Genomic DNA, 56,434 nt, shown 5'->3' with positions numbered 1-56,434 from the left:
CTGGAATCGTCAACGATAGAAATGTCCAATCGACATTAGCGCAATCACCATTAGCTTCAAACATTCCAGGCCACCAATCGGCAATGGGTAAGGAGTTCAGAAAGGCTTCTTCAGGACTGATGCCACATTCAAACGATTCCGGATATCGAATTAACCAGGCATGCCGTGCTGCAATGACCGTTCCCGTGAGCGCAAACATAACCATTAATAAGCCATAAAGGCGAAGTCCAAGAGGTTTGGGGTTATGAAGAAGCGCGATAAATGCTGTTAATCCTAATAGCCAATACGCCAGACGTTGTGCAACACAAAGCGGACAAGGTAATAGCCCTTCTACGTGCTGAAGATATTGTGCGTATCCCAAAAAACTGACGCAAGCTAGTGAGATGAATAGAAATAATAATCTCATTTTATTATTACCTGAATCTAATTAATGGCATAGTTAATCCATAAATCATTTGTGGGAATCATATAATTTGCTATGATGTACATAAGAGAAAAAATACTAGTTTGAAGCAGATTCCCAGGGTGATAATCGGTTAAGTTAGAGGCATATTCGGCTGATTGGATATTTGTAGTGATAGTAGAATTTTTTTATACATCAGTTTAAGGAGACTCAGTATGCAAGCAAGGTTAAATTTCGTAGTTATAATTATTCTCACTTTCCTGGTTTCAAGTGTATCTTTGGCCGGAGAATCAACAAATACAGGCGAAGCTGAAGCGAGTGTCGGAACCAGTCTTTATCATATCAAATTAGCTGAGCATTACGAAAAAGAATCTAAGGAAATGTATGCAAAAGCAGAAGCAGAAAGAAAGATGCTGAAGGAGTACGAAGATCATAGTGAATACTATGGTCGGGCAGGACAGGAATATCATTCACACCATGAAGCTCTATTAAGAGAATTTACTAGTGCAGCGGAAAGGAATGCGCAAATGGCTGCTGTCCACAGAAGGATGGCAAAATGAATCGATAGGTTGTGGTTGTCGGGTGGTTTTTTTAAATGGTTATTTGAGTGAATTTAAATGTTATTGCGGGATTCCAAGAATTCATAATTCTTAAATGCTTGTGGAAGTGTTGAAGTGTTTTTGGAATCCCAGCGTATTTTTATTGTAAACATTAATGTTAATATGATCCCGTCAATTACCTTTCTTTCCAGATTGCATAAGCGACTAAAGCCCATGCCGTGAGGAATGAAACGCCACCAAAAGGTGTGATCATAGCGAGCCCGCGCATACCGGTTAGGCTGAGTACATAAAGACTGAAACTAAACAGAACAATGCCAACCATCATTAACCAACCGGATATCGGCATCAAGCGGGATTTGGGGAAGTGCAGCAGAAGCAGACCAATGACGATGATTCCAAAGGCGTGATAAAAATGGTATTGCACACCAGTGTGATACACTGAAAGCATATCGGCTGATAATATTCTTTTCAATCCATGGGCACCAAAGGCGCCTAATGCGATGCATAACAGTGTATTTAATGAACCTAGTATCAGAAAAGTTTTTGACATTTGGCAGTTTTGTCCTTGTTGAATATAGAGGAATGAATGATCGTTTTATTCGTGTTGGTCAGGATCTCTGGTTGTGCTGACATTCGCTTCACACATTCCGTGCGCAAATTTTACCTGAATTCTATCTCCTGAATGAATTTGTTTGCTGTCACGAATGATGACACCATCCTTAGCATGTGTAATGCTATAACCCCGCTCCAATACCGCTTGCGGGTTTAGGTGTGATAATTGCATCTGTAAATTCTTTAGCCTGGCGGACAATGTTTCGAAGTAGCGGGAATAGGCATTGCCTAAGCGTGAAACCAATTCATTTTGTTGTTCCTGCAGTCGGGCAATACGCGGACTTGATGCTATTAGTCGTTGATTGAGATCGAGTAATTTCCACTGCTTCTTTTCCAGCTGATGTGCCCATGTGGTAATGAGCTGGTCTTGCAAATGTTGCTGATGAATGACTTGTTGCTTGATTTTGTCGCCAGGATAAATTAATCGATGTGACAGAGTGTCCATTTGTTGCATAGCGCGTTCAATACGATGCAAAGTGGTACGGTGCATATGTTGATGCAGTGTATTCAATCGATGACTTAATTCTATTCTGTCTTTGCTAACTAGTTCCGCAGCTGCAGTAGGTGTAGGTGCGCGCATATCTGCAACAAAATCTGCAATGGTAAAGTCTGTCTCATGGCCGATACCGCTGACAATAGGTATTGAACTGGTGCTAATCGCAAGCGCTACGACTTCTTCGTTAAATGCCCATAGGTCTTCAATGCTGCCGCCGCCACGGCAGAGTATCAATATATCGGATTCTGCCCGTCGGCATGCTAATTTGATGGTGTCAGCGATGCTATTGGCGGCTGTTTTTCCTTGTACCAGGGTAGGGTAGACAATGACTGGCAAGAATGGCATGCGCCGTCGCAATGTCGACAGAATGTCTCGTAGTGCTGCAGTATCTAGTGAGGTGATGATGCCGACTTGTTTAGGAAAGGCAGGCAATGGTTTCTTCTGCGCAGGGCTAAATAGTCCAGCTTGTTGCAGTTTGGTTTTAAGCTTTTCAAACATTTCGAATAACTCACCTAACCCTGCGTGTCGCATAATCTCAACATTGAGCTGAAAATCGCCACGCGGCTCATACAGGGTGACCAATGCAAGCACTTCTACTTGCATGCCATCTTTAGGTTGCCAATCGATAAACTGATTCTTATGACCGAATAACACACAACGGACTTGCGCTTGATTATCTTTGAGAGAAAAATACCAATGACCCGATTGGTAGCGCTTTAAATTGGAGATTTCACCTTTAATCCACATTAATGGGATGTTTTGTTCCAGCAACTGTTTGGTATTGTTGTTTAGCTCACTGACGGTCAGTACTTTGTGCGCGAGGTTGGTTATGGGAAACAGACTCATGTATGATTGGTTGAATCTGTATATGTGAGTATTATCCAATGCTCGGAAATGAGTATCAAAGCGGACTGAGGGATTTTGGTATTCAAACTTGGTTCCGTTTGTTCGAGTTAAAAATAATTTATTTGTATTCTATCATTGCATCATCAGGCAGATTGTTTGAATGTATCGGCGATGGTTTGAATTAACGCATCATAAATTGCACCTTGATAAGGATTTGACACCCATTCTAAAAACTAACCAAATTAAAACTATTAACCTATTTTCTTATCTGTTGATCTTGCTCATCAAAAGGGTAAGATTGATTTATCTTTGAAAAGGATATTGACATTTGACCCCATAACAAGTTGTAATACGCGGTTCTATTGATAAGATAAAATAAATATTGAGAGGAGTGCCGAATGAAACGTACTTATCAACCTTCAGTAACTAAGAGAAAACGTACGCACGGATTTCGAGTGCGTATGAAAACACGTGCCGGTGCGGCGATAATCCGTGCTCGTCGTGCAAAAGGTCGAGCACGATTGAGTGTTTAAAAATATATTTGGGTTATATTCTTTATTTTTAGATTTGTTGAAATTCAGTCTTTGCCAAAGCACTGTAAGTTACAAAAAGCTTCAGAATTTGCTGCAATAATTAATTTTAAGTGTCAGATCAGTGGGGATTTAATTCAAATTTATGCGAAACCGAATGGTCTGGGTTATGCGCGTCTGGGATTGATAGTTTCAAAAAAATTTGAGCGCCGTGCAACTAGGCGTAACCGGATTAAGCGTATTTTGCGAGAAACATTTCGGAGAAAACGGGGTGGCGATAAGATAAAAGAAATGGATTGGTTGATACGACTGAGACGTCCTATGATCAAAGATGAGTCCAAAGGGTTGTCCGCCGAAATGAAATTAATAATGCTTGAACTACAGCAATGTCAGGATTAACTAGCATAAAGATTTTTACCGGCATTGCAAGAATTCTATTTTGGCACTTATATGCCGTTTAGCCCAATTTATTCACAATACGCATGCGGAGCATACGAGTATCTGGTTAATAACTTGGAGCGCGATTGACTATATGTTGCGTATCAAGTGCATTCCCTGGAGTATAGGTGTTATTACAAACCAGCTCGGTAATTTCACCCATAACCTCAAAACTAACTGATTATCCAAAATTCTTTGTAAAGCAACCGTGATGAAATTCGTCTATAACAAAATGTGTAATTGTACGGTTAACTATTGCGAGTAGTACGCGGATAGGTTTATCGAGAAAACCAACTTGATTGAAAAATAATGGAAACAAAAAAACTTCTACTGATCATCATTTTTTCCACCTCATTACTTTTTTTGTGGGATTCCTGGCAAAAAGAATTATACCCTTCCACCAGTTCGCAAGTAATGTCTGGAACAACCTCAGACCCGTCAAATCAACGCCATGATCCTCTTCCGGTTCCTGGAGATGAATTGGCTTCTTCAACTTCCGGATCGGCTACTGTTTCAGGGATCGAGGGTGTCAGTCCATCTGTAACGCCTAATCTTTTCACCATAGGCGAAAAGATTCAGGTGAGAACGGACATGATTATTGCTGAGATTGATACAGCTGGGGGCGATATCCGACAGCTGGGCTTACTCGAACACCCAGCCCGAGAGGACATCAGTAAGCCCTACGAGCTCTTATTGGATAAAACTGCGCGATTTCAAGTTGCACAATCCGGACTCATTGGTGATGGATTGCCTAATCACAAAACAAAATTTACCGTAGAGGACAATAAATATTCTTATCAGCTGGAATCTGGTCAGGAAAAGGTCGTGGTACGTCTTGTGGCACCCGAAGCGGATGGTGTACAAGTTACAAAAATCTATACCTTTCATCGTGGCAGCTACGTAATTGATGTTGAATTTGAGATTGCCAATCATAGCGAAACAACACTTATTCCATTTTCTTATTTTCAGATGTTGCGGGATCCTAATGAGCCTGTCGGAGCTGGCGCCTTGGTTCATTCTTATACCGGGGCCGCAATGTACACGGATGATGAGAAATTTCTGAAAATTAAATTTTCTGATTTGGATAAGAATAAAGCGGAATATCCAACCAATGCGGATAATGGTTGGATAGCCATGCTGGAACATTATTTCCTGACTGCCTGGTTGCCTGAACCCGGCACGCCCCGCGAATATTTTGCCAAACGGCTGGCTCCCAACCAATATACTGCCGGCGTTATTGCGCCTGTTGGTGCCGTTGAGCCGGACCAAGTTAGAAGTATTTCTATGCCTTTTTACGCTGGCCCACAAGAACAGAATAAGCTGGCTGAATTGGCTCCTGGGCTTGATTTGACAGTCGATTACGGATGGCTGACAGTTCTGGCCAAACCACTATTCTGGTTGCTTTCTTTTTATCATTCGTGGACAGATAACTGGGGTATCGCAATTATTCTCCTTACCTTGACTGTCAAGCTTATTTTCTTCCCATTATCTGCTGCAGGCTATCGCTCGATGGCTAAACTGCGCGTAGTTACACCTAAGCTGCAACGTATTCGTGAGCAATACGCGAGTGATAGGCAGCGCATGCATCAAGCCATGATGGAGTTTTATAAGGAAGAGAAAATTAATCCAATGGGCGGGTGTTTGCCAATATTGGTTCAGATTCCTGTTTTCATTGCATTGTTCTGGACATTATTGGCTGCCGTTGAGTTACGTTACGCACCCTTAGCTTTATGGATAACTGACATGTCAGTGCCCGATCCCTATTATGTACTGCCAGTAATTATGGGCGTATCAATGTGGATTCAATCAAAACTCAGCCCCACGCCCGCAGATCCGATGCAAGCAAAAATAATGAAGATTATGCCGATTGCGTTCAGCATTTTCTTCTTCTTTTTCCCGGCGGGTCTCGTGCTTTATTCGCTCTGCAACAATATTCTTTCCATAGCGCAACAATGGCAGATTACGCGCATGTATGAGAACAAAGCTGCGGAGGAGGAAGCTAATAAAGATAAAAATAAGAAGAAAATTAAGAATAGCCCCGAACCCGCTAAGGAAAGCCTTCAATTGGCGGCTCCTCTCGATAATGAAGAAGCGAACACTTCTGCTACCGGAGCAGAAGCAGGGGCGGCAGTGAGTTCAGAGAAAAATGAAAAAACACCGTTAAAGCAAGCGACTGCTTCTAATAAAAGTAAATCGCCTGCAAAACCAAAAAGCAGCCCAGTGGCTAAAAAAACAAGGAAGAAATAACAATGCCTGCCGGTTATCCATCAACATAGATGACCGGCATAGCAACCCATAAAGCACACGGAGTTCATACATAGTAAGCCCTGATATCATTGCAGCAATTGCAACTCCGCCCGGACGCGGTGGAATCGGCGTAATTCGCATTTCTGGCAAGAACTTAGCAAAACTTGCAGAAATAATTTTCGGTAAGCTTCCCAAGCCACGCTATGCCAGCCTCAACAAGTTTTTCGATACCAATGGACAAATCATCGACCAAGGTATTGTTCTTTATTTTCCAGGGCCTCATTCGTACACCGGTGAAGATGTGCTTGAGCTGCATGGACATGGCGGTCCGGCAATCCTGAATTTATTGCTCAAAAGTTGCCTGAGCGCTGGCGCTCGTTTAGCGCAACCGGGTGAATTTACACTACGCGCTTATCTCAATAATAAAATCGATTTAGTCCAGGCTGAAAGCGTCGCAGCGATCATCGAAGCCAGCACGCATGAAGCCGCTCTTTGTGCAGTCAATTCTTTGCAAGGTCATTTCTCCACCCGGATCGAATCATTGGTAAGCTTGTTGATCACACTTCGGATGCTCATCGAAGCCACTCTAGATTTCCCGGAAGACGAAATCGATAATTTGAAAACTTTGCAAATTCGCGCAAGACTGGATCATATTGTCACGCAAGTTGAGCAGACACTTTCCGCGGCACGGCAGGGCAACTTGCTACAGGAAGGCATTCAGATTGTGTTAGCGGGGGCGCCCAATGTAGGAAAATCCAGCTTACTGAATCAATTGGTCGAAGAAGAGGCCGCCATTGTCACGGAAATACCCGGAACCACTCGAGATACCATTCAACGAACCATCACCATTGCCGGGATGCCGATTCATATTGTGGATACCGCAGGCCTGAGAGAAACCGGCGATATTGTCGAGCAAAAAGGCATTGAGCGAACACTGGCTGCGATTAAACGCGCCAACCTGGTGCTCCGGTTGCTGGATAGCAGTCAACACCGGCACGATGCTCCTGATCCAATACAACAATATATTCCCGCTGACAAACCTCAAATCACCGTGTTCAACAAGATTGACCTACGCAATGAAAAGCCAAAAATGGAAGGTGAGGAGCACAATAGCATCATTCATCTTTCGGCCAAAACCGGCGCGGGCATCGAATTACTGCGCCAAAAAATTCTGGACATGGCAGGCTGGCAATTCAGTCATGCCGGCGAAGGGATATTCATGGCGAGACAGCGCCATCTGGAAGCGCTGACGCAAGCAAAAGCGCATCTGGCCAATGCGCAAGACTATACTGAAACGGAATACCAGTTGGAACTTCTTGCTGAAGAACTTAAACTGGCGCAATACGCATTATCAGCCATTACAGGTCAATTCACGGCTGACGATCTGCTGGGAGAAATTTTCTCGCATTTTTGCATTGGCAAATAGCTCCAATACTGAGGCGATACGTTACGTTTAGCTGAGTTTAATAAATGACTTAGAGCGGCGTGTTATGATTAAATGCTGTTTTGTCACTATGTTGTCATATGACGCTCAACCAGAATCCAGAACAAAAAGCCCGCGATAACATTGATGCGCTGCTCAATCAAGCGGGATGGGTGGTTCAATCTGCCAAGAATATCAACCTGAATGCCGGACTGGGGCAAGCAGTGCGCGAATACCAGACCAATGCTGGCCCAGCGGATTACGTGTTATTTATTGATAAAAAAGCCGTGGGCGTGATTGAAGCCAAGAAAGCAGATTTTTGGGGCATAAAATCACCGAGGTGGAGCAACAGACGGAAGGCTATGCCAGTGCCCGGCTGAAATGGATCAACAACACCAAGCCGCTTCCTTTCTTGTACGAAAGCACCGGCATCATCACACGTTTTACCGATGGGCGTGATCCCAAACCGCGTTCACGCGAGGTTTTTACTTTCCACCGTCCCGAAACCCTGAAGGAATGGATCGAACAAGGCACCAGTCTGCGGGAGCGCCTGCACCATATCCCGCTGCTCAATCCGGATCACTTGCCCGCCAAAACATTGAAACTGCGTGATTGCCAGGAAACCGCCATTACCCATTTGGAACAATCATTCAAGGCCGATCGTCCGCGCGCACTGATTCAGATGGCGACCGGAGCGGGAAAGACCTACACTGCGATCACCGCCATGTACCGCCTGCTGAAATTTGCTGATGCCAAGCGCATCCTGTTTTTGGTGGACACCAAGAACCTGGGCGAACAGGCCGAGCAGGAAATGATGTCGTATGTGCCACTCGACGATAACCGCAAATTCACCGAACTTTATACCGTGCAGCGTCTCAAGTCCGCTTTCGTGGCCACCGACAGCCAGGTCTGCATCAGCACCATCCAGCGGCTCTACTCCATCCTCAAGGATAAAGAACTCGACGAATCCATTGAGCAGACCAACCCGGCAGAATGGGCGCAGCCTAAGGAACCGATGCCGGTGGTGTACAACCAAGAAATCCCGCCGGAATTCTTTGATTTCATCTTCATCGATGAATGCCATCGTTCCATCTACAATCTGTGGCTGCAAGTGCTTGATTACTTCGATGCCAGCCTGATCGGCCTTACCGCCACGCCAGACAACCGCACCTATGGTTTTTTCAAGAAAAACGTGGTGAGCGATTACAGCCACGAAAAAGCCGTGGCCGATGGCGTCAACGTCGGCAATGAAATCTATCACATCGAAACCCAGGTCACCCAGCAAGGCGCTCAAATCCGCGCATAACAGCATGTCGAACGCCGGGAAAGGCTCACCCGCAAACGGCGTTGGGAGCAGCAGGACGAGGACGAAGCCTATTCTGCCATCCAGCTCGATCGCAGCATCGTTAACCCGGATCAGATCCGCACCGTGATCCGCACTTTCCGCGACAAGTGGCCCGAAATGTTTCCAGGGCGTCAGGAAGTGCCGAAAACACTGATCTTCGCCAAAACCGACAGTCACGCGGACGATATCATCCAGACCGTGCGCGAAGAATTTGGCGAGGGCAATGCCTTTTGCAAAAAGCTCACCTACAAAATCGCCGAGGACCCAAAATCGGTGCTGGCAGATTTTCGTAATGACTTTTACCCGCGCATTGCTGTCACCGTCGACATGATCGCCACCGGCACCGACGTAAAACCCTTGGAATGCCTGTTGTTCATGCGCGATGTCAAAAGCCGCAATTACTTCGAGCAAATGAAAGGCCGCGGCACACGCACGCTGGATAAGGACGACCTGAAAAAAGTCACCCCTTCCGCAGTCAGTGCCAAAACGCACTATGTCATTGTGGATGCCATCGGCGTCACAAAATCGCTCAAGACCGCCAGCCAACCGCTGATCACCAAGCCCAGCGTAGCGCTGAAAGATTTGGCGATGAGCGTGATGATGGGCGCTACCGACGAAGATATCGTCAGTTCGCTCGCCGCACGTTTGGCGCGGCTCAACAAGCAACTCGACCCCGACGACCAGCGGCGCATCCGGGATGCTGCCAATGGCCTGGAACTCACGCAACTGGTGGGCAAACTATTTGCCGCCATTGATGGCGACAACATCGAAGCCCGAGCCTTGCAACTCTCAGGGCAACCCATCGGCACCGATCCCGGCGACGCCAAGCGGGAACAGGCGCAACAGCAACTGGTGGGTGAAGCCGCCAGCATCCTGAACGGCGATCTGATCGAACTCATCGACAGCATCCGCCGCGACAAGGAACAAACCATCGACCACGACAACATCGACACACTCATTCGCGCCGAATGGGACAAAGACGCCGCCAGCAACGCGCAAGCCTTTGTGGATGAATTCGCCGAATACCTCAAAGCCAACTGTGACAATATCGAAGCACTGGCCATTTTCTTCGACCAGCCCTATCGAAGAAGGGAAGTCACCTATGAAATGATTCAGCAGGTCATGGATAAACTGAAGACCGACAAGCCCAAGCTTGCCCCCGCGCGCGTCTGGCACGCCTACGCCCAATTGGATGATTATAAAGGCCAGCCGATCACCGAGCTGACCGCATTGGTCGCCCTGATCCGCCGCGTGTGTGGCTTGGATGAAAAACTTACCAACTACGATGCTTTAGTGCGCCGTAACTTCCAGAACTGGATTATGCAACACCACTCTGGCAGTGGCGAGAAATTCAACGAGGAACAAATGGCGTGGCTGCGCATGATTCGCGATCACGTCGCAATATCCATTCATATGGATCGTGATGCGCTTGAGATGGCGCCGTTCGACAACAAAGGCGGGTTGGGGAAAATGTTTCAGTTGTTTGGAGCAAGAATGGAACCGTTGCTGGATGAATTGAATGAGGTGCTGGTGGGGTGATGAGTGAATTAGATCACATTGAAACTTGGGAACTTCCTAGCTCTTGGCGTTACGCAAAATTAGAAGATATAGGGTATGGAGAAAATGCGATTGTAGACGGACCTTTTGGATCAAACTTAAAAGTATCTGATTACGTTGATGACTCGATAAATGGTGTGCCTGTACTTACAACTAAAAATTTGGAAGGTGATTATTCAAAGGATAGAGTTCGTTATATATCCCAGAATAAATTTGAAGAATTAAAAAGAAGCCAAGTTTTGCCAGGAGATATTCTTGTAGCAAAAATAGGCTCAATTGGAAAAACTGGCATCTATCCGACAGGCATGAAGACAGCAATTATTCCCGCTAACTTGCTGAAGTTCACCTTAACAAATTCTGTAGAATTCAAATATGTCTTTTTTTATCTAAATTGCTTTGGTTTTCAACAATTCATAAAACTTATTTCTACTGCAACAGCGCAGCCTGCATTTAATGTCACCAAATTTAGAAAACTTCCGATACCAGTCCCTCCGAGAAACGAACAACACCGCATCGTAGCCAAAATCGAAGAACTGTTTTCCGAGCTGGATAAGGGCATCGAAAACCTGAAAACCGCTCAGGCACAGCTCAAGGTTTATCGCCAAGCGCTGCTGAAGCACGCTTTCGAAGGCAAACTCACTGCGCAGTGGCGCAAAGAAAATCAGGATAAGCTTGAACCTGCGGAAGTGCTGCTCAAACGCATCCAACAAGAACGCGAACAACGCTACCAGCAACAACTCGCCGACTGGGAAACCAACGGTAAACAAAGCAGCAAACCCAAAGCCCCAAAACCCCTGCCACCGCTCACCGCCGAAGAACTGGCGGAATTGTCTGAATTGCCGGAGGGGTGGGGGTGGGTGAGATTAGGTCAATTAACATGGTTAGTGAAAGATGGCCCCCATTTCAGTCCAAAATATTCAGAAAAAGGAATTCCTTTCATTTCTGGTGGAAATGTGCGGCCAGAAGGTGTGGATTTTAATAACACAAAATACATTTCCAGAGAATTACACGATGAATTAAGTAATCGTTGCAAACCAGAAATTGGTGATGTTTTATACACAAAGGGAGGAACAACAGGAATTGCCCGTGTGAATACGTATAATGTGGACTTCAATGTATGGGTGCATGTTGCTGTTTTGAAGTTAACTTCAGCTGTCAAGCCGTTTTACTTGCAACATGTTTTAAATTCTTCTTTCTGTTACTCACAATCGCAAAAATATACTCACGGAGTTGGAAATCAAGATTTAGGATTGACTCGTATGATTAATATTGTTTTGGCGATTTGTGCCAAAGATGAGCAAGAGAGAATAATTAATATCATTGATGACAAAATGTCGGTAATCGATCAAGTCGACCAAACCATCACAACCGCGTTACAACAAGCTGAAGTCCTGCGTCAGTCCATCCTGAAAAAAGCCTTCTCCGGCCAACTGGTGCCGCAAGACCCGAATGACGAGCCTGCATCGGAATTGTTGGAGCGTATTCAGGCGGAACGAGTGGACTCTCAGGATAATTGGGTTGCCCGTCGAAAGGGTAAGCGAAGCTAACGGGGATTTGCTTGCTTATCACGTCATTCCCGCGAAAGCGGGAATCCACATTTCCCTGAACACCTGGATTCCCGCTTTCGCGGGAATGACGGATGTGACGAGGGATGACGGATGTGACGAGGGATGACGGATGTGACGAGGGATGACGGATGTGACGAGGGATGACGGATGTGACGAGAGATGACGGATGTGACGAGAGATGACGGATGTGATAAGGAATGATGGATGTGACGAGGGATGATGGATGTGACGAAGGATATGTGGGGTGACAAATGTGATAAGGAATGGCGGATATGATAAGGGATGGCTCATGATGGGTAGGATAGTATTGGCGGGAGTCATGTCAATAATGCGAAGGATGGTCTGGATGTGAATGTGTGATTAGGATTGCATCATGGAAAAACAGCCTGCGGTTTATATTCTGGCGAGTGGGTACAACGGTACGTTGTACATTGGGGTAACCAGTCACTTGATTCAGCGGGTTTGGCAGCATAAGCAAGGTTTGGTTGAAGGATTTACCAAAAAATACAGTGTTCATTCTCTGGTTTATTATGAAATGCATGAAGAGATGCTGGCAGCAATTCAGCGCGAGAAGCAGCTTAAGAAATGGAATCGGCAATGGAAAATAGATTTGATCGAGAAAGTGAATCCAACGTGGAGAGATTTATGGCAGGAATTGGCGTGAACTACGACAACATTTTTTGTGTTTTTGCGATATTCGTGAAGCGCCTGTTCTCTTGCAATCGTGGAGCCGGGGTCCTATTTCTTGGCCGCATGGATTCCCGCCCCACGCCTTTGCGGGGGCTGGCACTGCGCGGGAATGACGTGAGTGAAAAGTGCCATGAGTGTGATAGCCGTGATGCAAGCCATGACCATTGTGGAAATGATATGCATCCAGCGAATGCTGGCAGTGGTTTTATGCGCAAGCATTGCGAATGCTGCGAGATCAGGGCATGAACACAACTACCTCCATTGTTTCCAAAGTCTGGAGTTTCTGCACTACGTTGCGTGATGACGGCGTGGGCTATGGTGATTATCTGGAGCAACTCACGTATTTGATTTTCCTGAAAATGGCGGATGAATATAGTCAGCCGCCCTATAACCGCAAAGTTGATATCCCGGCAGAATATAACTGGCAAAGCCTCAAAACTAAGCGCGGCGCAGAGTTGGAAGTGCATTACGTCACGTTGCTGATGGAACTGGGCAAGAAACCGGGCATGCTGGGGCAGACTTTCACCAAGGCGCAGAACAAAATCCAGGATCCGGCCAAGCTGTACCGCCTGATCGATATGGTCAATGAAACCCAGTGGGTGACCATGGGGGCGGATGTGAAGGGCGATATTTACGAGGGTTTGCTGGAACGCAACGCAGAAGACACCAAGTCCGGTGCGGGGCAATACTTCACGCTGCGTGCCTTGATTCGAGGGATGGTGCAATGTGTGCGTCCGGAACCGGGAAAAACCATCGCTGATCCGGCCTGTGGCACCGGCGGTTTCTTTTTGGCGGCGTATGATTTTCTGGTGGCCGAGCATGCGATGGATAAAACGCAGAAAGCGTTTCTGAAACACGAAACATTTTCTGGCCATGAAATTGTCGCCAGTACGCGCCGCCTTGCTTTGATGAACATGTTTTGCACAATATCGGCGAGATTGACGGCGACAGCATGGTATCCCCTAACGATGCACTGGTGGCTGACTCTGGCAAGCGGTTTGACTATGTATTGGCGAATCCACCGTTCGGCAAGAAAAGTGCGATGAGTTTTACCAACGAGGAAGGCGAACAGGCAAAAGATGATCTGACGTATAACCGGCAGGATTTCTGGGCGACCACGTCGAACAAGCAGCTTAATTTCGTGCAGCATATCCGCACCATGTTGAAAACCACTGGCAAAGCGGCTGTGGTAGTGCCGGATAACGTGCTGTTTGAGGGCGGTGCGGGCGAAACGGTGCGCAGGAAATTGCTCGAAACCACCGATCTGCACACCATTTTGCGGCTGCCCACGGGTATCTTCTACGCCAACGGCGTGAAAGCGAACGTGCTGTTTTTTGATAACCGTGAGGCCAGCAAAGATCCATGGACAAAAGAGGTCTGGTATTACGATTACCGCACTAACATTCATCACACGCTCAAAAAGAAACCGCTGCGCTTTGAGGATTTGCAGGATTTCATCGCCTGCTATAACCCGCTCAATCGTCACCAACGCAAGGAAAATTGGAACGAAGAAAGCAATCCTGAAGGCCGCTGGCGTAAATTCAGCTTCGATCAAATCACTGCACGCGATAAAACCAGCCTGGATATTTTCTGGCTAAAGGATAAGAGTCTCGCCGATTTGGATAATTTGCCGGAACCCGATGAACTGGTGAATGAAATCATCGAGAACCTGGAAGCTGGATTGAATAGTTTTCGGGATATTGCGACGACACTATCAAAGTAATGGAAGCTATGCCTGCTGTATTGCAGTCAAACTCTGGAACGAGTGTGTTGTTGCCGGTAAGCGCCGTGTTTGGTGGTTTGGTTTAAATGCTGAACAGGTTGTTAGAGATCAAGAATTAAGGGTATCGCGTGGAATATCAATTATTGCAAGTTGAGAATGGCAAGCCGATCAAGATGTGGACTAACGGCGTGCCTGTCGAGGACGAAGCCCGCAAGCAGTTGACGAACACGGCCAGCATGCCCTTTATCTTCAAGCATCTGGCAGTAATGCCGGATGTGCATCTGGGTAAAGGTTCAACTATCGGTAGCGTGATTCCAACGCTGGGTGCAATCATTCCCGCAGCGGTGGGGGTGGATGTCGGTTGCGGTATGATGGCTGTGCGCACGACACTGACAGCGCAGGATTTGCCGGACCATCTGTTTGAGTTGCGCAGCGCGATTGAGCGAGCCGTACCTCATGGCCGTACTTTGAAACGCAGCAAGCGCGATAAAGGCGCATGGGATACGCCGCCCGCATCAGTGGATGCCATGTGGGCAAAGCTGATACCTGGATTTGATCGCATTGCCGGGAAATATCCGCGTTTGAAGAAAACGAACAACTACAAGCATCTGGGAACATTAGGCACAGGCAACCACTTCATCGAAGTTTGTCTGGATCAGGCTGATCGCGTGTGGTTGATGTTGCATTCGGGTTCACGGGGCGTCGGCAATGCCATTGGCACTTTTTTCATCGAGCTGGCGCAAGCAGATATGCGTCACCACATTGCCAACCTGCCGGATCGGGATCTCGCTTATTTCGAAGAAGGCAGCGAGCATTTCGATGATTACGTCGAGGCCGTGGGCTGGGCGCAGGATTTTGCGCGGCGTAACCGCGCGGTGATGATGCAAAATGTCATCGCTGCTATTCGCCAGGTTATCAGCAAGCCGTTCGTGATCGATACCGAGGCCGTCAACTGCCACCATAATTATGTGCAAAAGGAAATTCACTTTGGTGCGGAAATTCTGGTAACACGCAAAGGCGCAGTATCTGCGCAGAAAGGTGAACTGGGTATTATTCCCGGCTCGATGGGTGCCAAAAGCTACATTGTTCGTGGCCTCGGCAATGAGGAAGCATTCTGCTCATGCAGCCATGGCGCCGGGCGCATCATGAGCCGCAATGAGGCCAAGCGCCGCTTTACGGTTGCAGACCAGATCGCGGCAACAGCCCATGTCGAATGCCGCAAGGATGCCGCTGTGATCGATGAGATTCCGATGGCCTACAAGAATATCGACGCGGTCATGCAGGCACAACGTTCGCTGGTGGAGGTCGTTCATACCTTGAAGCAAGTCGTTTGCGTCAAAGGATAATCCTGTGCAAATGGTGATGGTATGCGGATTTGCTGGTGTCATTCAGGTTGCGCAACGATACGATACAAATATAGCGGCTGTTTGATCCTATCGACTCCATTTCTGGCAGGGCATATCATGTTCGCTGAGTAGTCAGGATTGTTGACCTTGAGATAAGTATTTGAGTGTCAATTAGAAAAGTTTAATCTAACTTATGTAAAATACACAGTTAAATATTGCTTGTAGTTTTTTCTTACTATCCAATCAATATTGAAGTGAAAATAGCTTGAAAAAATAATTTAACTTTTCCTCGCCAAAACAGGGTGATTGCCTTATCGTATACTATCGGTATGAGGATTTTCTTTTATGCAACAGCGCATAGTTAACTGTCCACAATGTGGAAGGAAAGTGATTTGGGAAGTTACTAACCGTTTCCGGCCATTTTGTTCCGAGCGATGCAAAACAGCAGATTTATCGCAGTGGGCTCAAGAATCCTATCGAATTCCAGAGCCTATGATCGATCAAGAAGAAGAAAATAACTGAGCCTATAGAGAATGGATGAATCGGTTTATGATAAGAATCGTGAGCTGCAGCGTAAGTTGGATCATTTCATTAAGCAGGCCAGAGCCAATGAAAAAAAACAGGAGTTATACGAGACCTTCGGTTTTGAAATCATTGGTGCCAGCAACCCCAAGCAGTTGCGCGATTTGCTGCTATCCCGAAGTGTTGCGCGTTTCCAACTGTTGGATATGGTGCTGTGTCTTGTGGATCATCAAAAAGACGCCGATCGGTTATTTTTTGAACATGACGAAGAAGCGCGTTTGGGTTTGGCAAATAAATTATTGATCCTTGATGCTATAAAAGATATTGAACTGATTCAATCGCTTACCGTAATCCCGCTATTAGGAACAGAGGCGCTGACGAGATATCGTTGGATGATCAATGACTTAAAGTGTAGAGATCAAATTAAAAGTGCAGCTTTCTTTCCGCTGCTTCGCAGTAACCAGGTGATTGGCGCAATGATGCTGTTAAGTCAAGACCCACATCGATACCAAAAGGGCATTGGCACCCTTTTTCTGCAAAAACTTTCCGCCATGACCGCGGTTGCGATAGAAAATTGCCTCAATCAACAGAGAATCAAAGAAATCAGTTATCAAGACGTGTTAACGCAAGCGTATAACCGCCGTTATTTTGACCTGCGTTTTAAAGATGAAATTGCCCGATGTGTTCGCTGGGACGATGATTTGATCTGTATGTTTCTCGATGTCGATCATTTCAAGAAAGTCAACGATAACTATGGTCACCAAACGGGTGATTCGGTGCTCCGGCACATGGTGAATCTGATCAAGGAGCAAGTAAGATCGTGCGATATCGTAGCCCGCTATGGCGGGGAAGAGTTCGTTGTGGCACTACCTTCAACAACCTTACAAGCTGCACACGAAATTGCTGAACGGTTGCGCAAAGCAATTTATTCTTCAGCGATTATTCTTCATGACAAGCAACTCAATGTCTCGGTATCTATCGGTATGGCCAGTCTGCGGGACCTGCCAATCTCGCCACAACATGACGCCGATTTTATTTGCACAGCCTTACTTGATAGAGCGGATAAAGCCTTATACGAAGCTAAAGAAGGCGGAAGAAATCAAGTGGCTGTTTATACCAATCCCATGTTGTAGAAAATTATGATTGTACGATGCCGCGCATCATGGCAACACCTTGTGCGCCCATTTCCTGCGCGATGACCAAATCTCCAGAACTCATTCCACCCAATGCATAAACCGGTAATGAATAGCCGCGAATCATTGCGGCAAATTTTCGCCAACCTAATGGCGACAATCCCGGATGGCTTAAGGTAGATTGAACCGGTCCTAATACAACAAAATCAAGCTCTAATTGCTCGGCTGTAAAGAGTTCTTCGGCATTATGACAAGACGCGCCGCACAAACCATATTCCGGGTCGGGGCGAGATGACATCGTCATTAGTTGCGATGAGGTGAAATGTACGCCATCGGCGTTTGTCGCGTGCGCCAGTTCTGCATCGCTATTTATCAGGACTTTTGCTTGATAAGGGCGTGCAAGCGCAAGCACTTTCCCCGCAAAATCACGCAGTTTATCTCTCTCCATTTGTTTCTCGCGTATTTGCAGTAAGCGTAAGCCACCTTGCAATGCATGATTAATCTGCTGTAGTGTTAACTCGACCCCAATCTCATTTACGTGCGTGATGGCATATAACGATGGTAACAGCAGTGCCTGCAAAATCGGGCCATTCGCCGGCAAGATAGGAGAAACCATAATTTGGTGTGGCATCTGCCAGGATACAGCTTGCATTTCCCTTGGCATCAGCTTGCCTTCCCATTCCACCACACGGAAAAAATGCAGCCGCACAGTCGCATGCGCATAGGTGAAAATCCGTGAGATCCAAGGCTGAGCGCAGCGAACATGAATGCCTAATTCTTCCCATAGCTCACGTTCCAGCGCGTGCAATAAGGATTCGTCGGGCTCAACCTTGCCGCCGGGAAATTCCCAATAGCCCGAATACACCTTGCCTGCAGGTCTCTGTGCTAGCAAGAACCGGCCATCCGGTTGTAGAATTACCGCCGCGACGACTTCAACGATGGGCGTTAATTCAGTGCTGGGCGCAGCGAAGTGGTTCATAGGTTTCGGTTGATGCTAACGGATTTTTTTCTGCCGGCCAAATCCCGTGCAAATTGCCAAGCCACGCGTCCGCTACGCGAGCCGCGCTGCAATGCCCATTGTAAAGCTTCGGTACGCGTCAGTGGGGTCATGTTGTCGATGCCAAAATAGATCAGCCAATAACGCACAATCTTCAAATACTGATCCTGGTCAAATGGATAAAAAGATATCCATAAACCAAATCGTTCCGACAATGAGATTTTCTCTTCAACGGCCTCGCTCGGATGCACTTCTTCGCCGAAATGCCGTGTATCCAGATTATCGCGCATAAACTCCGGCACCATGTGACGACGATTCGATGTCGCATAGACCAACACATTATCGGAAACCGTGGCAATTGAACCGTCCAGCACTACTTTGAGCGCTTTATAGCCCGGTTCGTCGGTTTCAAACGATAAATCATCGCAAAATAGAATAAAGCGTTCCGGGCGTTGATAAATCTTTTCTACAATTTCATGCAAATCGATCAGGTGGTGCTTCTCCACCTCAATCAAACGCAAACCTTCCTGCGCATACTGCGTTAGCAGTGCTTTAATCAGCGATGATTTTCCTGTACCTCGCGCACCCGTGAGTAATACATTATTTGCCGAAAAACCTTGCACAAATTGCCGTGTGTTCTGATCAATGCGCTGTTTCTGATCGTCAATTCCGCATAGCGCATCGAGTGTAATCCGGTGCGGATGAATCACCGGCTGAATAAATCCGACATTTCCCTGCTTGCGCCAGTGAAAAGCCATCGATGCCTGCCAATCCGGTTCTGGTTGGGTCGCGGGCATTGTCTGCTCCAAACGATCTAATAGCTTGTTCGTCCGCTTATATAGCTTATCCAAATTACTCATAATTATTTATTCCACAGACTATCAGCTACGATAACTTGCATTAATCTTGACATAGTCGTATGAAAAATCGCAGGTCCACACCGTCGTTGAAGCCGTGCCGCGATTAAGCGCGACGCGGATAGTGATCTCAGCCTGATTCATCACGCGTTGGCCATCTTCTTCACGGTAATTCTTTGCTCGGCCGCCTTTTTCCGCTACCAGCACGTCATCCAGATAGAGTTGAATGCCATCCACATCCAAATCATCGATGCCGGCATAGCCAATCGCCGCTAAAATCCTACCTAAATTCGGATCAGATGCGAAAAATGCGGTTTTGACCAACGGTGAATGCGCAATTGCGTAAGCCACCTTGGCACATTCATCCTTGCTCTTGCCATCTTCAACTTGCACGGTGATGAATTTTGTTGCGCCTTCGCCGTCGCGCACGATCATTTGTGCCAATTCCGCGGCAACAGCAGTGACCGCATCCTGCAATTGGCAGAATTCCTCGGTGTGCGGATTAACAATTTCTTTGTGTTTCGCCTTGCCGGTCGCCATGACGATGAATGCATCGTTGGTCGAGGTGTCGCCATCCACGGTAATGCGGTTAAACGAGCGATCCGCAGCATGTTGCACCAACTTTTGCAGCATCGCCTGGCTAATAGCCGCATCGGTCGCGATGAAACCCAGCATCGTCGCCATATTCGGATGGATCATGCCGGAGCCTTTGGAAATTCCGGTTATCGTTACGACTTTGCCTTTAATCTGCACCTGCTTTGACGCCGCTTTCGGCACGATGTCCGTGGTCATGATTGAGTGTGCGGCATCGAACCAATTATCCGCTTTGCAATTTTCTACCGCAGCAGGCAATCCCTGTACGATTCGATCCACCGGCAATGGCTCCATAATCACGCCGGTTGAGAACGGCAATACCTGTTGCGGCGCAAGACCCAGCAACATGGCCAGTTCTGCACAGGTCGTCTGAGCATGTAAGATACCTGCTTCGCCCGTTCCAGCGTTAGCATTGCCGGTATTCACCACCAATGCACGCACCGATTGCGCCAGATGCTGTTTTGCCACAATCACCGGCGCGGCGCAAAAACGATTCTGCGTAAACACCCCGGCGACTTTCGTGCCTTCATCTAGCACCAGAACAAGCAAATCCTTGCGATTAGGTTTTTTGATGCTGGCTTGCGTAATACCAAGCGTTACGCCCGAAACGGGCAAAAGTTGTTCAGGCGATAATGGAGGAATATTGACAGGCATAGTTTAGTTCTTAGGGTTATTGGAATGCAGCTATGCTACCGTATCTGGATGAGTTTTTCAGGAATTCCGTGCAAATCTGAACAACCATTCACAGCGTGATCACGCTAGAGTCATTGAGACCTACAACTCGCATTATGTTGATCTATATCAAAGCAGTTGATTCTGATTCGGTTCACAATTTCTACGCTTACATAACATATAGGAGTAAATAGAGAGATGAGTACAATAGAAAAGGTAGATGATTCCGAAACAATTAAAAAAATGAGTATCAATGTTGCAGTGATATTCGGCGTGATAACAGCTCTGATTATTGTATCAATATACTTAGCTGAAAATTTGAGCTGATTTTCGATGTGAGCGATATTAGAGAGGAATCTACAGTCGATGGGTTTTGGGGTTATATTTGATTTTGAAAAATTGCTCCCAAGACAAGACTCCTAAGAGTAGCTTTACCTGCGAAAGGGGTCAATCGACTGTAGAAAATTGTTAGGTTCAACTACTAATGCGAGTTAAGTAGGAAATGAAGAAACACTATCTAGTTACCCCAAAAAGACATCGAGCAGTATTTGTCCGGGGCAAGTTATGATTTATTCAATTTTATATGTCATCAGTTTCAAAAACCATGACTGGTGATGTGGTGCGTTGTAAAAGCCAAGTAATTGGTAATGTTGAATTTAAGTGATCATGCAATTGATCCAACAGTTGCCGCTTATTTTCTCCCGTAACCACCAGTGTAATCTGCTCAGTTTTCGCCAGCATCGCCAATGAAAGACTGACACGCAGCGACGGCGCAATCGGTGGTGCAATGGCTGAACAGTGATGTGTAGACAGTAAATCAGGATTCATGCCAGGAAATAGCGAAGCAATATGTCCATCTTCCCCCAAGCCTAATACGGTCAGGCTTAATGGCAGCGGCAGATGATCCAGTCGTTGGTGAATTGCTTCGACGGCATCAAAGGGGCTTTTGTGCTGAGTCTTGAGGCCAACGAAAGGCGTATCTGCCGGGAGATGTGCCATCAAATACTTTCTTATCAGATGTTCGTTCGATTGTTCATCGTTGACATCAACCCAGCGCTCATCTGACAGCGTCACGGTAATTCGATCCCAGGGTAGCTGACATTTTGCCAATGCGGGTAGGTAATGGCGGGGGGTGTTGCCGCCGGGAACAACAAGGGTGGCTTGGGGTTTTCGGCTCAGCGTGTTTTTTAACGTGGTTACGGCAAAATCGGCAAAGCCTTGGCTTAACGATTCGATATCCGGGTAGACATGTCTTTGCATCATCATGGGTTACTTTAATCGACTAACTCGCGTAAATCGGGAACGATTTTAATATGAGCCGGAAAAGGATTTGGATCGCCTGGAAAAACGCGCCCCAGGAATGCGGTATTGTTGGCTTGTGCGCCTTCCAAATCCGCAATCGCGTCGCCGATCATCAACACGGATTCGGCTTTGAGGCCATAGGTCGATAAAAAATCTGCGATGATATTTTTTTTCGGTGCTGGAGCACCATGCACTGCTTTGAAGTAGGGCGTGAGGCCACGGCGTTCGACGATGATTTTGAGCTCTGAGTCGGGCGTGCCGGAGGCGACGAACAATGGAATTCTTTCGGCTTGCTGGTGAATTAGTTCGAGTGCGCCGGGTACTGGGTCAGCAGCGATGACTGCTTCGACTACCAATTCGGAGAAATGGATATCCAGTTGTTTTACTTCCGCTTCGGTCAACGGCGGTTTGTTGAGATAGTGTTGTTGGAAGTGCCGGAATTTGTGGTAGCGAGACATGCCGCCGTTTTGGTTGTGGAATTGCACCACTTTTGCGACGATGTCCTCACCATGCGGCCGATACAATTCTGCGAATGCCTGTGTTTTGATTTTCCCAGATTCCACCACGACACCGTCAAAATCAAAAATGATCGCCTGCCAGTCAAAGTTTTTCATGCTCATGCGCGGTTATCCGAGGTGGTTGGGGTAGCGTCGTCATTTTCATCGTTATGATGCAAATCCTGGTGAATTTCGCGTAGGCAGTCGAGCATGCCTTGTCCCAGGTCAACATGTTCATTTAAAACCAATTTTCGGCCAATTCTCGGTTGAAATGCATACGGTGTGATTTTATAGTGATGCACGGTATTGGCTTCATCGAAATGCAATTCCACCGGCCACGGCAACATTTCCGTAATCATCGTCATCACGTCTCGAATGCGCAATTTTTCCTGGCCGGTCAGAATCAGGTGCCGATTGGCGAACTCCGGCGCCAGCACTTGCACGCTCATGCGCGCGGCATCTTCGACATGGATGTACTCGCGCATTGCATCGCCACTGCCTTTGTAGGTGATCGAGTGCTGTTCGACTGCTTCGTGCAACATGCGATAAATGCCGTTGCGTCTGTCGGCGCGGCGGCCATACAGCGAGCCATAACGCAGGATGTTGTAATCCAGGCCGTAGCGCTCGTGATAGGTTTCGGTAAAACGTTCCGCAGCTTGCTTGCTGGCACGATAAAAAGAGCCGGATTCGGAATAGACATAGACGCTGCTGGCAAACACAAAACGGCGCGCGCCGGCGATACGGGCGGCTTCGAGCACATGCATGTTGCCCAGCACGTTAATCGTTGCAGTGGGAATGGGTTTGTCGTGTGCTTCGTCGATATCGGCGATTGCGGCGAAGTTATACACAATCGATGTTTCCTTGGCGGCTTCGATCACTTGGTTGATATCCATGATATCGCCAACGATCATTTCCTGGTTACTTTTAAGAAATGGTGAAGGATTGCGATCGAATAGCCGCACTTGATAGCCTGCGGCGGATAATGCGTCGGCGACATGACTACCTAAAAAACCGCTGGCGCCAAACACGATTACTTTTTCATTCGAAATCGCTGTCATTGAATTACACCTGTTTTGATCAATCCTTGCAGTAAATTTTCCGCTGCTTCGATTTCCATGAGTCGCCGTGACTCTCTAGCCAGGGAACCGACATGCGATGTCACGATGATGTTATTCAATTCAAGCAATGCTCCTTGGTAAGGCTCATGCTCAAAAACATCCAGTGCGGCCGCACTGACTTTGCCGGATTTGAGTGCATCCGCCAATGCGCTTTCGTCGACCAATCCGCCGCGTGCTGCGTTGATGATAATGGCTTCCGGTTTCATCGCTGCTAACGCTTGCGTATTCAACAAATGATGCGTGGAGGGTGAGTAGGGTAGGTGCAAGGTGATAATGTCGGCCTTTGTCAGCAACTGCTCCAGCGGCAGCAATGTGACGCCATCAGGCACTTGGGCGGCGTACGGATCATGCGCGATAACCGTGGCTTCAAATGCTTGACACAAGCGTGCAACCCGGCGGCCTATATGTCCCAGACCGATGATGCCGACGGTTTGCGCCGCCAGCAGGCGGCCTTGCGTGCGTGGCCATTCACCTTTGCGCACGGCCTGATCAATTGCGCTGATCTGTCGCAGTAGATTTAAAATGTATCCTAGTGTCAGTTCCGCAACCGCCTGCGCAGGGGCTTCCGGCGTATTCAGGACAGCGATGCCGCGATTCTTGGCCGCAGTCAGATCGACGCTATCCAAACCGGTACCGCAGCGCGAGATGACTTTCAGGCTGGGCGCGGCTTGAAAGACCCGCTCGGTCAGCGGCTCGATACCTGCGATCAGGCCAATCGGGCCATCTTTCAGTAATTCGATAATTTCGTCTTCGGTCAGCTTGCGGCGATGTGGATTGGTGATGATGCGCATTCCCTTTTGCAGTAATTGCTGCAGTGGCGGGTTGTTATCGATATCAAACGATGAGGTGGAAATAATCAATGTATTCATGATGTTTTCAGTGTCTCGCGAATGTGATGTAAATGAGTGCGGCAAATTGAATCCAGAATGCGGATATCCAACCCATACCCAAGAAAATTAAAACCTGTTTGAATGCGTTGTTGCAGCGCTTGCGGATCGGGTTCGATAACATGAATGCCGCCAGGTTTGTTGGCGCGGCGGCCTGCTTCCAGCACTTGTGCGATGGCTGCCTGTACATCGGGATGGTCGAGATCGCCGGGACGCCCCATAGAGCCAGATAAATCGTACGGACCAATAATATATGCATCGATGCCTGGAACCTCTAGGATGCTGTCGATGGCTCTAACAGCGTCGACATGTTCTATCATCACGACAATTACCGCATTCTCTTCCAACCATTGGCGGTAAGCCTGAAAACTGTGGCCATAGCCTTGTGCGCGTGCCAGGCCGACACCGCGCTGTCCGCGCGGCGGGTAATATACGCCATCGACAGCGGCTTTGGCATCCGCGGCGCACTTGATCATCGGCACCATGATGCCAGTGGCACCAGCATCCATAACACGCTTGATCTGATCGGGGTGATTAGACGTCAGGCGCACAATGGCTGGGCATTGTTTGCCGTCCAGCACCTGGATGATTGATTGCACTTCGCTGAGTTCCAGCACGCTGTGCTCCATATCCAGCACTAACCAGTCAAATCCGGCCGCTGCCATGATTTCGGCAATCGACGGATGTCCCAGTGTGACCCAGGAGCCGATGGTCAATTCGGAACGGTTCAATTTTGCTTTTAATGACATGGCGACTCCTAGTAGCGGGTGAGCAGTGGATCTGCTGCCATCAATTTCTCGACGCGCAGCAGATCTGCCGTGGTATCGACCGCTTGCGTGTTAAATTCGGTCGGTACCATTTTAACCTGCAATCCATGTTCGAGCAGACGCAACATATCGATTGATTCCAATTGCTCCAAGGGCGTGGGCGTCAGGCGAGTGTATTGAAATAGCGTTTCGCGGCGGAAAGGGATAATGCATACTTGCTTGTACGCGGCCGTGTCAACGAAACCGGTTTTAGCAAGCGATGGAATCGGGCGGCGTGACATGTAGAGCGCATTATTTTGTTGATTCATGACGACTTTGATGGTGTTGAAATCATGATAATCAGGTTCGTGATCGATTTTGCGTACCAGATTCACGCAGCCTAATTCCGGATCGTTTCTAAAGGGCGCAACAGCGGTATCGATCATGTCCGGATGCGTCATCGGTTCGTCGCCTTGCACCATTACGACCAAGTCTGCATCGGGGATTTGGATGACTGCTTCGGCGACTCGATCGCTGGCGCGTTCGTGCGTGTCGGCAGTCATGATGACCGGAGCGCCAAAGCTTTCAGCGACTTGGCGAATTTCTTCGTCACAGGTTGCAATGTAAGTGGCGTCGAGTGATTTACTCATGGCTACACGTTTGTAAATGTGCTCAATCATCGAGCGACCCAGGATTTGTGCGATAGGTTTTCCGGGAAAACGTGATGAGCCCATGCGGGCGGGAATGATTGCAATTGTTTTCATGAAATTTTGTGTGATTGGTTGGAGTTATAAATGTACGGCCAAAGATGATGTATTGATTATCCGGTTTTTTTTATTTCCTGGGCAATAGTATTCGAAAATTTAAATACTTTCTTACGTGTTGTGGTTTTTTCACAGGAGCGGACATGTTACTGGTAATTGGGAAGTTGCGAGAGTAAAATGGCGCGCTTTATCGAGTCATCTGTTTAAACAGGAAAAAGGCCTAAAATGCACCTTGTTCTGAATATTTTTTCATCATGGTTATGAGAGCGCTTTTTTTTCTTCGACACTATAACGATATCGATCATGTTACTCCGATTGTTTATCAATGGATTGAATCAGGGCATCAGTGTGATGTGGTACTGATTGGATCAGCGCAATTCCGGCGTGATTTTCGCGTCAAGTATTTGAGTCAGTTACAAGGTGTGCGTGTGGCACATATGAACGAGCTGTTTTCGTGGATGGATTATTGGAAATGGCGTTTGCAGATGCTGATGCTGACGCGCAATGTTCGGCGTATCAAAGTAATTGGTAGGTTGGCGGAAAAATTGGCGGAACGGATTGACGAGAAAAAACGCGACCCATTATGGCGGCATACTGCGGGATTTTTGCTGGATCGTTGTTTTGGTAGCGAAAGCAAGGGTGTGGTAGCTTTTGATTGGGTTGAGCGTAATTCGGTAATTTGCATAGAATGGGTGGAGGTTGTTATTGCCATGGCCAAAGAGCGTGGACTGGGAACTGTATCGCTGCCGCATGGCGATAGCCCGCATGCCAGCCAATTGATTCGCCGTGGCGAGCGCAGGGCTGAACCGGATGCAACATTCTCGGCGGCTACGATATTTGACAAGGTGGTGGTTCCTAATGAACTATGTGCCGTGCGTTTTCGTCCGTTTATGACAAAAAGCCAGCTTGCCGTGTTAGGTTCGCCCCGTTATTGCGAGGCATGGCTCAATGTATTATCCGGATTGATGCCGCCTTCACCACTTACCCGATCGAATAGTAAGCTTAAGATAGTCATGTTTCTACGCAAAGCCAATTTCACCACATTCTGGGAAGAAGTGGGCGAAGTGGTGCATATGCTGGCTGGGTTTCCCGATGTCGAGTTGATCATCAAACCACATACGCGTAGCGGATGGAAGCAGTCACTGACCAAAGACAGCTCGATCAAGAAACTACCGAATGTAACTGTTGCTGGTGATGGCGCGCATTCGGTGCATTTGATGAACTGGGCTGATGTCATCATTGATTTGGCCACTTCCGTGGTATTTGAAGCGGTCAGGACAAAAAAGCCGGTTCTGGCTGCTGATTATTTGATTGCAGCCCGTTCCGCTGTGGCTTATTACATGCCGGAGACGGAATTGAAATGCCGCGATGATGTGTACGAGAAAATTAATAGTTTTCTTGCTAACGGATTTGATTCCTTTTATGTGGAAGAGCATCGGCAACGCTTTTTAAAAGAAATGCTGGACTATCCGGATGCCAATGTATTACCCCGTTATGTGTCTTTGCTTGAGCGACTGGCGAGCTGAGTCGTGACACTAGAGGTCGTGCAGGGATCATGCTGATCGTTAATCCATGAGAGATAAGATTCGAGCTATGGATATTTTTAACGAGTTGATCGTGGCAGCCTATAAACTGAAGGGTGGCTATACCGATGTGCGAGTGCGGGATCAACGGATTCTGATTTCGGTTGATCACTTGCGTACGCTCAATCGAGCCAAAACGTATTCGAAGAAAGAACCTGATACGTTGGATTGGCTGGATAGCTTTGAACCGGGCTCGTGCTATTTTGATATTGGCGCTAATATTGGTCAATATTCATTGTATCCGGCGAAAAAATATGGCAACGCTGTGCAGATATTTTCTTTTGAGCCACAGAGCAATAACTACTATGCGCTCAATAAAAATATTTACTTGAATAATTTAGGGAGTCATATTTTATCCTACTGCGTTGCGGTATCGGGTCGCAGTGAGTTTTCCAAGTTGTATATTCCTAAATTCATTCCGGGGGGGAATCGGTCTCAATTCGGACATGAGAATCTGGAGAATATGAAAATATCAGCGACGCACATTCAAGGAATGTTTGGTGTGACATTGGATGATTTGTGCGGGAAATGGGGATTTCCATGTCCTAATTATATAAAGATTGATGTCGATGGGATAGAAATTCCTATTCTGGAAGGCGCGTCCACCGTTCTGGGAAACCCCGCGTTGAAATCAGTGATTATCGAATTGGGAACCGAGGTCGAGCAGGATAAGGCCATTGCGATTATGAGACAAGCCGGTCTGGAAGTGACTCGAAGACCATCCAGGAACTGGGGTGAAACCTATTTGATCTTCGGCAGGATTTGATCCGTTGTTTTTTCTTGGGTAATGAGTACGTTCCCGACTCCCACAATTGATGTAGTGATTCCTGTCTATAATGCACCGGAATTTAGCAAACGGTGCATTGATTCTGTGGTGACGCATCTGGGTTTATCCATTCGAACGGTTTATGTCCAGGACGATGCTTCGGAACCAGAAACTCGTGCCATGCTGGATGTCCTCTCGCATCCACAAGTCAAGGTTTTTCATGCGCCGGACAATCAGGGGTATGGAAGATCAGTGAATGATGCCGCTGCGCGTTCTGATGCTGATTGGATACTGGTACTCAATTCAGATATCGAAGTTCTGGGAAATTTCTTGCCTCTACTTTGTGCAGCGATTACTGTTGACCAAAAATTGGCGGTTATTAGTCCAGCTGAAGGAGATATTCCAAGTGCAAAGGCTGACCATTACCTGCGTCAACCAGGCGGTTATATTGCCACCTATCGATTTAGAGGCTACGCTTTCTTGATCCGTCGTGCTGTTTTTCAAGCGATGGGCGGATTTGATGTGCAATTTGGTCGAGGCTACTACGAAGACACTGATCTAGGGCGGCGGTTGATGAAGCAAGGGTGGCGCATGGGGGTGCATCCGGATGCAGTGGTTCGTCATGAAATTGGTGTGTCATTCGGGCGCGGAAAAGCATATCAGGAATTAGTGCAGCGCAATCGTGCGTTATATTTTTCGCGCTATCCACTCGCACGGCAAAATATTCTGGTTGTTTCGGGTGCTTATACATTGGCCGATCTGCCTTTAACATTGGTAGATTCGCTTGAGCAAGTGATGTGGCAAGGTGGGCGACTCCATTGGTTAACGCCCGCGCGATTGCCAGTGCTATCCTGTCTGCAAATGCGCAACAGCAAAATTAACCTGAGTGTGGTGGTGAAATTAATGTTACGTGGTTGGTCGCGAGAAGATAAGCGTATCACTGCGGTGTGGTTGCTTCCAGCTGTTCCTGTATGGACACGCACTTTATTGAAATTGTTTGTTCTGTTGCGCCGCTTAGAAGTGCGCGAATGGAACGCCGCGTCACTCTAGAGTTTCAGTCTATCGGTTCTATGCCAACGAATAATACAAGACGGGAATGGTTCATTCGGTTTGCATTGGTCTTTTTTTGCGTAGGATTCTGGCGCAGCGAGTGGATGCTTATTTCTTCTCCACTGCTGATAGTTGCATGGCTTATGGACGGTGGTGCATGTCGTCTGAATCAAATGTTCAAAGTGCCGCTGGTGCAAGCATTACTACTTTTGTGTGCGCTATTGTTGCTAGGGTTGCTATGGAGTGAATGGCCACAAAATGGACGAATGAAATGGTTAAAGTATTTTGCGCTCCTAATTTTTATTCCCTTTTGTTCCCTGATGAACAAAGAGCGCCTGCCGTGGGCGTTGGGTAGCTTAATTGCTAGTTATTTATGTGTTCTCGCGGTTGGAGTTTATCAGTGGCTTGACATTGATGCTCAAGGCATTCCATTGCTGGGAATGTCTTATTTGAGTTTTTCGGCAATGCTTGGGATTGGCGCAATTGTAACCAGTGGAATTGCTTGCATGAATCCATCGATCAAACTGCAGATATTGTTTGTGATGGGCGCTTTGACTTTACTTTTCATTCAATTTCATCAGAATGGAAGAATGTTTTTGTTAGTAACCTTAATTAGCATATTACTGATAATCTTTTTGCGTTACAAAATAGAAATGAGAAAGTTTCTTAGTATTTTGCTTTTAATGCTGATAGTCGGAGTTGCTTTTGCTTATAGTAGTCCTGCATTTCAGGTTAGATTGATGCAGATAAAAAGTGATATCGAATTATTACAGCAAGGAAATCACAGTTCCAGTTTAGGCTATCGCCTTGCAATGTGGGATGTTGGTCTGCATGGCATTGCAGAGCGTCCTTTGTCAGGTTTTGGTACAGGCGCACCCGAGAAATATTTCGAAAAGACCATTGTGACGTACAGGAATGGCCTATATAAGGATTTGCCGGAATTCCAGGAAACTGTGCATTACCATAATGATTGGATTGAAATCGGCATGCATGTCGGTATTCCCGGTATGCTGACCTTGGGGTTTCTATTATGGAGCTGGTACCAAGCATTTCATAGGAGCAATTTGAATTTACTCGGTGCGGGCTTAGTAAGTTTTATCTTTCTAGCTGGGTTTACGGAGACTTTTATTATTTTTAGCAGAACACCGATTTTGTTGTTGATAATTACTGCGATAGCTATGAACTGGAATGAACGTGAACGAGACAGTTAAGAATTCGCTGCGGCAAAATCTGATCGGCACTGAAGCAACGTCAGATTGCTATTTGTGTGGAAAGCCTGGGAAAATATTGTATCGTCACTGTAGTGATTATCTTTTTGGTACTTGTGGAGAATGGAGTTTTAAAGCATGCAGAGGGACTGATTGCGGTTTGGTTTGGCTTGATCCAAGACCTACGTTAAGTGAGATTGGGAAAGCGTACCAAAATTATTATACGCATTCCTCATCAAATGATATGCAGCAAACACGGATGGCGCGGATTATTCGCGCAGTTTTGCATAGTCTGAGTATCTATCTGCTGGGGTTGCGAAAAGAGCGCGGGCGCTATAAGTGTATGTACTTGGATCAGACCTTGCCGGGCCGGTTATTGGAAGTAGGTTGTGGTAACGGTAAACGATTAGCGCGAATGCAAGCATTGGGTTGGGATGTTGTGGGGCAGGAGGTTGATCCTGTAGCAGCTAGTTATGTCCGTGAAGAAAGAGGCATTCCCGTGCATTTAGGGGTGCTTGAAGGCTTGGATGTAACCGAAGGTTATGATGCTGTTATTTTGAGCCATGTGATTGAACATGTGCATGATCCTCTGGCTTTGCTGAAGACGTGTTATCGTCTACTTAAAAAAGATGGCGTACTGGTTGTCCTGACGCCGAATGTGGCGAGCTATGGTCACCGTAGGTTTGGTGCGGGGTGGCGTGGACTTGAGCCACCAAGGCACTTACATTTATTTTCTCGTAAAACATTGCTCCGGCTTGCGCAAAAAACCGAATTCAATTCTTTGCGCTCATGGACGACAACGGTAGGTGCTTTTGGCATTGGTCAGGCAAGTACATCTTTTGTGAACGATGCAACAGAAGGGCGGCATCATATGACTGTGCGTGATGTCTTGAGAGGATTTTGGTTCCAACTTGTAGCGCGAATTATTTTTTTATTTAATCAAGACTCCGGCGAGGAGTGTGTATTAATGGCTACGAGGAAGTGACTGATTATTTTAACTGGGTGGGGCAGGGTATGGATGATTTTCGACCGACAGGAATTGATGATGCAGACGGGTTAATTCCGGTTAATCCTGCTATTGAAGCATATATGCGTAACTTAGTTATACGCACGGATCACCCGGTTCTTTTTGAAATGGAAGAGCTTGCGCGGCAAGAGAATTTTCCGATTGTGAATCGTCTGGTCGGTGTTTTTCTTAAAACTCAAGCAAGTATGATCAATGCTAAAAGAGTATTTGAATTCGGTAGCGGTTTTGGTTATTCGGCTTATTGGTTTGCGAAGGCAATTGGGCATGATGGACGTGTGATATGTAGTGATTCAGATGCAGCAAATCGTCAGCGCGCAAAAAAATATCTTTCTGCTGCAGAGTTATGGCAATGCGTAGAATTCCATGTGGGTTTGGCACAAGATGTTTTTGAGCAGACTGATGGCTTGTTTGATATTTGCTATAACGATGTTGATAAAAGCGCTTACCCAGAAATATGGCAAATAGCCAAGCATAGGATACGTTCTGGCGGTCTATACATTGCGGATAATGTTTTATGGCATGGACGAGTGGCAGTAAAGAATTATCAGGATGAGATTGATGTGTCGACGGCGGCGATAGTCGAACATAATCAGATGATTTTTAATGACCCGGATTTTGATGTGTTTATTAATCCAATTCGGGACGGAGTAATGGTCGCGAGAAAGAAATAATGTTTTTATGCAATGACCTGATCCTGTCAGGATTGAATCGTTGTGCATTTCTCATGGCGGTTTAATCGATTAATTGGTATAGTTATTATATAGGTAGTGAGCCGTGTGGGGTGGGGTCGTTGCATGTCTCTAGTTCTAAATAATCTGTTTTCAAGGAAAATAATATGCAAATTCATGTTTACGATACTTATGTTAAAGCGAAAGATGGTCATACGATGCACTTTGATGTGTTCACTGCGGTGAAGGATGACCAAAAAGCTGTCGAGTATGCAAAACAATGGCTTACATCGATTGGTGAAGGCGATGCAGTTATTACCAGTAAGGAGTGCAGTTTCTGCCATAGTCAAAGTGCGCCTGCTAATGTTATGGATGAAATCAGCCAGAATGGCTTTTATATTTACAAGATGGAAGGTTGTTAATAATTTTATTTCATGATTAGCAGGTTGGAGTGAAAATGCTTCTCTTTTTGACTCCGATTAATCAAAACTGTAATGACTATAATTTCAAGGTTTCTAAAATGAAGCATAAATTTACCAGATTAGTAACTATTGGCGCTATTTTTATCTTATGCAATTCAGTTCAAGCTGCGGAGCCGAAACTTATTGGCCAGCATGGGGATTGGACGGCTTATACGTTTATGGAAAGCGATAGCAAAGTTTGTTATATGGTGAGTCAACCTAAAAAATCAGAGGGAAATTACACCAAACGTGGTGATGTTTTTGCTCTGATTACGCATCGTCCAGCTGAGAAAAGTAAAAATGTTTTCAGTTTTATTGCTGGCTATTCCTATAAACCAGGAAGTGACGCGACAGTTATTGTGAATAATCAGAGTTTTCGTCTTTTTACTCAGGATGATTCAGCGTGGGGCTCGGACGAAGCTACTGACAATAAGATTACGGATGCAATCAAGCGAGGAAACTCACTGGTGGTTAAAGGAGCATCAGCGCGAGGTACGGCAACAACAGATACATTTGGACTCAGTGGCTCAAGTGCAGCCCATAAAGCAATTTCAGCTGAGTGCGGCGTGAAATAAAACAAGGAATGCAACATTTCTAGACTTATGTCTTCTATTGGCAAGTTGTGACAAGGAAATGGTATGACCGATAAGATAGTTATCTATCAAAAGCCTACTTGCAGTAAATGTAGAGCGACATTATCTCTGCTTAAGGAGAGTGGTGAGGAATTTGAATCGATTAATTATTATGAAACACCCTTAACGGTGGGGGAGCTGCGAGAATTGATTCAAAAACTTAATTTGCCAGTGCGTGATATCCTTCGCAAGGACGAGCCGGCGGCGCATAATTTAAGAGCCGCATCCGATAATGAAATTATTAAGGCGATGGTGGAAAACCCGGATCTGATTCAACGTCCCATTGTAGTCAGTGGCGACAGAGCAAAGCTATGCCGCCCACCAGAAACTGTTATGGATTTTCTTAAATGATAAACTTGTAGACTTGTAGACCTAGTCTTGAATTGCAATCACCGTACATTGATGTAGCGTAATGTACGGTGATTGGCCGTCTATTTGCCCGCATTTACTCTGTTGTGATTGGAGCTGGTTCTGGTTGTGCGGGTTGTTTTAGGTTTTTGTTGCTACCTATACGAGCAGGTAGTTTCTCGCGAATGCGAGCTGATTTGCCAGCACGATCCCTGAGGTAATAAAGTTTTGCGCGGCAAACTGCGCCTCGGCGTTTAACTTCAATGCTTGAGATCAATGGGGAATAGGTTTGAAAAGTACGTTCTACACCTTCTCCGCTTGAAATTTTACGAACAGTGAATGCTGAATTCAGTCCGCGATTCCTTTTGGCTATCACAACACCTTCATAGGCCTGTACACGCTTACGTTCTCCTTCGACAACGTTGACATTGACAGTAATGGTATCTCCAGGGGAGAAGTCGGGTAAGTCTTTGTTCAGACGTTTCATTTCTTCTGCTTCTAATTGCTCAATCAAGTTCATGTTTTTCTCCTATTGACCGATTCTACCTGGATTTACAGGACTGTTTAAATTCTTCTAAAAGCTTTTCTTCTTCTACTGTCAACCCATGGGCAAATTTCAAATTAAATAAATCGGGTCTTTTTAACCATGTTCTACCAAGTGCTTGCTGAAAACGCCAGCGATGGATCTTTGCATGATTACCTGACATTAGTATTTTTGGTACATGATGGCCTTTGTAAATTTCTGGGCGAGTATAGTGCGGATAATCTAACAATCCTTCCACAAATGAGTCTTGGTTTGCAGATTCCGGATCACCCAATGTTCCTGGAATTTGTCTCGTAATACAATCTATTAATACCATTGCGGCCAATTCTCCACCGGAAACAACATAATCACCAATAGAAATTTCTACATCAACCTGACGGTTGATCAAACGTTCATCAATACCTTCATAGCGTCCGCAGAGTAATACTAAACCCGGCAGTTTGCTCAGTTGTGTGACCATTTGATGATCAAGCCGACTTCCTTGGGGTGTTAGGTAGGCAACTGTGGGTTTAGTAATACCTAATGCATTTTGTCTTTCCCGCGCTTGAGTAATGGCGTCGTCTAAAGGTTGAGCCATCATGACCATTCCAGGCCCACCACCGTAGGAACTATCATCTACTGTGCGATAATGATCGTGAGTAAAGTTTCTCGGATTCCACGTGCTAAGATTGAAAATTCCGTTTCTGCTTGCTTTACCTGTTACGCCATGTTGTGTGATGGCATCGAACATTTTTGGAAACAATGTGATAACATCGCATTCAAATGGCATGGCTCGTGCCTTAATAATCCCAATTCCAATCAACTATGATCTGAGCATTTTCCAAGTGGACTTTCACGACATACTGAGAAATACAAGGTATAAGAATTTCTTTTTTTTCGTTATCTGTTCTTGTTATGCGCAAAACATCGTTTGCGCCTGTTTCGAATAAACCGACAACTGTGCCTAGTTCCTCTCCTTTTAAATTAATGACCTTGGTATTAACTAAATCAGCCCAGTAATAACCGTCAGTTCCATTCTCAGGTAAATCCGGTAGCCAATCGCGAGGGATTGCGATTTGTGTTCCTTTGAGTTTGGTTGCTTGTGTGCGGTCAGTATATTCTTCTAATTTTGCTAGCAAAGTGGTGCCATGGATACGACCACTAACCACGCGCACTTTTTGCCATTCGGTATTTTCGTTGCTTAACCACCATTGCGAGTATTCCATCAATCCATCTAAATACTCTGTACAGGGACTGATTTTTATCCAGCCATAAATTCCATATGGACCGATAATATGACCCATTACTATCATTCGTGCAATTTTGATTTAGCCGCCGTTTGCTGAGGCTTCTTTTTTGGTTGTAAATTGTTTGATTAGCCGATTCACCGTTGATGATAATTGCGCCCCCTGGGATTGCCAGTATGCAACTCGTTCCAATTGAACTCGAAGAGCTTCTTCGCCACCCGTTGCTCTTGGATTGTAAAAACCGACACGTTCTATGAAACGGCCATCGCGCGCATATTGTGAATTTGCTACAACCATGTTAAAAAAAGGGCGTTTTTTTGCACCACCCCGCGCTAATCTTATAATGACCATAATTTTATGTCTGCCTATACTATAACTAAACTGGTTGGATTATTAATGTTAACTTTGAATCGCGACGCGCTTGCTTAAGAAACTAGATAACATTCAATTTTACATTAAATTTAATGAACGTGACAAGTGATTAAATAATCATACTTGTTGGTTCATTAATAATAATTGGGTGGGGGTGGTTGTGTTAGAACTAAAACTTGTGAGATTGATAAATTGAATTTACTTTCAGAGTCTTCAAAGGATTTGATTAATAATGAATCAAATCAATGTGTTTCGTGTGGCTTGTGTTTGCCGCATTGTCCTACTTATCGCTTGCTGAAATCCGAGGCTGACTCTCCGCGTGGACGTATTAATTTGATGAGTGGGTTTGTTAATGGACGAATTCCATTGAATGCACGACTCATTCAACATATGGATCGTTGCTTGACTTGTCGGGCTTGTGAGGTTGCTTGTCCTAATAATGTGGCTTATGGAAATTTGATTGATAGCATGCGTGCATTGATTGCTGATCAACCAAAATCTGTTGAATTGCCTCAAAAGCCTTTTGTGTTAACTTTGCTAAAAAGACAATTGCTTACTCAACCGGTGCGATTGGATCGTTTGCGTGGCTTGTTTCATTTTGTACAAAAGAAAGGTTGGTTGCGCTGGATAAAGAAATCAAGTTATTTGGGTAATAATAAACTTTTGCGGTTTGTTGCACAGCTTCCATTGATTAAATTTCCGCAGGCGGGATTGACTGGCGAAAAACATGGTAAGAATAATTCTTGGAAAGAAACTTATCCAGCAATAAGCAAAAAGCGTGGCGAGGTTGGGTTGTTTTTAGGTTGTGTGGCGCGTTTAACCGATGTGGCGACGTTAAATTCATGTATTTATGTGTTAAATCACTTGGGATATACGGTGCATGTTCCATCGGATCAAATGTGTTGTGGTGCTATATACCAACATGACGGAGCGATAAAGGATGCTGCTGCGTTGTCGCGGCAGAATAAATCTGCTTTTGCGAGATACGATATCGATGCGATTATCAGCACTGCAACAGGTTGCGGCGCGCAATTACTTCAATCCAGAGTGGCTAATGATCGTACTGGGGTTGCGGATATCAGCCAATTTTTGATCGCAAATGGAGGATGGGATGATGTGAGTCTAGCAGCGCTACCGGAAAAAATTTTAGTGCATGAACCCTGTAGCCAGCGTAATGTATTGCGGGAACAAGTGTATCCTTATCAATTGGTCGGGCTTATTCCAGGTGTGCAAGTAGTATCATTGCCAGGTAATGACCAATGCTGCGGCGCTGCAGGAACTTATTTCTTAGACCAGCCAGATATTGCTAATATGCTGCTGAATGACAAGATATTGGCGCTTAAAGTAAGTGGAGCCAGATTTCTAGTTACTTCAAATATTGGTTGTGCGATGCATTTTTCAAATAGAATGTGTGAGGAAGGGATGCGGATAGAAGTGCTGCATCCGGTGGCATTGCTGGCAAGGCAAATGGGGTTGGAATTATAATGAAAACAGATCGCTAATATGTAAATTAATTAAAATTACAATTTATCTGGGAATCTTGGTATGACTTTTATGATTTTCGCACTTACTTGAGATGTGAAATAATGATGAATATTGATAAGCTTATTATTGGTTTTGATAGTGCTTTACGCACTTTGCTAACTTCGGCGCAGACTGTGCGCCCTGTTCCGGGTGGAGAGTTGCCAGAAGCAGTTCTGACTGATGTAGAGAAGCGATTGTCTTGTGCGTTGATGCGAGTGAATCATGTAGGTGAAGTATGTGCGCAAGCTCTTTATCAGGGGCAAGGATTAACAGCGCGTAATGAGGCGGTGCAACAAACACTATTACAAGCTGCTCGTGAGGAAACAGAGCATTTGGCATGGACAGAACGTCGCATTGCTGAACTGGGCGGCCGTAAAAGCGTGCTTAATCCACTTTGGTATGGCGGATCTTTCGCGATAGGGATGTTCGCGGGAATGCTGGGGGATAAATGGAATCTTGGTTTCCTTGCTGAGACAGAGCAACAGGTGGGGGAGCATTTGTCTAGCCATTTGCAGCGATTACCTGATAATGATGCAAGAAGTCGCGCTATAGTGAAGCAAATGGAGATTGATGAAGCCAGTCATGCAACGATGGCGTTGTCGCATGGCGGTGTAGAGTTGCCTCTGCCGGTGAAGATCACTATGAAACTAGGATCAAAAGTAATGACTCAAACCGCATATTGGATTTAAGCAGTAAGATTTTTCAATTATTTTATATGATAAGTAGAAGATCAGAATCATAACATGTTGAGCAGATAGAGTTTTCGCTATGAAAAATGTTAATTTAACACATCATTTCTTAATTGCGATGCCTGCAATGGCGGATTCAATATTTTCTAAAACACTGACATATGTTTGTGAGCATAACGAGCAAGGGGCGTTGGGGATTGTCATTAATCGCCCTACAGATATGACATTGATCAATCTTTTTAAGCAGTTGAGCATTTCATCAGCGGATCCTCTTGCTGAGTCGACCTCGGTGTTATTTGGTGGGCCTGTACAATTGGATTGTGGATTTGTTTTGCACCGTCCAGCAGGGCGCTGGCAATCAACATTGAGCGTGAATCAAGAGATTGGTTTAACCACATCGATGGATATCTTAAAAGCCATCGCCAATGCTGAAGGGCCTGATCAAGCTCTAGTTGCGATGGGGTATGCTGGCTGGGCGGCGGGTCAGATTGAACATGAGTTGGCTCAGAATGCGTGGTTGACTGTGCCGGCTTCAACAGACGTAATATTTGAGCTCCCTTCTGAAGAAAGACTGCCTGCTGCAATGCAGTTATTGGGAATTAACAATTATGCAAATCTGTCCAATGAGGTCGGGCATGCTTAGGCATTACAGTCAATGATAGGGCATTTATCGAAAAACCAACAGATAAGTCAGCCAATAGGGCAATTTTCTGATGGATCTGTTTTGGCTTTTGATTTTGGAAAAAAGCGCATAGGAGTGGCCATTGGCAATACGGCGCTAGGTATAGCGCATCCCCTTATTACAATTGATAGCGAAGTGACAGATAAGCGTTTTGTAATGATCGCTCAATTAATCGAAACTTGGCAGCCAATATTGTTTGTGGTGGGTTTGCCATTACATAGTGATGGAACCGCGCATGAATTGACTCAATTAAGTCAACGTTTTGCACGGCGTCTGGCAGGACGTTTTAATATCCAAGTAGTCATGCAAGATGAGCGCTATACGAGTCAAACAGCCAGCGCTGCTTTACGTGAAGATGGTGTTGCTGGATGGGAGCTAAAATTAGTATTAGATCAAATAGCCGCACAACAAATACTTCAATCATTTTTTGACGAACAGCATGCAATTACCGGACGCAGAGAAAGTCTTTAATAACCTTGCAAGAAAAATACAAACCGATGGCAATAGGGATTATGCGCTGGTTGGTATTCGCACAGGCGGAGTGTGGTTGGCAGAACGTCTGCACCAAGATTTGGCAATCACAAAGCCGCTCGGTATATTGAATGTATCTTTCTATCGAGATGATTTCGATAAGATTGGCTTGCATGCACAAATTAAGCCGTCAGAAATTCCTTTTGAAGTGGAGGGGGCGCATATTCTGCTGGTCGATGATGTGCTGAACACTGGGCGTACCGTTCGTGCAGCGATCAACGAGTTGTTTGATTATGGTCGGCCAGCATCGATTATCCTGGCAACTTTGGTCGATCGTGGTGGCCGGGAATTGCCGGTCGCGGCCCAGTATATTGGTGTGGAACTTGATTTGCCCGCAGAAAAAATGTTGGAATTGAAGCAGGAAGAAAATGGCAAGTTAAGCCTGAATTTATATGATAAGAATTCTCCGGAATGATCAATAGAAATCCGCAATTGGATGAAAATGGTGCGCTGCAGCATTTATTGACGACGGAAGGTTTGCCAGTGTCTATACTGCTGCATATTCTGGATACAGCCGAGTCTTTTGTGGGAGTTACTGAACGTGATGTCAAGAAAATACCATTGCTACGTGGTAAGTCGATATTCAATCTCTTCTTTGAGTCAAGTACGCGCACTCGAACAACATTTGAAATTGCTGCCAAACGTTTGTCAGCTGATGTCATCAATTTAAATATTGCGGTTTCTGCACAATCTAAAGGTGAAACATTGTTGGATACCGTAGACAATCTTTCTGCTATGAATGCAGATATGTTTGTTGTGCGACATGCGCAAAGTGGCGCTGCTCACCTGATTGCAAAACATGTTCGCTCCGACATTCATGTGATCAATGCTGGGGACGGGAGCCATGCGCATCCGACGCAAGCTTTGCTAGATATGTTCACGATTCGGCGATACAAGCATGATTTTCGTAACTTACGTGTTGCCATTATCGGTGACATTTTGCATTCCCGAGTAGCGCGTTCCCAGATTCATGCATTAACGACATTGGGTGTTCCAGAAGTGCGTGTCATTGCGCCGAAAACTTTGCTACCCAAGATGGTGGAGCGCCTTGGCGTGCATGTTTATCACGATATGGCAAAAGGATTGAAAGATGTTGATGTATTGATGATGCTGCGTTTGCAGAATGAGCGGATGAAAGGTGCAAATTTGCCTAGCGCTGAGGAATACTTTAAATATTATGGGCTGACTGCGGAGAAGCTGTCACTTGCCCGGCGCGATGCGATAGTGATGCATCCTGGTCCGATGAATCGTGGTGTAGAGATTGACTCAGCAGTTGCAGATGGTAAACAATCGGTGATTTTGCCTCAAGTGACATTTGGTATCGCAGTGCGCATGGCTGTGATGTCAATTTTGACAGGTAATCAGGTTTAAGGATTGTTGGTATGAGAATTCATATAAAGAATGGACGTTTTATTGATCCACGAAACGATATTGATTCTATTCAAGATATTTTTATTGCTAAAGGCAAAGTTGTCGGGATAGGTGAGGTTCCTGTTGAATTCCAAGCTAGCCGTATAATTGATGCTCAATCGTTAATTGTATGCCCGGGTCTGGTCGATTTATCCGTGCGCTTGCGTGAGCCAGGGTTGGAATATAAGGCAACCCTTGAGTCCGAAATGAATGCGGCTGTTGCAGGTGGTGTAACGAGCATAGCTTGTCCGCCGGATACAGATCCGCCGCTGGATGAGCCAGGCTTGGTAGAAATGTTGAAGCATCGCGCCAAGAATCTGAATCAAGCCCATGTATACCCCATTGGTGCGCTTACTCAAGGATTGAAAGGTGAGCGATTGACCGAAATGGCGGAACTAAATGACGCTGGGTGTGTGGTTTTTGGTCAGCCGGATGGCTTGTTGCCAAACCTTCGGGTGTTAATGCAGGCTATGCGGTATGCATCTACATTTAATTTTAGCGTGTGGTTACGCCCTCAAGAAATCAGTTTGACTGGTGATGGCGTGGCGCATGATGGTGAAGTTGCAACCCGATTGGGGTTACTTACAATCCCTGTTTGTGCAGAAACAATTGCTATTTCCAACATTATATTATTGACCAAGGAAACAGGAGTTAAGGTGCATCTGTGCCGAATTTCCAGTGCTGAAGGGCTGACGATGATTCGTGCTGCCAAGCAGCAGGGTTTGCCGATAACATGTGATGTGACAATTAATCACTTGCATCTGTCAGATATGGATATTGGTTTCTTTGATTCCAACTGCCATTTAATGCCACCATTGCGTGGTTTTGAGGATCGGGATGCGTTGCGACAGGGCCTGTTGAATGGTACGATTGACGCCATTTGTTCCGATCACGCACCAGTAGATGAAGATGCCAAACTGTTGCCATTCGGTCAATCTGATATCGGGGCAACAGGCGTAGAACTATTGCTGCCCTTAACATTAAAATGGGGAACAGAAATGCACCTATCTTTGCCAAAAATGTTAGCAAAGATTACTTCGGAGCCAGCGAGAATTCTAGGCATTGATGCAGGGCATTTGTCCGTCGGAAGTGCGGCGGATATTTGTATTTTTGACCCAGATCACTATTGGAAAGTGACTTCCTCGGCCATTTTGAGTCAAGGCAAAAATACGCCTTTTATGGGTATGGAATTACCGGGTGGAATTAAATATACCCTGGTGAATGGTCACATTGTTTATGAACATTGAATACGACCACCTTATCTGATTTATTAACGATAATACGAAGAAATATTTTTCAATTATTTGGAGAGACATGTCGAACCCATTGCTAGATTTTTCTAGGCTTCCTCGTTTTGCAGAAATAAAGAATGAACATATTGCTCCAGCCATTGAAACACTATTGCAAGAGAATCGTGCAGTAATTGAAAAAGTGCGGGCGGATGTTCTAGCGCCTACTTGGCAGAATTTTGTGCAACCAATGGTGGATGCAAATGAGCGCTTGTCACGCGCCTGGGGTCAAGTGTCGCATTTAAATGCGGTGATGAATACTGCACAGTTACGGGAAATCTACAATGCCAATTTGCCTCTGATCACTCAGTTTTATGCTGAGTTATCTCAGGACGTATCGCTGTTTGAAAAATTTAAACAATTGCGCGCAAGTTCAGAGTTCAGCGATTTGACTCTGGCACGGAAGAAGATCATTGAGAATGAATTGAGAGATTTTCGTTTAGGTGGCGCGGAATTGCCGTCTGAGAAGAAACAGCGATTCTTGCAGATTCAGAAAGAATTATCAAAGCTATCATCAGCATTCAATGACAATTTGCTGGATGCAACGAATGCATTTGAATTATTGATTGAGGATGTTAAAACCGTGACGGGTATTCCAGCTGATGTACTTCAAGCGGCTAAGGAATTGGCCGCGGCAGACTCAAAAGCAGGTTGGAAGTTTACCTTACATATGCCTTCGTACCTTCCTGTGTTGCAATATGCAGACGATCGCAATTTGCGTGAGAAGATGTATCGTGGTCATGCCACGCGAGCCAGTGAGTTTGATAGCGAAGCTGGATCGGATAAAGATAATATGCTCCTTATTAACAAGATATTGAGGCTCCGCCGAGAAGAAGCACAAATGCTGGGCTATGAAAATTATGCTGAAGTTTCTTTGGCGACAAAAATGGCAACCTCTCCACAGCAGGTTCTCGATTTTCTTAGGGAGCTGGCGACTAATGCAAGGTTGTATGCCGAGAGAGATTTGCAAGCGCTTAAGCAATTTGCAGCCGAGAAATTAAATCTGCCAAAACTTGAGGCTTGGGATGTGGCTTATGTCAGTGAAAAATTGCGCGAGGAACGTTATGATTTTTCGGATCAGGAAGTTAAACAGTATTTTCCGGAGGATAAAGTACTTGCTGGTATGTTTATGCTGGTGGAAAAGTTGTATGGCATTCAGATTTTTCCTGTATTGGCTTCGCGCGAAGTTCAATGCTGGCATCCCGATGTTAAGTTTTTTGATATCCTGGATGTTTCTGGGCAACTGATCGGTCGATTCTATTTGGATCTGTATGCACGAACTACCAAGCAAGGCGGCGCTTGGATGGACGAAGCTGTTACGCGGCGGCGAATCGATGATCAGCAAACCGGAAAATACAAGATACAAATACCAGTTGCGTACCTTTCATGCAATTTCTCTGCGCCTGTAACAATTAACGAACAGTTACGTCCTGCATTATTTACACACAATGAAGTAATTGTCTTATTCCATGAATTTGGCCATGGGTTACATCATTTGTTGACAAAGGTTGAGGATTTAGGCGTGTCTGGCATTCATGGTGTCGAATGGGATGCGGTAGAATTGCCGAGCCAGTTTATGGAGAATTTTTGTTGGGAGTGGGATGTGGTGAGCGGAATGACGCACCACATTGATACTGGAGAATCCATACCTAGAGTTTTGTTTGATAAAATGTTGAAAGCAAAAAATTTCCAAAGTGGGTTGCAAATGTTGCGGCAGATTGAGTTTGCTTTATTTGATATGCATGTGCATTTTGATTATAAACCGGATGGTGACAAGACGGTACTACAATTAATCGATGAGATTCGAAGTGAGGTGGCAGTGATCATTCCGCCTGATTTTAACCGTTTCCCAAATAGCTTTGCGCATATTTTTGCGGGAGGGTATGCTGCTGGTTATTACAGTTATAAATGGGCAGAAGTTCTTTCGGCGGATGCTTATAGTGTTTTTGAAGAGGTTGCATCGACTGGGGTAGTTAATGCAGTGACGGGATCGCACTTTCTTGAAGAGATTCTTGCAGTGGGGGGCAGTCGCTCGGCATTGGAGTCATTTGTAGCTTTCCGGGGGCGAGAACCAGAATTGGATGCGTTGTTGCGCCACAATGGAATGAGGGTAGTTTAAATATAAAATTAATGTATAGTGCTTAGCAATTAATTTTTGTTAAATACCCTGATTAATCTGTCGTATACCAGAGGCTTGATATCTAATTTAATAAGGTTTTTTTTAATGCTTAGAGAAGTAGCGAAGTAGCATTTGTTCATAGCTGGTTTGTACAAACGTATCACTTTGGATCAGTTCGTATTGAACCGATTCTATAAATGTGGCAACATCCATAAAATTTTTTACTAAAATAAGAGCATGATTAATATGATCCATTCCAAAATTGTCGCTATTTTGTTGGCCGGTGTATTTTTAACTGGCTGTGCGTCTACGAAATTCAATAATGAGAACGGTCCTTACGATCCTCTAGAACCAATGAATCGTGCTGTTTTTAGTTTTAATGAGATGGTCGATGACAATGTTTTCGAACCTGTTGCTAGAGGTTACAAGAAGGTTATGCCTGATCCTCTCGAGCTGGTGGTAGGGAACTTTTTTTCAAACCTTAACGATGTAGTAGTGATAACAAACTCTATTCTTCAGTTAAATTATGAGAGTGCACTTGCCACTGGTGCTCGACTCCTTATCAACACCACTTTTGGTATTTTTGGCTTGATCGATATTGCAAGCGATATAAGTGCAGCTAGTGACGTTAATCTCAGCAAGCGAAATGAAGATTTTGGTCAAACTTTGGGGCATTATGGAATCGGCAGTGGGCCTTATGTGGTTCTACCATTGTTGGGGCCGAGCTCCGTGCGTGATACTTTTGGCATTGCCGTTGATAGTTTTTTTATGGATCCTGTTACACAGGGAGTGACAGGTGTTTTTCTACATAATGTGGACTATATTAATTCAACTGCTGTACGTATTCCAATAGCAGCAGCGAGGGCTGTAGATACACGTGCACAGCTGCTGGATGTTGAGAAAACACTGGAAGAAGCTGCGTTGGATAAATATGAATTCATGCGTGATGCATATTTACAAAGACGTACTAGCTTAGTAAATAATAGTAGTGAAGAAAAATAGTAATAAACGTTAAGCAGATGTATTTTCTAAATTTCGGGATTGAAAAAGTAGCATCAACACTTTAACTTGATACGAGTTTGAATAATAAATTAGTTTATTGATCGTTAGTTGACATACCAAAAAAGCGCATTGAGAAGGAAATATTTCCAGATCCAATGTGCTTTTTTTAATTCCAAAATAAAATATGGGAAGGAAACGCAACAATGCGATCGCGATCTTGTCTTGTTATGACGGACTCACTTAAATAACACACGGAATAGGAATAGATACTTGATGTGAAGCTGTTTCAAATAGTTGATTTGCCCAAAGTGTGGAGTGTTTCAAGTGTGCTTTGAAATGATGGAGAAATGAATTGATGGAAAATTCAGTGGTAATTGTGGGGAGTGGTTTGGCGGGTTATGCCGTGGCACGTGAAATACGCAAGCTGAATACAGAGCTACCCATAGTGATGTTATCAGCTGATCATGGCGGTTTTTATTCCAAACCTATGCTATCGAATGCACTATCATCAGGTAAGGATCCTGAGTCCATTTTGAATGGAGATGCTGTTAAAATGGCATCGCAATTGAAGATGTCTATTCGCCCTTTTTGCCGGATAACTTTGATAGATCAAGAAAGACACGAATTAACTTTGACTGATGGCGAACGGTTGGTGTACGGACAGTTGGTTCTAGCGCTGGGCGCTGATCAAGTGCGCTTGCCGTTGTCAGGGGATGGAATAGCGGAGATATTAACTGTTAATGATCTTGATGATTATAAAAAATTTAGGGATGTGCTAACTGGGCGAAGGAGAGTTTGTATTATAGGAGCTGGTTTAATTGGTTGTGAATTTGCGGATGATTTGGTAACGAATGGCTATCGAGTGGATGTGATTGATATGAGCGCGCAACCTCTTGGCCGTCTTTTACCGCGAGAGGGAGGAGCATTCATGCAGAAGAGATTGGAAGCTGCTGGCGTAGTTTTTCACTTAAATACAACGACCCGGTCGGTAGATCAAACACGGCAAGGGAAATTTAGTCTGACGTTAGATAACGGCGAATTAATCGAGTCTGATATTGTATTGTCAGCGGTTGGATTAAAACCGCGTACGCAACTTGTTGCCGCAGCGGGAATTCAAGTCAATCATGGTATCGTTGTGAACCGCCTGCTACGAACTCAGTGTGCCGATATTTATGCATTGGGTGATTGTGCTGAAGTAGAAGGAAAAGTACTGCCATTTGTAATGCCGATTACGCATGCAGCGCGAGCTTTAGCTGCAACACTTACCGGTAATCCTACTCAGGTTCATTATCCGGCAATGCCAGTAATTGTAAAAACTCCATCATGTCCAACAGTAGTGTCTCCGCCAGATTTTAGTGTTAAAGGTGAATGGAATGTTGAAACTGTGGAAGAAGGTGTTAAGGCACTTTATCAAGATGACGCAGGAAATATACTGGGGTATGCATTATTGGGTGCGGCAATCAAGGAAAAAAATAACCTAACCACTCAATTACCTGCGGTGCTGAAGTGATAATAAGCAACGTTTTTAATGTTCTTTAGACGATTGATAATAAAATAAATATAGAATACTTGCCACTATGAAGTTTTTCTTTGATCTTTTTCCAGTGATATTATTTTTTATAACTTTCAAGTTTTACGATATTTTTATTGCAACAGCTGTTGCGATAGTAGCTGCTATCGCACAAATTGGCTGGCTTTGGTTCCGACAGCATCAAATAGAAAAGCTGATGTGGGTAAACATGGTGATTATCGTAATTTTTGGTGGAGCTACATTATTAGTCCAGGATGAAACATTTATTAAATGGAAGCCGACAGTTATGTATTGGCTGATTGCATCTGTTTTGCTAGTATCGAGTTTGCTTCTTAGAAAGAATTTGATCGAATTAATGCTTGAGAAGCAAATGATCTTACCTGTAGCCGTATGGAATATGCTTAATCTGAGTTGGATAGTTTTTTTTCTATTCATGGGAGGGATTAATCTGTATGTTGCCTTTAGCTTCTCAGCAGATACGTGGGTTACATTTAAATTATTTGGTGCTACGGGAATAATGCTTGTATTTATATTTTTGCAAGTCTTAATATTAGGAACATACTTGAAGCAAGTATCTGAGAGAATCTTGACTACAAATGAACAAAATAATTTGATTGAAAAAATAGACAATAAGACTGGAAAGAAACAATGATGCTATACGCGATAAATGCAGAAGATGTACCAAATAGCTTAGAAAAAAGGATATCAGCTCGATCAGAACATTTGAGAAGAATTAGAGCATTGCAAGAAGCCGGTCGACTAATTTTAGCGGGACCCTATCCTGCAATTGATAATCAAGATCCAGGTCCGCTTGGTTTTTCGGGCAGTTTGATAGTGGCAGAATTTGAATCTCTGGAGACAGCTCAGGATTGGGCTAACGAAGATCCCTATGTTAGTGCGGGTGTTTACCAAAGAGTAACAGTTAAACCTTTTAAAAAGGTTTTGCCTGAGTAAGAACTTAGGGTGTATTTTTCTCTATAATATCAAGTGACTTCACTAGAAATAGTGGCATATAGAGTTCACGTCTTACAAGTAAAGGCGTATACTTTAAGCTGATGCTATATTCTGGTGAATATAAATTTTATCCCAATCAAAAAAGGAAATTCCATGCGTTTGAAGAAATTTTCACAAGTAATGATAGTTAGTATTTGGAGCTTGATTGCATTATCTGTGCAGGCTCAGTCATCAGGAGTTGTGGCTAAAGTAAATGGTGTTGCAATTCCACAGTCTCGCTTGGAATTGATGGTGAAAGCCAATGTGGCACAGGGACAGCCAGATGGACCAGAGATGAGAAAAGCTTTACGTGAGAATCTGATTGCAGAAGAGATTCTTGCCCAAGAGGCAGTTAAAAAGCGTCTTGATCAGGACTCAGAAGTTATCGCGCAACTTGAAATAGCACGCCAAGCAGTTCTGGTTAGAGCATTTCAGGCCGATTATATAAAAAATAATCAGGTTAGTGATGATACTTTACGTAAGGAATACGATGTTCTAAAAGTGCAGATGGGTGATAAAGAGTACAAAGCTCGCCATATTCTTGTGGAAAACGAAAATGAAGCACGGGATATTGTTGCTAGTCTCAAAAAAGGCGGTAATTTTGCCAAAATTGCTGAAGAAAAATCTATCGATGATGGGAGTAAGGAAAATGGCGGAGAATTAAATTGGAGTCCGCCTGCTGCTTATGTTCGGCCATTTTCTGAGGCGCTCGTGAAACTATCTAAAGGTGGTTTGACGGAGCAGCCGGTACAGACTTCATTCGGTTGGCATGTAATTCAGTTGATGGATATACGGCCGATGGAAGTTCCTCCATTTGAAGAAGTAAAACAAAATATACAGCAGCGCGTATTGCAACGTGAATTTGCTACAGTAGTGCAAGATTTACGCGGTAAAGCAAAAGTAGAATAATTTCTTTCCGATGTCGGGTGGGTTGGGAATTAAAATGACTTAAGAAATTTCCTATCTACCCGCGCAGCGAGTCCGCAAAGTAGCTCATAACTGGAAGTCTCAGCGTAGGTAGCTATTTCTTCGACAGGCATACCCTTACCCCAAAGAACAACTGGGTCTCCTAGTTTAGCGTTTTCAATTCCAGTAAGATCTATAGCCAGCATATCCATGGATACTCGACCTAGTAATCGACCACGTTGATTATTAATCAATACGGGTGTGCCAGTGGGGACGTGACGTGGGTAGCCATCGGCATAACCACACGCAACAATGCCAATACGCATTCGATAATCAGCTTTGAAAAGCCCATGATATCCGACTTTATCACCAGCTTCCAAATCATGTATTGCAATAATTTTGCTTGATAGTGTCATGACTGGCAGAAGATTAAGATCTGTTGCAGTTTTATCTGATAAAGGTGAAGCGCCATATAACATGATTCCAGGGCGCACCCAATCACTATGGGTTTCAGGATAATTGACGATAGCTGCTGAGTTTGCAAGGGAGCATGGATAATTATATTTCTCGGTGATAACTTCAAAACATTGAAGCTGACGAAAAACACTTGCTTTTTCATGGGGATCATCAGCACTGGCAAAGTGCGTCATGAGTGTAATATTTTTTACCTGTTGATTATTTGTTAATTTTTGAATAACTTGTGGCAATTGTTTTGGGGATAATCCCAAGCGATTCATGCCAGTATTAACTTTTATGAATATGTCTATTTTACGACTTTGGGAATCAGTAAGCATGGATACTTGCTCAGGATGATGAATGACGGTGCTCAATTGGTATTGTTCAATTAAAGCTATTTCCATTGTAGAAAAGAAGCCTTCTAAAAGTAAAATGGGTTGTTGATAGCCTGCAGTACGTAGAGTTATCGCGGCATCTAATTCCAGTAGTGCAAATCCATCGACATTTTTAAGTGCATTTGCAGTATGAAGTAATCCATGGCCATACGCATCCGCTTTGAGAACTGCAAAAATGCGTGTATGGGGTACGTATTGACGGACTATGCTCAGATTATGTACTAATGCAGAATGGTCAATGATTGCTTGAATAGGGCGTGACATTAAATTTTATGATAAAAATAAATAGTATCGGCGAGATACTTATTCAGTGCGCAAAATATATTTTCAAGTGTTGATGCTTCGGTAATTTGCATAATATGCTAATCTCATGAACTTAATTGAAATTGTCGATAAAGAACGAGTTAAGGGTTTTTTTAAGTAGTCTTAGAAAATTATTTAACCAATAACACTATTGGTAAAGAACCAAGATAACAGGGAATAAGTTTGAAACGCGGGTTTTATACAATTATGGCAGCGCAATTCTTTTCTTCACTTGCAGATAATGCGCTGCTCGTTGTAGCGATTGCTTTGCTAATTGATTTACATGCCCCCGCCTATTTAACACCCATGTTGAAGTTTGTTTTTGTGCTGTTCTACGTCATTCTTGCTCCATTTGTTGGTGCATTTGCTGATTCTATGCCAAAAGGGCGGGTCATGTTTATTAGCAACACCATCAAAATTACCGGTTGTGGATTGTTATTTGTTGCTATGCATCAATATTTTGCGTTAGCCGCTTACGCGGTTGTAGGATTAGGTGCCGCCGCTTATTCACCTGCTAAATATGGCATATTGACAGAATTATTGCCACCTGAAAAATTGGTAATTGCAAACGGATGGATTGAAGGGCTAACGGTAGCATCTATTGTATTAGGAACTGTTTTAGGTGGCGTGCTAATCACTCCTTCGGTTGCAAATGCTTTGTTGGAATTTAATTTTCCCTTTATAGAGACGGGAATAGACAATGCGCTGGAAAGTGGGATTTTTCTAATAGCTATCATTTATACCATCGCGGCACTATTTAATTTGTATATTCCTAATACAGGTGTCGATCATCGTATTCCTAAGAAAAATATTTTTTTTCTGGTTCATGAATTTAGTCACTGCGTTAAATTGTTGTGGTCAGATAAACTCGGGCAAATATCTCTGGCGGTGACCACTTTGTTCTGGGGGGCAGGTGCCACACTTCAGTTTATTGTATTGAAATGGGCCGAAGTGGCAATGGATTACCCGCTCAACCAAGCGGCACAACTGCAAGGTGTAGTGGCTTTAGGTATCGCTGCAGGTGCTATCATGGCAGCCCGTTGGATTTCTTTACGGCAATCGGTAACAGTTATTCCATTGGGTATTGCAATGGGCATTGTTGTCATGGCTATGATTTTAGTAAAGGATTTGTGGATAGCTATTATTTTGTTGATACTAATTGGCGGACTAGCGGGGTTTTTTGTGGTGCCGATGAATGCTTTATTACAGCATCGTGGGCATATTTTGATGGGTGCCGGACACTCCATTGCAGTGCAGAATTTTAATGAGAACTTGAGTATTTTAGTAATGTTATCATTTTATGCTTTATTAATTTTATTTGAAGTGCATATTTATATCGTTATTGCTGTTTTTGGATTATTTGTTTCTGTCATGATGACGTTGGTTAGAAAATGGCACCTGCTAAATCAAAGTAAGGAAGATTCACTGCATCTGATTGGTACAAGAAAAGTACGCTAGTTTATTGCATCAATTAGTCGGTTGGTTGGGAAGTGTCATCAAGTGAGGGGGGATTTTGAATCAATGATTTCATGACTGATTGAGCGAAGCATAAATCTTTCCAGGCTTTAGCCTTTTCCGGAAGAGCGCGCAATAAATAGGCAGGATGATAGGTAACAATCAATGGTATACCTGAATAATCGTGTAGTTTCCCACGTAAACCGGAAATGCTGTTGTCACACTTAAGAAGATTTTGTGCGGCAACTTTACCTAATGCAATAATAATTTTTGGCTTGATCAATGCGATTTGCCTAGTCAGGAAAGGTTCGCACTGCTTAGCTTCATGTGTACTAGGGTTTCTATTATTTGGGGGACGGCATTTGACGATATTAGTAATATAAACCAGATGCCCTCGGTTTAACTGAATTGCTGATAACATTTGGTCAAGCAATTTTCCAGCTTGCCCTACAAAAGGTTCACCTGTTTCATCTTCTCTTGCGCCAGGCCCTTCGCCAACAAATAACCAGCTTGCATTCTTATCACCGGTACCAAATACAGTATACGTGCGAGTCTTACTCAAAGGGCAGGCAGTGCAATGTGACACTGCCAGTTGCAATTGATCCAAATTCATTTGATTAATTTTGTTGGATTGCTCTGGCTCTTTTTTGAGCGTGAACGAAGATGTAATATCTTCATTTTTAGTAGGTTCCGGATGAAATGACTGGTTAAGATGTGAAGTGTCTGATCTAAAGTACCATGCTGGTAATAGATTTAATTCTTTAAGTATTTGTCTGCGTCGGCTATTCATAATTCCAGTTTCATAACCAGTGCATCTTCGCGGCCACACATGGCAGGGTAGTAACCTTTTCGTGTGGCAATTTGATGAAAACCCATTCGTTTGTAGAGTTGTGCTGCGCCATGATTGGATTCGCGCACATCGAGAAATATAGATTTTACTGCTTGCTCTTTGGCGTACTCAATAAAATGTTGAAGTAATGTTTTACCTAAGCCTTTCTTTTGCCAATCTGCAGCAATACCCAGTGTAAGTACATGGGCTTCTTCGGGGCTCCTCATCATGATTCCATATCCCATAAGCGTGTCATCTTGCTCCAGCACCTGGCATAGATAGCCTGCTTTAATGGAATCGGAAAAATTACCTGGTGACCATGGAAAAAGAAAAATTTCTCGCTCAATAAGAATAATGCGATCTATGTCCGAAAGATCCATTGTTCTGATGTTAGCAGCTCGCAGTAGTGTCATAATTGTCGTTCATTTTCTTTCAGTGCTACCTTGTTTCGTAAGTATATTGGTGTTGCATTAGCTGGATCGGTGCCAGGGTGGAGTAGTGCGAGCTGGGCGATTTCTTTAGCGTGCGGATGAAGATCACAGTGAATTTGTTGAAGATTCTTACGATAACGTGACGATAATTCTTCGTGATAAACATCAAATCCACTACCGCAGCCATGCCAATTAGTATTAGTGTCAGATAGAGTCGGCGCTTGCTGTGGTAGGCAAAGAATGGGTGAGCTAACAATTTCCCAGCCATGGTTTGCTACTTTCTGATAGGCGGCATGATAAATCTCGCCCATGCGAGCATCAAGTGCCACAATAACTTTCTGTTTGGCTATTTTCTGCGCTACAGCTTCTAAGGTGCTGATTTTTATAACCGAGATTCCGGTGGTATAGGCTAGGCCTTGTGCAACTCCGCATGCGATGCGTAAACCAGTAAAAGAGCCTGGGCCCGCGCCAAAAGCAATGCCATCAATTTGCTGTAATGTCAATTTTGCTTCTTTCAGTATTTCTTGAATCATAAATAAAAGCATTTCTGAGTGGCGTTGTCCTGCGTGAACTTCTTTTTCGATTACTGTCTCCTCTAGCTGAAGCGCAACGGAACAAAATTCGGTAGAGGTTTCAAAAGCGAGAATTTTCATGGTGGTTGCAGAGCTGAGATATCGGGAGATATTGTTATAAAGTGTCGTGGAATATTTAGTTATTTAAGAAATCTGCTTATTTTAAGCGCCAATAGCTGAGTGGGATATATTCGACCCCGCTGTGTGTCGGTTTCGATTGTACGAGTAACCATTGATTAACACACCATCGAATCGGGTTAATCAGGTCAGTGCTAACATGATGAATGGCTTTACGGAATATAGTGATGTGTGGTTTGTAGGTGCGATTGTCAAATGCGAAGCCGCCTTTTGATAGTGCAATCTTTAATGAATCAGCAAGTGAAAAGAGCTCTACAGGAAATTTTTTTGCTTGGATGTAAACAATATGATTGTGTCGCCAATAGCCGATTGTATCCAATTTAAACTCAAATTTCTTTGCGGGTATATTTTCTGCGATTTGCTGTAGTGTCTGGATCCGATGAGTCTCGACGTTTCCTAAAAATAGCAATGTCAAATGAATATGTTGCATTTTAACTTTACGGCCACCGCAAATAGGCTCAAGCGTTTCACTATGGTACATCAATTGCTTCTGTATCTGTTTGTTAGGCAAGATCGCAAAAAATACCCGAATTGATTTTCTTTCTATTTCGTTATTCTTGGTCAAGATTTCTTTCCATAAGATCAATTAAGCATATGACTTCAGCAGCAATGCCTTCCCCTCGGCCAATTGCACCCAAATGTTCGGCAGTTTTAGCTTTAATATTAATATTGCTGGTTTGAGTTTGTAGATCCTGTGCAATGTTGCTAATCATGGCAGAGATATGTGGTGCCATTTTAGGCGTTTGAGCAATAATGGTTGCGTCAATATTAATAATTTTATACTGAGAATTTTCCAATAAGCGATGTACATTGCGTAATAGCACTCGGCTATCGATATGCTTGTACTGAGGGTCAGAATCAGAAAAATGCTTTCCAATATCTCCCAGTGCTGCTGCACCAAGAAGAGCATCGCAAATAGCATGGAGTAATACATCTGCATCAGAATGACCCAGCAATCCCTTTTCGTGAGGGATTGCTACTCCACCAATAATCAAACGACGTCCTTCAACCAGTTGGTGTATATCAAAACCCTGACCTATTCTCATCGTACTCATGGATTGTTCCTTTGTTGAATAATTAATTCTGCTAATGCCAAGTCTTTAGGATAGGTAACCTTAAAGTTGTAAGCGTCACTTTGTATAAGTTTAGGATGGAATCCTAGCGCTTCAATTGCGCTTGCATCATCGGTAATGTGAAGCTTCTCAGCATTCTGTAGTGCTTTAATAAGCAATTCACAGCGAAACATCTGCGGTGTTTGTGCTTGCCATAAGTTTTCTCTGGGTTCAGTATGTGTCACGCGACTCTCGATATTACTGTGCTTCAAGGTATCAGAGACGGGTACCGCTAATAGTCCGCCAACTTCATCAAGAGTTAATTCATTAATTAATTTCTCTAGTTGAGCTGCGGTTAAGCAAGGTCTGGCGGCGTCATGTACCAAGATCCAGTCATTTGTATCAATCAAGCCTTTTTGCTTTGCAGTAGTGAGGCCATTCAGTACACTTTCAGCTCGTGTTGCGCCACCACAGTTAAGTACGATTAATTTGCTGGAAAACTCAGACCAATCATGTCTGATCCAGTCGCAATCGTTGGGAGCAAGAACGACGAATATACTTGTAATAAGCTGGTTATGATATAGCGTATTGATTGAATGATAAATCATGGGCTTATTGTTTAAGGATAAATATTGCTTGGGAAGTTCTCTGCTCATGCGAGATCCTGAGCCTGCAGCTGGAATTAAAGTAAAAAACTTTGCCATTATGATTCTTGTTAGAAGGTCGATTAGTGCGTTAAGCTTGATAGAATTATTGCAGTGATTATGAGCAATTATAATTTTTTACGTGTCTTTTGTCTGAGATTGTTGATACTTATATTATTTATTCAGTATAAGTTTCTTATTATGACGTGATTGAGTTCGGAAAAGACAAGTGAGTTTTTAGTTCAGTAGTGGTTATAATAACTAAATTTTGAGGTGGAATTTTATGGAAGCAGAACAAATTAATGCAATTTTAAATCACCTTCAGGATCTTGATATTCGAGCCAGTGAATTGCGGAGGTTTCTTTGACTTTGATTCCAAACAAGTCCGATTGAATGAATTAACACGCTTGCTTGAGGATTCAACTGTGTGGGAAGACAGCAAACGTACTCAAGAAATAGGCCGTGAAAAGAAATTGCTGGAAGGTACTATTATTACGTTGGTGTCTATGGAGAAACAACTTTCTGATGCTAAAGATTTGTTTCAGATAGCTAAAGATGAGATGGATGAGGCAGCAATTGTGAGTATTGCAGGTGATGCTGAAGATATTGAAAAAGTTATAGCAAATTTAGAATTTCGTCGCATGTTTTCTGGCCAAATGGATCCGAACAATTGTTTTGTGGATATACAGTCAGGCTCTGGAGGAACAGAAGCACAGGATTGGGCCGCTATGCTCGAGCGTATGTATCTGCGTTATTGTGAAAGGCAAGGTCTTAATGTGGAAATATTGGAAGAGTCACCGGGTGATATTGCAGGTATTAAAAGTGCTACTTTAAAAGTTTCTGGTGAATATGCATATGGTTCTTTACGAACAGAAACCGGTGTGCATCGATTGGTTAGAAAGTCGCCATTTGATTCTGGTAACCGACGCCATACTTCATTTGCCAGTATTTTCGTTTATCCAGAAGTCGATGATAGTATAGATATTGAAATCAATCCGGCTGATTTAAGAATCGATACGTTTCGAGCATCTGGAGCTGGAGGGCAGCACATTAATAAAACAGATTCTGCTATTCGTATTACACATAATCCTACTGGGATAGTTGTGCAATGCCAAAGTGGTCGGTCACAACACCGAAACAAAGCGGATGCGCTCGCAATGTTGAAGTCGAGGTTATTTGAAACAGAGTTACGTAAGCGCAATGAAGAGAAGCAAGCTATAGAAGAGAATAAAACGGATATTGGCTGGGGACATCAGATTCGATCGTATGTATTGGATCAGTCTCGGATAAAGGATTTGCGTACAAATGTTGAAGTTGGAAACACACAAAATGTATTAGATGGTGATTTGAGCAATTTCATTGAGGCGAGTCTCAAACAAGGTGTCAAATAATTTGAATCAGTATTAGTAACTGAGTGATTGTATTCTGTGGGAATTTTAAGATGATTGGTTTATCTGGATTCTCATTTCAAAAATAAGGTTAAAAATATCTTGACCAGTGCTATAGAGTCTGTATAATTCCGCTTCTCTGCTGCTTAGCAAGTATTAATAAGTGGCAACGCTCTTTAAAAAAATACAATCGATAGGTGTGGATACTTAATAAAGTAAAGAGGATAAAACCTCAAAATAAAATAGTATTCGCAAGAAATAAAGGTAATGATAAATTTTACATTATATCAATTATCAAAACGTCAAGCGAGAGAGTTAACAGAATTGAACTTAAGAG

General features: G+C 44.4%; 63 protein-coding genes (1 of these 63 cut by a window edge). 39 read left to right on the top strand and 24 right to left on the bottom strand.

Annotated elements, in window-relative coordinates:
- Positions 1-406, bottom strand: the 5' portion of a protein-coding gene (locus K2Q13_RS07195) for a disulfide bond formation protein B (protein ID WP_292920378.1). Its footprint begins 68 nt before the window's first position; only the first 406 of its 474 coding nucleotides appear in the window; its start codon is at positions 404-406; its stop codon lies off the left edge, out of view.
- 212 nt (positions 407-618) lie between these two features.
- Here K2Q13_RS07195 and K2Q13_RS07190 point away from each other — a divergent pair, with 212 nt between their 5' ends.
- Entirely contained in the window at positions 619-963 is a 345-nt protein-coding gene (locus tag K2Q13_RS07190) for a hypothetical protein (RefSeq protein ID WP_292920377.1), read from the top strand.
- A 175-nt stretch (positions 964-1,138) separates the two neighbouring features.
- Here K2Q13_RS07190 and K2Q13_RS07185 read toward each other — a convergent pair whose 3' ends face one another.
- Both K2Q13_RS07185 and xseA read right to left on the bottom strand, forming a co-directional pair.
- Positions 1,139-1,513, bottom strand: a complete 375-nt coding sequence (locus K2Q13_RS07185) for a DUF423 domain-containing protein (RefSeq protein ID WP_292920376.1) — start codon at positions 1,511-1,513, stop codon at positions 1,139-1,141.
- A 45-nt stretch (positions 1,514-1,558) separates the two neighbouring features.
- Positions 1,559-2,917, bottom strand: coding sequence for an exodeoxyribonuclease VII large subunit (gene xseA, locus K2Q13_RS07180; RefSeq protein WP_292920375.1), 1,359 nt, complete (start codon positions 2,915-2,917; stop codon positions 1,559-1,561).
- 398 nt (positions 2,918-3,315) lie between these two features.
- Between xseA and rpmH the strand changes: the two genes are divergently transcribed.
- The 9 genes from rpmH to K2Q13_RS07135 all read left to right on the top strand — a co-directional run bounded on the left by rpmH (position 3,316) and on the right by K2Q13_RS07135 (position 12,689).
- On the top strand, positions 3,316-3,450 hold the full coding sequence (gene rpmH, locus K2Q13_RS07175; RefSeq protein WP_292920374.1) for a 50S ribosomal protein L34: 135 nt from the start codon (positions 3,316-3,318) through the stop codon (positions 3,448-3,450).
- 51 nt (positions 3,451-3,501) lie between these two features.
- Positions 3,502-3,846, top strand: a complete 345-nt coding sequence (gene rnpA, locus K2Q13_RS07170) for a ribonuclease P protein component (RefSeq protein WP_292920373.1) — start codon at positions 3,502-3,504, stop codon at positions 3,844-3,846.
- A gap of 348 nt (positions 3,847-4,194) precedes the next feature.
- Positions 4,195-6,132 carry a membrane protein insertase YidC gene (gene yidC / locus K2Q13_RS07165; protein ID WP_292920372.1) on the top strand — a complete coding sequence of 646 codons (1,938 nt, stop codon included), beginning with the start codon at positions 4,195-4,197 and terminating at the stop codon, positions 6,130-6,132.
- Positions 6,133-6,202: 70 nt separating this feature from the next.
- The gene (gene mnmE, locus K2Q13_RS07160) at positions 6,203-7,558 is read left to right on the top strand and encodes a tRNA uridine-5-carboxymethylaminomethyl(34) synthesis GTPase MnmE (RefSeq protein WP_292920403.1); all 1,356 of its coding nucleotides are present in this window, start codon (positions 6,203-6,205) and stop codon (positions 7,556-7,558) included.
- Between the two features lie 98 nt (positions 7,559-7,656).
- Positions 7,657-7,935 (top strand): hypothetical protein, encoded by a 279-nt coding sequence (locus K2Q13_RS07155; protein WP_292920371.1) that lies wholly within the window; start codon positions 7,657-7,659, stop codon positions 7,933-7,935.
- Positions 7,875-8,861 (top strand): DEAD/DEAH box helicase family protein, encoded by a 987-nt coding sequence (locus tag K2Q13_RS07150; RefSeq protein WP_292920370.1) that lies wholly within the window; start codon positions 7,875-7,877, stop codon positions 8,859-8,861. Before K2Q13_RS07155 ends, K2Q13_RS07150 begins: the two co-directional genes overlap by 61 nt.
- Before the next feature lie 123 nt (positions 8,862-8,984).
- Complete coding sequence (locus K2Q13_RS07145) at positions 8,985-10,439, top strand: type I restriction-modification enzyme R subunit C-terminal domain-containing protein (RefSeq protein WP_292920369.1); 1,455 nt, start codon at positions 8,985-8,987, stop codon at positions 10,437-10,439.
- Positions 10,439-12,004, top strand: a complete 1,566-nt coding sequence (locus K2Q13_RS07140; RefSeq protein ID WP_292920368.1) for a restriction endonuclease subunit S — start codon at positions 10,439-10,441, stop codon at positions 12,002-12,004. Before K2Q13_RS07145 ends, K2Q13_RS07140 begins: the two co-directional genes overlap by 1 nt.
- 394 nt (positions 12,005-12,398) lie before the next feature.
- Entirely contained in the window at positions 12,399-12,689 is a 291-nt protein-coding gene (locus K2Q13_RS07135) for a GIY-YIG nuclease family protein (protein WP_292920367.1), read from the top strand.
- Between the two features lie 74 nt (positions 12,690-12,763).
- On the opposite strand, the gene K2Q13_RS07130 is transcribed toward K2Q13_RS07135, so the two are convergent.
- Positions 12,764-12,934: a hypothetical protein gene (locus K2Q13_RS07130; protein WP_292920366.1), complete on the bottom strand. Its 171-nt coding sequence runs from the start codon at positions 12,932-12,934 to the stop codon at positions 12,764-12,766.
- A 23-nt stretch (positions 12,935-12,957) separates the two neighbouring features.
- Here K2Q13_RS07130 and K2Q13_RS07125 point away from each other — a divergent pair, with 23 nt between their 5' ends.
- The 5 genes from K2Q13_RS07125 (at position 12,958) to K2Q13_RS07105 (ending at position 17,439) form a co-directional block, all read left to right on the top strand.
- Positions 12,958-13,761 carry a class I SAM-dependent DNA methyltransferase gene (locus K2Q13_RS07125; protein ID WP_292920365.1) on the top strand — a complete coding sequence of 268 codons (804 nt, stop codon included), beginning with the start codon at positions 12,958-12,960 and terminating at the stop codon, positions 13,759-13,761.
- Complete coding sequence (locus K2Q13_RS07120) at positions 13,668-14,438, top strand: N-6 DNA methylase (protein WP_292920364.1); 771 nt, start codon at positions 13,668-13,670, stop codon at positions 14,436-14,438. Before K2Q13_RS07125 ends, K2Q13_RS07120 begins: the two co-directional genes overlap by 94 nt.
- A gap of 128 nt (positions 14,439-14,566) precedes the next feature.
- Positions 14,567-15,784: an RtcB family protein gene (locus K2Q13_RS07115; RefSeq protein WP_292920363.1), complete on the top strand. Its 1,218-nt coding sequence runs from the start codon at positions 14,567-14,569 to the stop codon at positions 15,782-15,784.
- 345 nt (positions 15,785-16,129) lie between these two features.
- Complete coding sequence (locus tag K2Q13_RS07110) at positions 16,130-16,306, top strand: DNA gyrase inhibitor YacG (protein WP_292920362.1); 177 nt, start codon at positions 16,130-16,132, stop codon at positions 16,304-16,306.
- An 11-nt stretch (positions 16,307-16,317) separates the two neighbouring features.
- Entirely contained in the window at positions 16,318-17,439 is a 1,122-nt protein-coding gene (locus K2Q13_RS07105) for a DUF484 family protein (RefSeq protein ID WP_292920361.1), read from the top strand.
- A gap of 4 nt (positions 17,440-17,443) precedes the next feature.
- Here K2Q13_RS07105 and K2Q13_RS07100 read toward each other — a convergent pair whose 3' ends face one another.
- The 9 genes from K2Q13_RS07100 to K2Q13_RS07060 form a co-directional block, all read right to left on the bottom strand.
- Positions 17,444-18,418 carry a Nudix family hydrolase gene (locus K2Q13_RS07100; protein WP_292920360.1) on the bottom strand — a complete coding sequence of 325 codons (975 nt, stop codon included), beginning with the start codon at positions 18,416-18,418 and terminating at the stop codon, positions 17,444-17,446.
- The gene (locus K2Q13_RS07095; protein ID WP_292920359.1) at positions 18,415-19,296 is read right to left on the bottom strand and encodes an ATP-binding protein; all 882 of its coding nucleotides are present in this window, start codon (positions 19,294-19,296) and stop codon (positions 18,415-18,417) included. The genes K2Q13_RS07100 and K2Q13_RS07095 overlap by 4 nt, the downstream gene beginning before the upstream one ends.
- 21 nt (positions 19,297-19,317) lie before the next feature.
- On the bottom strand, positions 19,318-20,541 hold the full coding sequence (gene argJ, locus K2Q13_RS07090) for a bifunctional glutamate N-acetyltransferase/amino-acid acetyltransferase ArgJ (RefSeq protein WP_292920358.1): 1,224 nt from the start codon (positions 20,539-20,541) through the stop codon (positions 19,318-19,320).
- Positions 20,542-21,138: 597 nt separating this feature from the next.
- A complete protein-coding gene (pgl, locus tag K2Q13_RS07085) occupies positions 21,139-21,825 on the bottom strand; it encodes a 6-phosphogluconolactonase (protein WP_292920357.1) in 687 nt (228 codons plus the stop codon).
- Between the two features lie 8 nt (positions 21,826-21,833).
- A complete protein-coding gene (locus tag K2Q13_RS07080; RefSeq protein ID WP_365725488.1) occupies positions 21,834-22,481 on the bottom strand; it encodes an HAD family hydrolase in 648 nt (215 codons plus the stop codon).
- Positions 22,478-23,416: an NAD(P)-dependent oxidoreductase gene (locus K2Q13_RS07075; protein ID WP_292920356.1), complete on the bottom strand. Its 939-nt coding sequence runs from the start codon at positions 23,414-23,416 to the stop codon at positions 22,478-22,480. The genes K2Q13_RS07080 and K2Q13_RS07075 overlap by 4 nt, the downstream gene beginning before the upstream one ends.
- A complete protein-coding gene (locus K2Q13_RS07070) occupies positions 23,413-24,345 on the bottom strand; it encodes a phosphoglycerate dehydrogenase (RefSeq protein WP_292920355.1) in 933 nt (310 codons plus the stop codon). The genes K2Q13_RS07075 and K2Q13_RS07070 overlap by 4 nt, the downstream gene beginning before the upstream one ends.
- A complete protein-coding gene (locus K2Q13_RS07065; protein ID WP_292920354.1) occupies positions 24,342-25,112 on the bottom strand; it encodes an aldolase/citrate lyase family protein in 771 nt (256 codons plus the stop codon). Before K2Q13_RS07065 ends, K2Q13_RS07070 begins: the two co-directional genes overlap by 4 nt.
- A gap of 8 nt (positions 25,113-25,120) precedes the next feature.
- Positions 25,121-25,873, bottom strand: coding sequence for a 3-deoxy-manno-octulosonate cytidylyltransferase (locus tag K2Q13_RS07060; RefSeq protein ID WP_292920352.1), 753 nt, complete (start codon positions 25,871-25,873; stop codon positions 25,121-25,123).
- A 260-nt stretch (positions 25,874-26,133) separates the two neighbouring features.
- Between K2Q13_RS07060 and K2Q13_RS07055 the strand changes: the two genes are divergently transcribed.
- From K2Q13_RS07055 to K2Q13_RS07015, 9 genes are all read left to right on the top strand, one after another.
- Positions 26,134-27,399, top strand: coding sequence for a hypothetical protein (locus K2Q13_RS07055; protein WP_292920350.1), 1,266 nt, complete (start codon positions 26,134-26,136; stop codon positions 27,397-27,399).
- Between the two features lie 67 nt (positions 27,400-27,466).
- Positions 27,467-28,222 (top strand): FkbM family methyltransferase, encoded by a 756-nt coding sequence (locus tag K2Q13_RS07050; protein ID WP_292920348.1) that lies wholly within the window; start codon positions 27,467-27,469, stop codon positions 28,220-28,222.
- A 21-nt stretch (positions 28,223-28,243) separates the two neighbouring features.
- A complete protein-coding gene (locus tag K2Q13_RS07045; protein ID WP_292920346.1) occupies positions 28,244-29,272 on the top strand; it encodes a glycosyltransferase in 1,029 nt (342 codons plus the stop codon).
- Complete coding sequence (locus K2Q13_RS07040) at positions 29,194-30,483, top strand: O-antigen ligase family protein (protein ID WP_292920344.1); 1,290 nt, start codon at positions 29,194-29,196, stop codon at positions 30,481-30,483. Before K2Q13_RS07045 ends, K2Q13_RS07040 begins: the two co-directional genes overlap by 79 nt.
- Complete coding sequence (locus K2Q13_RS07035; protein ID WP_292920342.1) at positions 30,467-31,465, top strand: class I SAM-dependent methyltransferase; 999 nt, start codon at positions 30,467-30,469, stop codon at positions 31,463-31,465. The genes K2Q13_RS07040 and K2Q13_RS07035 overlap by 17 nt, the downstream gene beginning before the upstream one ends.
- On the top strand, positions 31,462-32,178 hold the full coding sequence (locus K2Q13_RS07030) for an O-methyltransferase (RefSeq protein WP_365725480.1): 717 nt from the start codon (positions 31,462-31,464) through the stop codon (positions 32,176-32,178). Before K2Q13_RS07035 ends, K2Q13_RS07030 begins: the two co-directional genes overlap by 4 nt.
- Positions 32,179-32,342: 164 nt before the next feature.
- On the top strand, positions 32,343-32,597 hold the full coding sequence (locus tag K2Q13_RS07025; protein ID WP_292920340.1) for a DUF2024 family protein: 255 nt from the start codon (positions 32,343-32,345) through the stop codon (positions 32,595-32,597).
- 98 nt (positions 32,598-32,695) lie between these two features.
- A complete protein-coding gene (locus K2Q13_RS07020; RefSeq protein WP_292920338.1) occupies positions 32,696-33,211 on the top strand; it encodes an invasion associated locus B family protein in 516 nt (171 codons plus the stop codon).
- Positions 33,212-33,274: 63 nt separating this feature from the next.
- Positions 33,275-33,619, top strand: coding sequence for an arsenate reductase family protein (locus K2Q13_RS07015; RefSeq protein WP_292920336.1), 345 nt, complete (start codon positions 33,275-33,277; stop codon positions 33,617-33,619).
- A 94-nt stretch (positions 33,620-33,713) separates the two neighbouring features.
- On the opposite strand, the gene rplS is transcribed toward K2Q13_RS07015, so the two are convergent.
- Genes rplS through rpsP form a run of 4 tightly spaced genes read right to left on the bottom strand, consistent with a single transcriptional unit; the run spans position 33,714 to position 35,737 of the window.
- Complete coding sequence (gene rplS, locus K2Q13_RS07010; protein WP_292920334.1) at positions 33,714-34,136, bottom strand: 50S ribosomal protein L19; 423 nt, start codon at positions 34,134-34,136, stop codon at positions 33,714-33,716.
- Positions 34,137-34,158: 22 nt separating this feature from the next.
- Complete coding sequence (trmD, locus tag K2Q13_RS07005) at positions 34,159-34,929, bottom strand: tRNA (guanosine(37)-N1)-methyltransferase TrmD (protein WP_292920332.1); 771 nt, start codon at positions 34,927-34,929, stop codon at positions 34,159-34,161.
- A gap of 10 nt (positions 34,930-34,939) precedes the next feature.
- Complete coding sequence (rimM, locus tag K2Q13_RS07000; protein WP_292920330.1) at positions 34,940-35,443, bottom strand: ribosome maturation factor RimM; 504 nt, start codon at positions 35,441-35,443, stop codon at positions 34,940-34,942.
- Between the two features lie 24 nt (positions 35,444-35,467).
- The gene (gene rpsP / locus K2Q13_RS06995; RefSeq protein WP_292920328.1) at positions 35,468-35,737 is read right to left on the bottom strand and encodes a 30S ribosomal protein S16; all 270 of its coding nucleotides are present in this window, start codon (positions 35,735-35,737) and stop codon (positions 35,468-35,470) included.
- A 213-nt stretch (positions 35,738-35,950) separates the two neighbouring features.
- Here rpsP and K2Q13_RS06990 point away from each other — a divergent pair, with 213 nt between their 5' ends.
- From K2Q13_RS06990 to K2Q13_RS06930, 13 genes are all read left to right on the top strand, one after another.
- The gene (locus K2Q13_RS06990; protein WP_292920326.1) at positions 35,951-37,243 is read left to right on the top strand and encodes a (Fe-S)-binding protein; all 1,293 of its coding nucleotides are present in this window, start codon (positions 35,951-35,953) and stop codon (positions 37,241-37,243) included.
- A gap of 101 nt (positions 37,244-37,344) precedes the next feature.
- Positions 37,345-37,971 (top strand): 2-polyprenyl-3-methyl-6-methoxy-1,4-benzoquinone monooxygenase, encoded by a 627-nt coding sequence (gene coq7 / locus K2Q13_RS06985; protein WP_292920324.1) that lies wholly within the window; start codon positions 37,345-37,347, stop codon positions 37,969-37,971.
- A 79-nt stretch (positions 37,972-38,050) separates the two neighbouring features.
- Complete coding sequence (locus K2Q13_RS06980; protein ID WP_292920322.1) at positions 38,051-38,614, top strand: YqgE/AlgH family protein; 564 nt, start codon at positions 38,051-38,053, stop codon at positions 38,612-38,614.
- A 12-nt stretch (positions 38,615-38,626) separates the two neighbouring features.
- The gene (ruvX, locus tag K2Q13_RS06975; protein WP_292920320.1) at positions 38,627-39,124 is read left to right on the top strand and encodes a Holliday junction resolvase RuvX; all 498 of its coding nucleotides are present in this window, start codon (positions 38,627-38,629) and stop codon (positions 39,122-39,124) included.
- Positions 39,093-39,599: a bifunctional pyr operon transcriptional regulator/uracil phosphoribosyltransferase PyrR gene (gene pyrR / locus K2Q13_RS06970; protein WP_292920318.1), complete on the top strand. Its 507-nt coding sequence runs from the start codon at positions 39,093-39,095 to the stop codon at positions 39,597-39,599. The genes ruvX and pyrR overlap by 32 nt, the downstream gene beginning before the upstream one ends.
- On the top strand, positions 39,596-40,555 hold the full coding sequence (locus K2Q13_RS06965) for an aspartate carbamoyltransferase catalytic subunit (RefSeq protein WP_292920316.1): 960 nt from the start codon (positions 39,596-39,598) through the stop codon (positions 40,553-40,555). Before pyrR ends, K2Q13_RS06965 begins: the two co-directional genes overlap by 4 nt.
- An 11-nt stretch (positions 40,556-40,566) precedes the next feature.
- Positions 40,567-41,841 (top strand): dihydroorotase, encoded by a 1,275-nt coding sequence (locus K2Q13_RS06960; RefSeq protein WP_292920315.1) that lies wholly within the window; start codon positions 40,567-40,569, stop codon positions 41,839-41,841.
- 67 nt (positions 41,842-41,908) lie between these two features.
- Positions 41,909-44,002, top strand: coding sequence for a M3 family metallopeptidase (locus K2Q13_RS06955; RefSeq protein ID WP_292920314.1), 2,094 nt, complete (start codon positions 41,909-41,911; stop codon positions 44,000-44,002).
- Between the two features lie 237 nt (positions 44,003-44,239).
- The gene (locus tag K2Q13_RS06950) at positions 44,240-45,004 is read left to right on the top strand and encodes a VacJ family lipoprotein (RefSeq protein ID WP_292920312.1); all 765 of its coding nucleotides are present in this window, start codon (positions 44,240-44,242) and stop codon (positions 45,002-45,004) included.
- Between the two features lie 355 nt (positions 45,005-45,359).
- Positions 45,360-46,514 (top strand): FAD-dependent oxidoreductase, encoded by a 1,155-nt coding sequence (locus tag K2Q13_RS06945; protein WP_292920400.1) that lies wholly within the window; start codon positions 45,360-45,362, stop codon positions 46,512-46,514.
- Positions 46,515-46,581: 67 nt separating this feature from the next.
- Positions 46,582-47,187: a septation protein A gene (locus K2Q13_RS06940; protein ID WP_292920310.1), complete on the top strand. Its 606-nt coding sequence runs from the start codon at positions 46,582-46,584 to the stop codon at positions 47,185-47,187.
- A complete protein-coding gene (locus K2Q13_RS06935; protein WP_292920399.1) occupies positions 47,187-47,489 on the top strand; it encodes a YciI family protein in 303 nt (100 codons plus the stop codon). Before K2Q13_RS06940 ends, K2Q13_RS06935 begins: the two co-directional genes overlap by 1 nt.
- A gap of 153 nt (positions 47,490-47,642) precedes the next feature.
- Positions 47,643-48,437 (top strand): peptidylprolyl isomerase, encoded by a 795-nt coding sequence (locus K2Q13_RS06930; protein WP_292920308.1) that lies wholly within the window; start codon positions 47,643-47,645, stop codon positions 48,435-48,437.
- Positions 48,438-48,466: 29 nt separating this feature from the next.
- Here the strand turns inward: K2Q13_RS06930 and alr are convergent, their stop codons facing one another.
- Positions 48,467-49,549, bottom strand: coding sequence for an alanine racemase (alr, locus tag K2Q13_RS06925; protein WP_292920306.1), 1,083 nt, complete (start codon positions 49,547-49,549; stop codon positions 48,467-48,469).
- A 222-nt stretch (positions 49,550-49,771) separates the two neighbouring features.
- Between alr and lplT the strand changes: the two genes are divergently transcribed.
- Positions 49,772-51,046, top strand: coding sequence for a lysophospholipid transporter LplT (gene lplT / locus K2Q13_RS06920; protein WP_292920304.1), 1,275 nt, complete (start codon positions 49,772-49,774; stop codon positions 51,044-51,046).
- Between the two features lie 13 nt (positions 51,047-51,059).
- Here the strand turns inward: lplT and K2Q13_RS06915 are convergent, their stop codons facing one another.
- The 6 genes from K2Q13_RS06915 to ispD form a co-directional block, all read right to left on the bottom strand.
- Positions 51,060-51,833, bottom strand: coding sequence for a uracil-DNA glycosylase (locus tag K2Q13_RS06915; RefSeq protein WP_292920302.1), 774 nt, complete (start codon positions 51,831-51,833; stop codon positions 51,060-51,062).
- A complete protein-coding gene (gene rimI, locus K2Q13_RS06910) occupies positions 51,830-52,285 on the bottom strand; it encodes a ribosomal protein S18-alanine N-acetyltransferase (protein ID WP_292920300.1) in 456 nt (151 codons plus the stop codon). Before rimI ends, K2Q13_RS06915 begins: the two co-directional genes overlap by 4 nt.
- Positions 52,282-52,956 carry a tRNA (adenosine(37)-N6)-threonylcarbamoyltransferase complex dimerization subunit type 1 TsaB gene (gene tsaB / locus K2Q13_RS06905; RefSeq protein WP_292920298.1) on the bottom strand — a complete coding sequence of 225 codons (675 nt, stop codon included), beginning with the start codon at positions 52,954-52,956 and terminating at the stop codon, positions 52,282-52,284. The genes rimI and tsaB overlap by 4 nt, the downstream gene beginning before the upstream one ends.
- A 76-nt stretch (positions 52,957-53,032) precedes the next feature.
- Entirely contained in the window at positions 53,033-53,578 is a 546-nt protein-coding gene (gene thpR / locus K2Q13_RS06900; protein ID WP_292920296.1) for an RNA 2',3'-cyclic phosphodiesterase, read from the bottom strand.
- Positions 53,565-54,068, bottom strand: coding sequence for a 2-C-methyl-D-erythritol 2,4-cyclodiphosphate synthase (gene ispF, locus K2Q13_RS06895; RefSeq protein WP_292920294.1), 504 nt, complete (start codon positions 54,066-54,068; stop codon positions 53,565-53,567). The genes thpR and ispF overlap by 14 nt, the downstream gene beginning before the upstream one ends.
- Positions 54,065-54,769 (bottom strand): 2-C-methyl-D-erythritol 4-phosphate cytidylyltransferase, encoded by a 705-nt coding sequence (gene ispD, locus K2Q13_RS06890; RefSeq protein WP_292920292.1) that lies wholly within the window; start codon positions 54,767-54,769, stop codon positions 54,065-54,067. Before ispD ends, ispF begins: the two co-directional genes overlap by 4 nt.
- A gap of 223 nt (positions 54,770-54,992) precedes the next feature.
- Between ispD and prfB the strand changes: the two genes are divergently transcribed.
- A protein-coding gene (prfB, locus tag K2Q13_RS06885; protein WP_292920290.1) for a peptide chain release factor 2 occupies positions 54,993-56,100 on the top strand; the annotation gives its coding sequence in 2 pieces (ribosomal slippage) (positions 54,993-55,073 and positions 55,075-56,100; 1,107 coding nt in all).
- Positions 56,101-56,434 lie beyond the last annotated feature (334 nt).

Source organism: Nitrosomonas sp. (assembly GCF_019752095.1).
Classification (GTDB): Bacteria; Pseudomonadota; Gammaproteobacteria; order Burkholderiales; family Nitrosomonadaceae; genus Nitrosomonas.
Note: the sequence above shows the minus strand (reverse complement) of the source record. Positions and strands in the feature narration are given on the sequence as shown.

Excerpts from the sequence above, each read along its gene's own strand:
- K2Q13_RS07190 (WP_292920377.1), top strand. The coding sequence starts at position 619 with ATGCAAGCAAGGTTAAATTTCGTAGTTATAATTATTCTCACTTTCCTG.
- K2Q13_RS07185 (WP_292920376.1), bottom strand. The coding sequence starts at position 1,513 with ATGTCAAAAACTTTTCTGATACTAGGTTCATTAAATACACTGTTATGC.
- xseA (WP_292920375.1), bottom strand. The coding sequence starts at position 2,917 with ATGAGTCTGTTTCCCATAACCAACCTCGCGCACAAAGTACTGACCGTC.
- rpmH (WP_292920374.1), top strand. The coding sequence starts at position 3,316 with ATGAAACGTACTTATCAACCTTCAGTAACTAAGAGAAAACGTACGCAC.
- yidC (WP_292920372.1), top strand. The coding sequence starts at position 4,195 with ATGGAAACAAAAAAACTTCTACTGATCATCATTTTTTCCACCTCATTA.
- K2Q13_RS07155 (WP_292920371.1), top strand. The coding sequence starts at position 7,657 with ATGACGCTCAACCAGAATCCAGAACAAAAAGCCCGCGATAACATTGAT.
- K2Q13_RS07140 (WP_292920368.1), top strand. The coding sequence starts at position 10,439 with ATGAGTGAATTAGATCACATTGAAACTTGGGAACTTCCTAGCTCTTGG.
- K2Q13_RS07135 (WP_292920367.1), top strand. The coding sequence starts at position 12,399 with ATGGAAAAACAGCCTGCGGTTTATATTCTGGCGAGTGGGTACAACGGT.
- K2Q13_RS07130 (WP_292920366.1), bottom strand. The coding sequence starts at position 12,934 with ATGCTTGCGCATAAAACCACTGCCAGCATTCGCTGGATGCATATCATT.
- K2Q13_RS07125 (WP_292920365.1), top strand. The coding sequence starts at position 12,958 with ATGAACACAACTACCTCCATTGTTTCCAAAGTCTGGAGTTTCTGCACT.
- K2Q13_RS07120 (WP_292920364.1), top strand. The coding sequence starts at position 13,668 with ATGGTATCCCCTAACGATGCACTGGTGGCTGACTCTGGCAAGCGGTTT.
- K2Q13_RS07110 (WP_292920362.1), top strand. The coding sequence starts at position 16,130 with ATGCAACAGCGCATAGTTAACTGTCCACAATGTGGAAGGAAAGTGATT.
- K2Q13_RS07105 (WP_292920361.1), top strand. The coding sequence starts at position 16,318 with ATGGATGAATCGGTTTATGATAAGAATCGTGAGCTGCAGCGTAAGTTG.
- K2Q13_RS07100 (WP_292920360.1), bottom strand. The coding sequence starts at position 18,418 with ATGAACCACTTCGCTGCGCCCAGCACTGAATTAACGCCCATCGTTGAA.
- K2Q13_RS07095 (WP_292920359.1), bottom strand. The coding sequence starts at position 19,296 with ATGAGTAATTTGGATAAGCTATATAAGCGGACGAACAAGCTATTAGAT.
- argJ (WP_292920358.1), bottom strand. The coding sequence starts at position 20,541 with ATGCCTGTCAATATTCCTCCATTATCGCCTGAACAACTTTTGCCCGTT.
- pgl (WP_292920357.1), bottom strand. The coding sequence starts at position 21,825 with ATGATGATGCAAAGACATGTCTACCCGGATATCGAATCGTTAAGCCAA.
- K2Q13_RS07080 (WP_365725488.1), bottom strand. The coding sequence starts at position 22,481 with ATGAGCATGAAAAACTTTGACTGGCAGGCGATCATTTTTGATTTTGAC.
- K2Q13_RS07075 (WP_292920356.1), bottom strand. The coding sequence starts at position 23,416 with ATGACAGCGATTTCGAATGAAAAAGTAATCGTGTTTGGCGCCAGCGGT.
- K2Q13_RS07070 (WP_292920355.1), bottom strand. The coding sequence starts at position 24,345 with ATGAATACATTGATTATTTCCACCTCATCGTTTGATATCGATAACAAC.
- K2Q13_RS07065 (WP_292920354.1), bottom strand. The coding sequence starts at position 25,112 with ATGTCATTAAAAGCAAAATTGAACCGTTCCGAATTGACCATCGGCTCC.
- K2Q13_RS07060 (WP_292920352.1), bottom strand. The coding sequence starts at position 25,873 with ATGAAAACAATTGCAATCATTCCCGCCCGCATGGGCTCATCACGTTTT.
- K2Q13_RS07055 (WP_292920350.1), top strand. The coding sequence starts at position 26,134 with ATGAGAGCGCTTTTTTTTCTTCGACACTATAACGATATCGATCATGTT.
- K2Q13_RS07050 (WP_292920348.1), top strand. The coding sequence starts at position 27,467 with ATGGATATTTTTAACGAGTTGATCGTGGCAGCCTATAAACTGAAGGGT.
- K2Q13_RS07045 (WP_292920346.1), top strand. The coding sequence starts at position 28,244 with ATGAGTACGTTCCCGACTCCCACAATTGATGTAGTGATTCCTGTCTAT.
- K2Q13_RS07040 (WP_292920344.1), top strand. The coding sequence starts at position 29,194 with ATGGACACGCACTTTATTGAAATTGTTTGTTCTGTTGCGCCGCTTAGA.
- K2Q13_RS07025 (WP_292920340.1), top strand. The coding sequence starts at position 32,343 with ATGCAAATTCATGTTTACGATACTTATGTTAAAGCGAAAGATGGTCAT.
- K2Q13_RS07020 (WP_292920338.1), top strand. The coding sequence starts at position 32,696 with ATGAAGCATAAATTTACCAGATTAGTAACTATTGGCGCTATTTTTATC.
- K2Q13_RS07015 (WP_292920336.1), top strand. The coding sequence starts at position 33,275 with ATGACCGATAAGATAGTTATCTATCAAAAGCCTACTTGCAGTAAATGT.
- rplS (WP_292920334.1), bottom strand. The coding sequence starts at position 34,136 with ATGAACTTGATTGAGCAATTAGAAGCAGAAGAAATGAAACGTCTGAAC.
- trmD (WP_292920332.1), bottom strand. The coding sequence starts at position 34,929 with ATGCCATTTGAATGCGATGTTATCACATTGTTTCCAAAAATGTTCGAT.
- rimM (WP_292920330.1), bottom strand. The coding sequence starts at position 35,443 with ATGGGTCATATTATCGGTCCATATGGAATTTATGGCTGGATAAAAATC.
- rpsP (WP_292920328.1), bottom strand. The coding sequence starts at position 35,737 with ATGGTCATTATAAGATTAGCGCGGGGTGGTGCAAAAAAACGCCCTTTT.
- coq7 (WP_292920324.1), top strand. The coding sequence starts at position 37,345 with ATGATGAATATTGATAAGCTTATTATTGGTTTTGATAGTGCTTTACGC.
- K2Q13_RS06980 (WP_292920322.1), top strand. The coding sequence starts at position 38,051 with ATGAAAAATGTTAATTTAACACATCATTTCTTAATTGCGATGCCTGCA.
- ruvX (WP_292920320.1), top strand. The coding sequence starts at position 38,627 with ATGATAGGGCATTTATCGAAAAACCAACAGATAAGTCAGCCAATAGGG.
- pyrR (WP_292920318.1), top strand. The coding sequence starts at position 39,093 with ATGCAATTACCGGACGCAGAGAAAGTCTTTAATAACCTTGCAAGAAAA.
- K2Q13_RS06965 (WP_292920316.1), top strand. The coding sequence starts at position 39,596 with ATGATCAATAGAAATCCGCAATTGGATGAAAATGGTGCGCTGCAGCAT.
- K2Q13_RS06960 (WP_292920315.1), top strand. The coding sequence starts at position 40,567 with ATGAGAATTCATATAAAGAATGGACGTTTTATTGATCCACGAAACGAT.
- K2Q13_RS06955 (WP_292920314.1), top strand. The coding sequence starts at position 41,909 with ATGTCGAACCCATTGCTAGATTTTTCTAGGCTTCCTCGTTTTGCAGAA.
- K2Q13_RS06950 (WP_292920312.1), top strand. The coding sequence starts at position 44,240 with ATGATTAATATGATCCATTCCAAAATTGTCGCTATTTTGTTGGCCGGT.
- K2Q13_RS06945 (WP_292920400.1), top strand. The coding sequence starts at position 45,360 with ATGGAAAATTCAGTGGTAATTGTGGGGAGTGGTTTGGCGGGTTATGCC.
- K2Q13_RS06940 (WP_292920310.1), top strand. The coding sequence starts at position 46,582 with ATGAAGTTTTTCTTTGATCTTTTTCCAGTGATATTATTTTTTATAACT.
- K2Q13_RS06935 (WP_292920399.1), top strand. The coding sequence starts at position 47,187 with ATGCTATACGCGATAAATGCAGAAGATGTACCAAATAGCTTAGAAAAA.
- K2Q13_RS06930 (WP_292920308.1), top strand. The coding sequence starts at position 47,643 with ATGCGTTTGAAGAAATTTTCACAAGTAATGATAGTTAGTATTTGGAGC.
- alr (WP_292920306.1), bottom strand. The coding sequence starts at position 49,549 with ATGTCACGCCCTATTCAAGCAATCATTGACCATTCTGCATTAGTACAT.
- K2Q13_RS06915 (WP_292920302.1), bottom strand. The coding sequence starts at position 51,833 with ATGAATAGCCGACGCAGACAAATACTTAAAGAATTAAATCTATTACCA.
- rimI (WP_292920300.1), bottom strand. The coding sequence starts at position 52,285 with ATGACACTACTGCGAGCTGCTAACATCAGAACAATGGATCTTTCGGAC.
- tsaB (WP_292920298.1), bottom strand. The coding sequence starts at position 52,956 with ATGAAAATTCTCGCTTTTGAAACCTCTACCGAATTTTGTTCCGTTGCG.
- ispF (WP_292920294.1), bottom strand. The coding sequence starts at position 54,068 with ATGAGTACGATGAGAATAGGTCAGGGTTTTGATATACACCAACTGGTT.
- ispD (WP_292920292.1), bottom strand. The coding sequence starts at position 54,769 with ATGGCAAAGTTTTTTACTTTAATTCCAGCTGCAGGCTCAGGATCTCGC.